Annotated in this window: 49 protein-coding genes and 2 pseudogenes (2 of these 51 only partly in view); 22 read left to right on the top strand and 29 right to left on the bottom strand. The window is 62.7% G+C overall.

The annotated features are described in order from the left end of the window. Together IPM84_25425 and IPM84_25420 are read right to left on the bottom strand one after the other, a co-directional pair. On the bottom strand, positions 1–80 hold the start of the coding sequence (locus IPM84_25425) for a hypothetical protein (protein ID MBK9096035.1). The gene continues 244 nt to the left of window position 1, outside the view; the window shows 80 of its 324 coding nt (coding positions 1–80); its start codon is at positions 78–80; its stop codon lies beyond the left edge, outside the window. A 1071-nt stretch (positions 81–1151) separates the two neighbouring features. Further along, positions 1152–2383, bottom strand: a pseudogene (locus IPM84_25420) (MFS transporter). A 279-nt stretch (positions 2384–2662) separates the two neighbouring features. Between IPM84_25420 and IPM84_25415 the strand changes: the two are divergent. Then, positions 2663–2839: a hypothetical protein gene (locus tag IPM84_25415; protein MBK9096034.1), complete on the top strand. Its 177-nt coding sequence runs from the start codon at positions 2663–2665 to the stop codon at positions 2837–2839. Between the two features lie 137 nt (positions 2840–2976). Here the strand turns inward: IPM84_25415 and IPM84_25410 are convergent, their stop codons facing one another. The 5 genes from IPM84_25410 to IPM84_25390 all read right to left on the bottom strand — a co-directional run bounded on the left by IPM84_25410 (position 2977) and on the right by IPM84_25390 (position 7206). Beyond that, positions 2977–3366, bottom strand: coding sequence for a hypothetical protein (locus tag IPM84_25410; protein MBK9096033.1), 390 nt, complete (start codon positions 3364–3366; stop codon positions 2977–2979). Then, positions 3363–4364 (bottom strand): hypothetical protein, encoded by a 1002-nt coding sequence (locus tag IPM84_25405; protein MBK9096032.1) that lies wholly within the window; start codon positions 4362–4364, stop codon positions 3363–3365. Before IPM84_25405 ends, IPM84_25410 begins: the two co-directional genes overlap by 4 nt. Beyond that, positions 4361–6220 carry a right-handed parallel beta-helix repeat-containing protein gene (locus IPM84_25400; protein ID MBK9096031.1) on the bottom strand — a complete coding sequence of 620 codons (1860 nt, stop codon included), beginning with the start codon at positions 6218–6220 and terminating at the stop codon, positions 4361–4363. Before IPM84_25400 ends, IPM84_25405 begins: the two co-directional genes overlap by 4 nt. A gap of 126 nt (positions 6221–6346) precedes the next feature. Continuing rightward, a complete protein-coding gene (locus tag IPM84_25395) occupies positions 6347–6604 on the bottom strand; it encodes a hypothetical protein (GenBank protein ID MBK9096030.1) in 258 nt (85 codons plus the stop codon). Between the two features lie 14 nt (positions 6605–6618). Further along, a complete protein-coding gene (locus tag IPM84_25390) occupies positions 6619–7206 on the bottom strand; it encodes a hypothetical protein (GenBank protein MBK9096029.1) in 588 nt (195 codons plus the stop codon). Between the two features lie 423 nt (positions 7207–7629). Between IPM84_25390 and IPM84_25385 the strand changes: the two genes are divergently transcribed. The 3 genes from IPM84_25385 (at position 7630) to IPM84_25375 (ending at position 8700) form a co-directional block, all read left to right on the top strand. Beyond that, positions 7630–7884, top strand: a complete 255-nt coding sequence (locus IPM84_25385; GenBank protein ID MBK9096028.1) for a type II toxin-antitoxin system HicA family toxin — start codon at positions 7630–7632, stop codon at positions 7882–7884. Continuing rightward, positions 7881–8231, top strand: a complete 351-nt coding sequence (locus IPM84_25380; GenBank protein MBK9096027.1) for a type II toxin-antitoxin system HicB family antitoxin — start codon at positions 7881–7883, stop codon at positions 8229–8231. The genes IPM84_25385 and IPM84_25380 overlap by 4 nt, the downstream gene beginning before the upstream one ends. A gap of 148 nt (positions 8232–8379) precedes the next feature. Continuing rightward, complete coding sequence (locus tag IPM84_25375; protein MBK9096026.1) at positions 8380–8700, top strand: hypothetical protein; 321 nt, start codon at positions 8380–8382, stop codon at positions 8698–8700. A gap of 318 nt (positions 8701–9018) precedes the next feature. On the opposite strand, the gene IPM84_25370 is transcribed toward IPM84_25375, so the two are convergent. Further along, positions 9019–10002 (bottom strand): integron integrase, encoded by a 984-nt coding sequence (locus IPM84_25370; protein ID MBK9096025.1) that lies wholly within the window; start codon positions 10000–10002, stop codon positions 9019–9021. A gap of 1375 nt (positions 10003–11377) precedes the next feature. Here IPM84_25370 and IPM84_25365 point away from each other — a divergent pair. Together IPM84_25365 and aspS are read left to right on the top strand one after the other, a co-directional pair. Then, entirely contained in the window at positions 11378–12253 is an 876-nt protein-coding gene (locus IPM84_25365) for a CPBP family intramembrane metalloprotease (protein MBK9096024.1), read from the top strand. Positions 12254–13449: 1196 nt separating this feature from the next. Beyond that, entirely contained in the window at positions 13450–14823 is a 1374-nt protein-coding gene (gene aspS, locus IPM84_25360) for an aspartate--tRNA(Asn) ligase (GenBank protein ID MBK9096023.1), read from the top strand. A gap of 96 nt (positions 14824–14919) precedes the next feature. Here the strand turns inward: aspS and IPM84_25355 are convergent, their stop codons facing one another. The 11 genes and pseudogenes from IPM84_25355 to fdrA all read right to left on the bottom strand — a co-directional run bounded on the left by IPM84_25355 (position 14920) and on the right by fdrA (position 28781). Beyond that, the gene (locus IPM84_25355; GenBank protein ID MBK9096022.1) at positions 14920–16884 is read right to left on the bottom strand and encodes a glycoside hydrolase family 3 C-terminal domain-containing protein; all 1965 of its coding nucleotides are present in this window, start codon (positions 16882–16884) and stop codon (positions 14920–14922) included. Between the two features lie 12 nt (positions 16885–16896). After that, positions 16897–17421 (bottom strand): hypothetical protein, encoded by a 525-nt coding sequence (locus IPM84_25350; protein ID MBK9096021.1) that lies wholly within the window; start codon positions 17419–17421, stop codon positions 16897–16899. A gap of 137 nt (positions 17422–17558) precedes the next feature. After that, positions 17559–18980 (bottom strand): xanthine permease, encoded by a 1422-nt coding sequence (locus IPM84_25345; GenBank protein MBK9096020.1) that lies wholly within the window; start codon positions 18978–18980, stop codon positions 17559–17561. Between the two features lie 202 nt (positions 18981–19182). Next, complete coding sequence (locus tag IPM84_25340) at positions 19183–19824, bottom strand: carbon monoxide dehydrogenase subunit G (protein MBK9096019.1); 642 nt, start codon at positions 19822–19824, stop codon at positions 19183–19185. 181 nt (positions 19825–20005) lie between these two features. Beyond that, entirely contained in the window at positions 20006–22351 is a 2346-nt protein-coding gene (locus tag IPM84_25335; GenBank protein ID MBK9096018.1) for a xanthine dehydrogenase family protein molybdopterin-binding subunit, read from the bottom strand. Between the two features lie 33 nt (positions 22352–22384). Next, a complete protein-coding gene (locus tag IPM84_25330) occupies positions 22385–22864 on the bottom strand; it encodes a (2Fe-2S)-binding protein (protein MBK9096017.1) in 480 nt (159 codons plus the stop codon). A gap of 25 nt (positions 22865–22889) precedes the next feature. After that, positions 22890–23750: a xanthine dehydrogenase family protein subunit M gene (locus IPM84_25325; protein ID MBK9096016.1), complete on the bottom strand. Its 861-nt coding sequence runs from the start codon at positions 23748–23750 to the stop codon at positions 22890–22892. A gap of 66 nt (positions 23751–23816) precedes the next feature. Beyond that, positions 23817–24635, bottom strand: coding sequence for a cyclase family protein (locus IPM84_25320; protein ID MBK9096015.1), 819 nt, complete (start codon positions 24633–24635; stop codon positions 23817–23819). Between the two features lie 3 nt (positions 24636–24638). Further along, positions 24639–25490 (bottom strand): annotated as a pseudogene (locus IPM84_25315) (cyclase family protein). 204 nt (positions 25491–25694) lie between these two features. Then, positions 25695–26945, bottom strand: a complete 1251-nt coding sequence (locus IPM84_25310; GenBank protein ID MBK9096014.1) for a DUF1116 domain-containing protein — start codon at positions 26943–26945, stop codon at positions 25695–25697. A 114-nt stretch (positions 26946–27059) separates the two neighbouring features. Next, on the bottom strand, positions 27060–28781 hold the full coding sequence (gene fdrA, locus IPM84_25305; protein ID MBK9096013.1) for an acyl-CoA synthetase FdrA: 1722 nt from the start codon (positions 28779–28781) through the stop codon (positions 27060–27062). A 283-nt stretch (positions 28782–29064) separates the two neighbouring features. On the opposite strand from fdrA, the gene IPM84_25300 reads away from it, so the two are divergent. Continuing rightward, positions 29065–30450 carry a carboxypeptidase regulatory-like domain-containing protein gene (locus tag IPM84_25300; GenBank protein MBK9096012.1) on the top strand — a complete coding sequence of 462 codons (1386 nt, stop codon included), beginning with the start codon at positions 29065–29067 and terminating at the stop codon, positions 30448–30450. 33 nt (positions 30451–30483) lie between these two features. Here IPM84_25300 and IPM84_25295 read toward each other — a convergent pair whose 3' ends face one another. Further along, positions 30484–31596 carry a hypothetical protein gene (locus IPM84_25295; GenBank protein ID MBK9096011.1) on the bottom strand — a complete coding sequence of 371 codons (1113 nt, stop codon included), beginning with the start codon at positions 31594–31596 and terminating at the stop codon, positions 30484–30486. 148 nt (positions 31597–31744) lie between these two features. Between IPM84_25295 and IPM84_25290 the strand changes: the two genes are divergently transcribed. The 6 genes from IPM84_25290 (at position 31745) to IPM84_25265 (ending at position 38399) form a co-directional block, all read left to right on the top strand. Continuing rightward, positions 31745–32821: a zinc ribbon domain-containing protein gene (locus tag IPM84_25290; GenBank protein MBK9096010.1), complete on the top strand. Its 1077-nt coding sequence runs from the start codon at positions 31745–31747 to the stop codon at positions 32819–32821. Positions 32822–32831: 10 nt separating this feature from the next. After that, positions 32832–33398 carry a methyltransferase domain-containing protein gene (locus IPM84_25285; GenBank protein MBK9096009.1) on the top strand — a complete coding sequence of 189 codons (567 nt, stop codon included), beginning with the start codon at positions 32832–32834 and terminating at the stop codon, positions 33396–33398. A 446-nt stretch (positions 33399–33844) separates the two neighbouring features. After that, a complete protein-coding gene (locus tag IPM84_25280) occupies positions 33845–35119 on the top strand; it encodes a cation diffusion facilitator family transporter (GenBank protein ID MBK9096008.1) in 1275 nt (424 codons plus the stop codon). 34 nt (positions 35120–35153) lie between these two features. Then, the gene (locus tag IPM84_25275; protein MBK9096007.1) at positions 35154–36533 is read left to right on the top strand and encodes a radical SAM protein; all 1380 of its coding nucleotides are present in this window, start codon (positions 35154–35156) and stop codon (positions 36531–36533) included. Between the two features lie 46 nt (positions 36534–36579). After that, positions 36580–37548 carry an NAD-dependent epimerase/dehydratase family protein gene (locus tag IPM84_25270; protein ID MBK9096006.1) on the top strand — a complete coding sequence of 323 codons (969 nt, stop codon included), beginning with the start codon at positions 36580–36582 and terminating at the stop codon, positions 37546–37548. Positions 37549–37763: 215 nt separating this feature from the next. Then, positions 37764–38399, top strand: coding sequence for an acyltransferase (locus IPM84_25265; protein ID MBK9096005.1), 636 nt, complete (start codon positions 37764–37766; stop codon positions 38397–38399). A 7-nt stretch (positions 38400–38406) separates the two neighbouring features. Here the strand turns inward: IPM84_25265 and IPM84_25260 are convergent, their stop codons facing one another. Further along, positions 38407–39828 carry a glycosyltransferase family 39 protein gene (locus IPM84_25260; protein MBK9096004.1) on the bottom strand — a complete coding sequence of 474 codons (1422 nt, stop codon included), beginning with the start codon at positions 39826–39828 and terminating at the stop codon, positions 38407–38409. A 206-nt stretch (positions 39829–40034) separates the two neighbouring features. On the opposite strand from IPM84_25260, the gene glgB reads away from it, so the two are divergent. Together glgB and IPM84_25250 are read left to right on the top strand one after the other, a co-directional pair. Next, entirely contained in the window at positions 40035–42275 is a 2241-nt protein-coding gene (glgB, locus tag IPM84_25255; protein MBK9096003.1) for a 1,4-alpha-glucan branching protein GlgB, read from the top strand. A 24-nt stretch (positions 42276–42299) separates the two neighbouring features. Next, positions 42300–42701, top strand: a complete 402-nt coding sequence (locus tag IPM84_25250; GenBank protein MBK9096002.1) for a hypothetical protein — start codon at positions 42300–42302, stop codon at positions 42699–42701. A gap of 47 nt (positions 42702–42748) precedes the next feature. Here IPM84_25250 and IPM84_25245 read toward each other — a convergent pair whose 3' ends face one another. Beyond that, on the bottom strand, positions 42749–43366 hold the full coding sequence (locus tag IPM84_25245; protein ID MBK9096001.1) for a CBS domain-containing protein: 618 nt from the start codon (positions 43364–43366) through the stop codon (positions 42749–42751). A 154-nt stretch (positions 43367–43520) separates the two neighbouring features. Here IPM84_25245 and IPM84_25240 point away from each other — a divergent pair, with 154 nt between their 5' ends. After that, a complete protein-coding gene (locus tag IPM84_25240) occupies positions 43521–44711 on the top strand; it encodes a hypothetical protein (GenBank protein MBK9096000.1) in 1191 nt (396 codons plus the stop codon). Positions 44712–44839: 128 nt separating this feature from the next. On the opposite strand, the gene IPM84_25235 is transcribed toward IPM84_25240, so the two are convergent. The 4 genes from IPM84_25235 to IPM84_25220 form a co-directional block, all read right to left on the bottom strand. After that, positions 44840–45154, bottom strand: coding sequence for a LysM peptidoglycan-binding domain-containing protein (locus IPM84_25235; protein ID MBK9095999.1), 315 nt, complete (start codon positions 45152–45154; stop codon positions 44840–44842). 257 nt (positions 45155–45411) lie between these two features. Next, complete coding sequence (locus tag IPM84_25230; GenBank protein MBK9095998.1) at positions 45412–46668, bottom strand: DUF1501 domain-containing protein; 1257 nt, start codon at positions 46666–46668, stop codon at positions 45412–45414. A 14-nt stretch (positions 46669–46682) separates the two neighbouring features. Continuing rightward, positions 46683–48383, bottom strand: a complete 1701-nt coding sequence (locus tag IPM84_25225; protein ID MBK9095997.1) for a DUF1800 domain-containing protein — start codon at positions 48381–48383, stop codon at positions 46683–46685. 22 nt (positions 48384–48405) lie between these two features. Then, the gene (locus IPM84_25220; GenBank protein ID MBK9095996.1) at positions 48406–50325 is read right to left on the bottom strand and encodes a molybdopterin biosynthesis protein; all 1920 of its coding nucleotides are present in this window, start codon (positions 50323–50325) and stop codon (positions 48406–48408) included. Positions 50326–50792: 467 nt separating this feature from the next. Here IPM84_25220 and IPM84_25215 point away from each other — a divergent pair, with 467 nt between their 5' ends. Both IPM84_25215 and IPM84_25210 read left to right on the top strand, forming a co-directional pair. Continuing rightward, entirely contained in the window at positions 50793–51161 is a 369-nt protein-coding gene (locus IPM84_25215) for a DUF2089 domain-containing protein (GenBank protein MBK9095995.1), read from the top strand. A 43-nt stretch (positions 51162–51204) separates the two neighbouring features. After that, positions 51205–52491: a hypothetical protein gene (locus IPM84_25210; GenBank protein ID MBK9095994.1), complete on the top strand. Its 1287-nt coding sequence runs from the start codon at positions 51205–51207 to the stop codon at positions 52489–52491. Between the two features lie 109 nt (positions 52492–52600). Here IPM84_25210 and IPM84_25205 read toward each other — a convergent pair whose 3' ends face one another. Both IPM84_25205 and IPM84_25200 read right to left on the bottom strand, forming a co-directional pair. Further along, complete coding sequence (locus IPM84_25205; GenBank protein ID MBK9095993.1) at positions 52601–52897, bottom strand: hypothetical protein; 297 nt, start codon at positions 52895–52897, stop codon at positions 52601–52603. Positions 52898–53146: 249 nt separating this feature from the next. Continuing rightward, positions 53147–53404 (bottom strand): hypothetical protein, encoded by a 258-nt coding sequence (locus tag IPM84_25200; GenBank protein ID MBK9095992.1) that lies wholly within the window; start codon positions 53402–53404, stop codon positions 53147–53149. Positions 53405–53434: 30 nt separating this feature from the next. Between IPM84_25200 and IPM84_25195 the strand changes: the two genes are divergently transcribed. Beyond that, on the top strand, positions 53435–54355 hold the full coding sequence (locus tag IPM84_25195) for a site-specific DNA-methyltransferase (protein MBK9095991.1): 921 nt from the start codon (positions 53435–53437) through the stop codon (positions 54353–54355). After that, positions 54352–55638, top strand: a complete 1287-nt coding sequence (locus tag IPM84_25190) for a carboxypeptidase regulatory-like domain-containing protein (GenBank protein ID MBK9095990.1) — start codon at positions 54352–54354, stop codon at positions 55636–55638. Before IPM84_25195 ends, IPM84_25190 begins: the two co-directional genes overlap by 4 nt. Positions 55639–55788: 150 nt before the next feature. Here IPM84_25190 and IPM84_25185 read toward each other — a convergent pair whose 3' ends face one another. Continuing rightward, positions 55789–56040 carry a hypothetical protein gene (locus IPM84_25185; GenBank protein ID MBK9095989.1) on the bottom strand — a complete coding sequence of 84 codons (252 nt, stop codon included), beginning with the start codon at positions 56038–56040 and terminating at the stop codon, positions 55789–55791. Positions 56041–56084: 44 nt separating this feature from the next. Here IPM84_25185 and IPM84_25180 point away from each other — a divergent pair, with 44 nt between their 5' ends. Continuing rightward, positions 56085–57245, top strand: a complete 1161-nt coding sequence (locus IPM84_25180; GenBank protein MBK9095988.1) for an MFS transporter — start codon at positions 56085–56087, stop codon at positions 57243–57245. A gap of 9 nt (positions 57246–57254) precedes the next feature. After that, on the top strand, positions 57255–57671 hold the beginning of the coding sequence (locus tag IPM84_25175) for a polyphosphate kinase 2 family protein (GenBank protein ID MBK9095987.1). Its footprint extends 474 nt past the window's final position; only the first 417 of its 891 coding nucleotides appear in the window; it begins with the start codon at positions 57255–57257; the stop codon falls past the right edge of the window.

Raw genomic sequence — 57671 nt, 5'->3', positions numbered from 1 at the left:
AACTGACGTAGGGCATAGCCCAGCATGGGGCCAAAGGCCGGCAGGGCGTAAAGACAAGGGCCAGCCAGGTGACAAGCCACTGGCGCTGATCTGTGGCGCTGCCAGATCAGCAGCCACAGAAACAGCAGCGGAGGCGACTAAAGTGACGCGCGCGCCGTAATAGACCAGCGGGCTGAGGCTGGAACAGGATGCCGGCCAGCGCAAAACCAGACGTCGGGGCCCGTACGCAAGCCGCTAAGAGGCAGGCGCAGAGCAGCGGACGATGAGCAGGGGCGCGCTGGGGATGACGATGCAGCTCAGGTGGTTGTGGGTAGCTGATGGTCAGCAGGGCGGTAGCCAACAGCCCGACGCGGCGATCGGCCAGCCACGCCCCAGCCAGAAGATGGCAGGAATGGTGCGGTACCGATGAGCACGGGAGCCGAGGACTAGCCCGTAGAGGTCCCGTCCGGAACAGGCGCGAGAGGGCGGAGAGCAGCGTAGAAGAACTGGGAACTGAAGAGCGCTGATGCCGATCCAGGCGCGGCTGGCCGATCAAGGCGAGGGCTTCACGCCCGACGACGGTGATGTCGCCGTCAATGTTGCCGGGGATGGCGGTCAGGTAGCGGGCACGCAGGGCAAAGGCCGCGGCCGCCATGAGGGCCGAAGGCCCATTCCCACCAGGTGTCAGACGGCAGGGCGGCGAGGCGGTCCGGGCGTGCGCGCATGGGCAGATAGGAGGCGAGGAACAGGAGCGGACCCCCGAACAGCCACAAGGCGCGCACTGCCAGGCTCTCGTCGCTGAGATAGAGCGCCAGGCCGGCCAGGTAGCCCAGCAGGCCAGGGCCAGGCTCAACGCGGCCAGGTGAAGCCAGGCCGAGGTGCGGCGGGCGCGGCGGTTCAGGCCAGGCAGGCGCGCGCGGTTCGGCGCGCGGCCGCCAGGGCAACAGGAGCTGGCGGCGGCCAGCAGGCCATAGGCCAGGAGATGGGCCGTCTCGACGCGAAGGCGTCAACCAGGGGAGGGCGAAAGGCGTCTGGAGTGAGCAGGATTGGGCCAAAGTCAGCGCCAGGGCGCCCAACGCCCCGGCGCGGTGATTCAATGCAAGGGTTTTGTCATCCCAGAGGTGCGCCGGTACCATTGCCTGCCTCACGGATGGCCTGGGCCACGGGACCGGTAGGAGGAGCATGTCGGCCACAAAGAAGACGATCAGCGACAGAATGGCAATGCGGTAGCTGCCGGTAAATTGCAGGCTGAGTGCCAAACAGGAGCGGGCCGAGCCAACAGGTGCCGCGTGCGTCTGACCTCGTAGAGGTTGAAGTATTCGGCCTCCTGGCCGGATGGGATCGCGTGGGAGAAGAGCGAGCGACTGAGGACCTGGCTGCCGCCAAGAACCACCGCGATGACGGCGCGACCGCAAAAAGCCGGCGGCATCTTCGGCCTTGAGCACGCGTAGGTGTAGATGACGACGCCTGTCCAGATGACGAGGTTGCCAAAGATAGCGCGCCAGGCCCACATAGGGGAAATGCGGCCGAAGATGGCCGCGCCAAAAAGGCGATGAACTGCACCATCAGAATGACCGCGTCAGGTATCAATGGACAGTTTCAATTCTTCCTGCCCGAACTGGGATGAGGGCGATGACGGTCTGGATACCGTCGTTGCAGAGCAGATAAGCGATCAGGAAGAGCATGGTTTGCGGATAGCAGGAGCCTGGTCAGGGGGCGCGCAGTTGCTTGAAACCGGCGGTCGTAACGTTCGCCGGCGGGTAAGCGGCGCCGCGGCCACGCTTCAGCATGCGGATGGGAATCAGGGTAAAGAGCGCCCCCATGCGCCGGCCGACAGCAGGGCTGCGCACCGCCATCGCGGTATCCAGACCGAAGTCTGCGGCCTTTGGAAACGGTGACCAGATTGAGGGCCGGGAGCAGACCGCCGCCGAGGTAGCTGGTGGCAAGGCCCATGGGCCGAGACATTTCGCGGCGGTCGGCGCTGGCAATTCCCGGCAAGTAGGCGTTATAGAAAACGATGGAAGCGCCAAAGCCCGGGTTACTGATCAGAAAGAGCAGGCCGCCCAGGAGGTAGTTGCTGCCTTGCAGAAAATACGCACATCGTGGCGATGGCGCCGATGTAGGCAAGAGGGTGAGCATCTGCTTTTTCAGATGCGAGTAGTCGGCGATGGCGCGAAGAATGGGCAGAAAAACGACCTGTAATAGGACGGAAAGAGAAACCATGTAGGGAAGAAGGAGCCGAGCCTACTGATGCCGAGAGGGTAGACAAAGCCATTGGCGTCTGCGGCTGCCCTGGTGATGGAGGTCAACACGCGCCCAAGAAGACGGTGACAACGGTGGTGGAAAAGGCCGAATTGGCCTAATCGTAAAAATACCAGGCGCGAATCTCACGCTTGTCGTTCATGGGGGCTCCTTCTGTCTCACGGACTTTCGACGGAATCTGTTCAGGCGTGGTGGATGCCCGGCGTCATCCAGGGCGATCCTCAGATGCCAGGTTCATCAAAACCGATGCAGTATGGGCAACGAATCATGGGCAACGGGTGCGTATTGTACACGGTGACAGGCAATGGGTCAATTGTGGGGGTAGCCATCCTGTTTCACAATGGGACGCTTTGTGATACAATGACAGCCACTCGCTACAGCCAATGGCGCCTGGGCCGCCATCATGAGGAAGATAGCATGAGTGATTCATCAACCAGCGCTTACTGCAAGGATTGCAGAACCTCTACGCGCAGGGATTCAGAGCGCCTTTATTGACCGTGCAATCCAGCAGGTGATTGCCACCGAAGCGGACAACACCGAGGCCGAGTTGCGGCGTCTACGACAAAAACTGGAACAATACGACAGCGCTACTACATGACCTCGGCCGATTTCTACAGCCGCTTTCGCACCAGTGAATTGGGCGGACATTGATGCCGTCGAATGGAGTATCTTCTACGACCTCTACCAGGGCGTGCAAAAACGCCTGCACGAACTGCACACCCTATTGTAAGACCCTCAGCGGCAGGCGACAGGCGCCTGATCGGGCGGCGTGTTGGCGGCCAGGCAAGACTGCCATGCCGTCACCAGTGTGGCCGTGTCCGTCACGTCCAGGAAACCATCGCAGTTCGCGTCGTACGAATATGCCGAACGTCCGATGAGATGCGCAACCAGCATGATGTCCACAATATCCACGCTGCCGGAGCGGTCAACATCCTGGTAAGCGCCGGGGCAGAAGGGATCCGATAGCTCGCTGGTATTGCCATTGCGGTCGGTTGCCGTCGCCACCATGGGCCACCAAAGATTCGCTGCCTGCACCGGCTCCAAGAGCACACTGGTGATGTTTTGCGCGACATTGAACGTGTAGCTGGTGGCGCCCAGGTAGGACAGCGCCTGCCCGGAAGTCATGCTATCGCCCGGTAGAACTCGACCGTGATCGGGTAGGGAGGCGTAAATGACCGCCGAATCTCCCGGTAGCTGATCAATATCGGCTCATACTGCGCCAGTACGCCGGGATCAGGGTCAGTGAACAGCACCGTCGCGATGGATGGGTAATTCTGCCGCCGATTTGGCCCCAGGTCGGGATCGCCCTCATCATTGGGCGTGAGACCATCGCCGCCCAGGTCAATGGCGCGACCAGGCCCATTGACCACGATGTTGCCCGACAGCCGGTTGCCGAGCGTCTCCTCGCCGGTCACGACGATGCCTTCCTGGCTGTTGAAGCGCACAACGTTGCCCGGCCAGATGATCAGACTGCCCGCGGTGTCGCCAACCTGGTTGTCGTGCGCGCCCTCTTCGATGACGATCCCATGCTGCTGTTGACTGCCGGTGAGCGGCGTCGTGCCGCTTCTGGCCGGCCCAATCAGGTTAGCCAAAATGAGATTGTGGCTGGCTGTCGCGCCCGTGATGCGCACCCCGGCCTGATCGTTACCGCTGACCTGGTTAGCCTGGCCCAAACGCCCCACCTGGTTATCGCTCGCCCCTTCGATCACGATCCCATCGGCCTGCGCGCTGCCAAAGATGATGCTCTGACCGCTGGCCGCCGGCCCAATCGTGTTGTTCATCACCTGGGTCCGGCTCGACCCCGGTCCGAGATAGATGCCGGCCTGCCGATTACCGCTGATCAGGTTGCTGCTGCCTGTCAGTTGTGACGCAGCATCCAGGCTGGCAGTCACGCCAATGCGATTCTCCTGCGCGCCGTCGCCAATCCACACGCCAATCTGCTGCTCCTGACCATCGGGCAGGATGCTGCCGCTTGCGCTGGGGCCAATGCTGTTACCGATGATGATGTTGCGGTCGCTGCCGGCGCCGGTGATGATGATACCGGCGCTGAGGTTGCTGCTGATCAGGTTGCGGTCGGCCGGGCATCGTCCCGCCGATCTGGTTGTCGGCCGCGCCGTTCTCAATGGCGATGCCCACTTGCTGCTGCGGCGCCGCTGATGCCGTTGGCCGCCACGCCGATGAAGTTGCCGGTCAACAGATTGGCGCTGCCCTGGATGATGACGCCCTGGTTGGTGAACTGCGTGAGGACAAGCCCGTTGATGCGATTGTTGTCACTGGCCAGGATCAGTCCGTCAGGCAGTTGGTCGTTTCCGCTCAGCGTGATCGTGAGCAGCGCGTCGATGGGGCTGGAGAGCGCGGCCGTGTTGACACGGGCGCCCGGCGGTCGTGCCGTCAATCCACAGGCCCGCGGGTCGGTCAAGGCCGGCAGCGGGGAGGTGAGGACGATGACGCCCGCGACCAGGAAGCCAATGGCATGTGGTCCTGAGCAGGCGTTGGCCTCCTCCAGCGCAGCGCGCAGGGTGCAGCCGGCGTCCGTCGTGGCGCACAGACAATCGCCCACGTTGGCATCGGCGCTGTCGCCCAGGTTGGTGACCGCAAATGCGTTCTGACTGAGCGCGGTGGCCTGACTGAATTCGCTGGTGTTGCCAGAGGCATCGGTCACCGTCGCCACGATGAGGTCGGTGTCATTGGGAATGACGGCGGCCGGGAAACGCTGCGTGATCGTGGTCTGGGTACTCTCATAGAGCAGGCTGCCCACCCATGCCTGACCCGCGGCCACCTGGCCCAGCACAGCGCTGGCCTCGGCCCGATAGAAATCAATCATCAGCGGATATTGCGTGTGCTCTGGGCTGCTGTCCACGAAGATATCGAGCTGTATCTGGTTGATGAGCGCGCTGATGTTGCCGATGAGCGGCCGGTTCTGCAGGCTATTGGGGCCGCTATCGCCATCGCCGGGGTCATCGGGCGTGATGCCATCCGCGCCCAAATCAAGCCCGGGCGCGGCCGGCGGCAACAGAGAAGGGCCATTATCCGCCAGATTATTGCGCCGCACCCGGTTGTAGGGACTGTTGCCCTCGATGGTTACCGCGGTCAGGGTGTGGTAGGCGATGCGATTGGACGCCGCTGCATCTGCGCCGCTGCCAATCTCATTGCTGGTCGCGCCATCGCTCAGACGCACGCCCACTGCCTGGACGCTGCCGGGCAGGGGACCTCCGGCCGCGGCCGGCCCGATCGTGTTGGCCCACACCCGGTTCCGAAAGGCGCCGCTGCCGGTGATGCGCACGCCGTTGGCGCGGTTACCGCTGATCAGATTGGCCTGCACCAGGTTATTACTGGCGCTGGTGTTGATCCACACGCCGTCGCTCTGGACACTGCCGGCCAGGAGCGCCTCTCCGCCGGCGGCTGGCCCGATGATGTTGCCTCGCACCAGGTTGCCGCCCGCGCTGTCCGAAAGCACCACGCCCGCCACGCTGTTGCCGGAGATGACGTTGTCAAGCACCAGGTTGTCATAGGCGATATTGGTGAGGTGAACTCCGTACAGTTGCTGGCTGTCGGTCAGCACCGACGCGCCATCCAACGCCGGGCCGATCAGGTTGCCCTGTACGGTGTTGGTCAGCGCCAGGTTGCCCTCGATGCGCACGCCGGCAAAGCGGTTGCCGCTGATGACATTGCGGTCCGCGGGCAGCGTGCCGCCAATCACATTTTGCTTGGCGAGCGCGCGCACGTTGACGCCCGCGCGTTGAAAACTGGAGACATGACTGCCATCGGCTGCCAGGCCCAGGAAATTGCCGGCGATGAGGTTTTCGCGACCGCCGGCGATGACAATGCCGTTGTAGTAGGGCGCGCCCACGTTGGCATCGAAGCCGTAGATCGCCAGCCCCCGCACCACGTTGTGGTGGCTGGTGACGGTCAGGCCGTCGAAGGCAAGATCGCGACCATCCAGCGCCACCGTCACGCTGGCGTTGAACGTACCGGTCAACGGGGCCGTGTTGGGGCTGGCGCCGGGCGCGCTGTAGCCATCAATCGTGACGCCGCCGCTGCTGTCGCTCAGCGCCGGCAGGAGTAATAGGGCGCAATCGTGCCGCTGATGGCAAACTGGATCAGGTCAGCGCCAGGGCAGGCATTGGCCGTTTGCAGCGCGGCGCAGCGAGCAGAGATTATCGTCGGTGGCGCACAGACAGTCGTTCGCGTTCGTATCGGCCCCGTCATCCAGCGTGTTGACGCTGATGGGGCTGTTGGCGGGGAGGTTGCTGCGGGTTGAGGCGCCGGCAGCCACGGCCAGTCCAAGCAGTGCCAGCGCGACTAGCGCGCTCGTCAGCACAAGCATCCGTCGAGGGTGCAGAATCAAGCCAGAACGATTCACCACCAACCTCCTGCTCAGCGCGTGGCGCTGATGTCAATTTCCCAATGCCCTGGCCGGCGTATCGTCCCCTGGTCGTGGACCTCTTCGCCCGCATAGTGGCCGTAGCAGGCCAGTTGCTTGAAAAAGATGGCGTCGTGCTGGTCCAGGTAGGTGTTGACACGGGCCACAATGCCATCCAGGCCCGCGCTGGTGAAACTGCTGCGCAGATCGAGCAGCCATTTGCCCTTCATGACCTGCACTTCGTTTTCGATCGGGCGGTTGACGCGCTGCTTGGGCATCAGGAAGAGGTCAACCACGGTCAGCAGGTGGTACGATTGGCGCAGGTTATCGCGGATGACCAGGCCAGACTGGGGCGCGTAGGCCAGCACTTTACGCGCGGCCAGATCATCCAGAACAAAGAGATGCTCCTGGGGCACGGTCGAAACCGGCCAGTTCTGCATGTTGAGCGGCTGGCGTTTCTCTTTGGCATCGAAGAAGAAACGTCGGCCCTGCTGGCGGTTGCCAAACGCGAAGTCCAGACGGGAAAAGGACCTGCAATTGTCCTCGAAGGCCATGTTCTGGCTGCGGAAATAGGCTTTGACTTCCTGTTCCAATGAGATCATGCTCGTCACCCTTGGCCATGATTAGACCTTATCGGGAATAACGGCGTGCCATTACATGTAGTAGCACAATAAGAAGCCGTGTAACGGCATCCCTCCGCCGCCCTTGAATCGTCCCAACTGCTGGGGCGTACACGCCATTTCAACGCACAAGGTCTTTGGGACTTCCCGTGACGAGTCCCTACCCGTAGTGGTGCGCGACCGCCTGTAAGGGCACGAGGGCGTAGCCCTCATGCCCTCTATTGTACTCCAAATGGGCGAGAAGACAAGAGCCACTCAAGGGCGGAAGGGCGGAAAACGTCATTTGACAATTGCAAGGGGGTGGGCGTATACTGAGAGCAGTGACAGGGCCACGAAGCGGTCCGCACCTGGCGGGACGACGTGGTGTTCCCTGGACGATTTGCTACGCAAGTGCTGACCTGTCAGATGAAATCAAAACATCGGAGAACACTGCAAGCTGTCTTCGAGGATCCAGTCCGCGCCAATATCCCCTGGGACGACATCGAAAGCTTATTGATTGCCTGCGGGGCCGAGATCAGCGAGGGACGAGGTTCCAGAATACGTATTGCTTTGTATGGCGCCCGCGCCGTGTTTCATCGCCCTCATCCGCAAAAGGAAACCGATAAGGGAGCCGTGGTCTCCATGCGCCGTTTTCTGACCGAAGCAGGAGTAAGGCCATGATGGAATACAAAGGGTATCTTTCTCATGTTGAGTTTGATGATGAGGCGAACATATTTCATGGGGAAGTTATAAACATTCGAGATGTCGTCACGTTTCAAGGGAAATCCGTAGAGGAGTTGCGTCCGGCCTTCGAGGAATCGATAGAGGATTATTTGGCATTTTGTGCCGAACGTGGGGAGGAACCTGATCGGCCTTTTTCGGGTTGGTTTACCGTCCGTTTGTCTCCGGAGCAACATCGCAAGGTTGTTCTGGCCGCTGAGAAGTCAGGGCGCGATGTGGGCAAATGGGTAGCTGAGGTTCTTGCTCGTGCGGCTGAGGTAGATGTACGGGAGCGCATTTACGCCTGACGAAGGCTGCATCAAACGGCGCTCATTTGTCTTGTGTGACGAAGTAAGGTTTTACTCGTCATTCACACTGAGGGCGAAGTCACCGAAGAAACTTTGATTATTCGTATTATTAGTTGCCGAAAAGCGACGACTTCGGAGCGGAGAACCTATGAACAAGGAGAAGACTGAACAAGTAAGGGCAGAAGAGCCCGATATGCTGCCCGAATACGACTTCAGTGACAAGAAAGGCGTGCGTGGCAAGTATTATCGCGCCTACCGGCAAGGGCATACGGTCAGGATTTACAGAGCCGATGGAACGGTAAGCATTCGGTACTTCACACTGGAAGACGGTGCGGTTATGATAGACCCGGATGTGCGCCAGTATTTTCCGAACTCTAACGCCGTAAATACCGCCCTACGTTCTTTGATTGCCTTGGCGCCAGTCGGGCCTGTCAAAGGCGAGGCTGTTGCCAAATCGCGCAGACTGTAACAGGCCAGTGTGGGCCTTGCATCCGCGGCGCTTCACGCGAGCGCAGCAAGAGCGACAACTGACGTCAGACGTCAGGTAGTCGGGTGGATCGAAAGCTGCGCAGGCCGGTTGTTGATAGATGTTGACAGGGGCGCAGAAGGGTTGTATACTGCATTTAGTGACAGTGCCATGAAGGGTTCCGCGCCTGGCGGGACCGGTGGGTCTCCCTGAACGATTTGCTACGCAAGTGCTGAGCTGTCAGAGTCTGATTCCATAGAATGATGAACCGCGTCGCTGGCGCGGGTAGATGAATAGGTCAAGCCTCAGCGGGGGATGTTGTCATGTTGACGGTGAATCGAGTGGACTGCGGACGCCGAGAGGGCCTTTGTTGAGGACATGAGTGTAGATCATGGTGGTTTTCACGTCTTTGTGGCCGAGGAGTTCCTGCACCGTACGAATGTCGTAGCCTCCTTCGAGGAGGTGGGTGGCGAAGGAATGGCGGAAGGTGTGGCAACTGGCCAGTTTGGCGATGCCGCTGGCCTTGACGGCTTCGCGCACGGCGCGCTGCAGCGTGGAATCATCGGCATGGTGGCGGCGGGTCTGGCCGCTGCGAGGGTCAACGCTCCGCTTGGAAGCCGGGAAGACGTACTGCCAGGCCCACTCTTTGCTGGCGTTCGGGTATTTGCGTTCGAGGGCATCGGGTAGATAGACGGCGCCAAAGCCTGCCTTGAGATCGGCCTGGTGAAGGGACTGGATATGGCGCAGATGCTCGTGTAAGAGCGGGATGAGCTGCTCTGGCAGCAGGGTGACGCGGTCTTCGTTGCCTTTGGTGTCGCGCAAGACGATGTGGTGTTGGCCGAAGTCAATGTCCTTGACGCGCAGGCGCAGACATTCGAGCAAGCGCATTCCGGCGCCGTAGAGGAGTTTCGCCTGCAGACGGGCGGTGGGGTCATGGATGTGTTCGAGGACGCGTTGGACCTCGGCCCTGGTGAGAACGACGGGCAGACGTTTATCCTGGCGGGCGCGCAGGGCGTTGATGCCGGTCAGTTCGATGTGCAGCACCTGGTGATAGAGGAAGAGGACGGCCTGCATGGCTACGTTTTGGGTGCTGGCCGCGACGTGACCTTCGACAGCGAGGTGAGAGAGGAAGGCTTCGACCTCGGCGGCGCCCAGGTCACGGGGATGGGGAATGACGCCGTCGGGCCTCTTGTTGAAGAGGATGAAGCGGGTCATCCAGTGGATGTAGGTCTGTTCGGTGCGGTACGAGTAATGTTTGATGCGCATGATGTGGCGCGCCTGATCGAGCAGTTTGGGTTCAGTCATAGGAGGGCACCCCCAGGTTCAGAAGAGCAGTACGACGATGAGATGTTAAGTATACCGTAGGGCGAGTGATAACTCAAATTTGAGTCATTTCGTCCGCAACGTCTCAATTTTGAGATTGAATAAGTAGTTGGGCGGGTCTGCCGGAGGCCGGAGATTGAGCCGGTTGGCGGGAGGCTGGGGGGGGGGAATGGAGGGGGGGGGGGGGGGGGCGCGGCGGGGCCGGGTTGGCGACCGGAGACCAGAGACCGGTTGGCGTTGGGCAACCCTTCGACGGCCGTTCACGGACAGTCGGCTGGAATGGAAGGGGTCGCTGGTTTGCCCAGGCTCGTCCGGTCAGGCTCTGCTGGCGGCAGCGCTGCCCAACATTCCGTGCAGCCGACCGGGGAGGATCTGGGCCGGTTGACGATGTTGGCGGCCCCGGCGGCTGACGGTTGGCGTTGGGCGGCTGCTGCGGGGGCGTCCACAGGCAGGCGGTTGGAGTGGAGGGGGTCGCTGTTTTCCCAGGCCGGTCCGGTCAGGTCGTGTTCGGGGGGCCGCTGCCCAACATTCCGTGCAGCCGACCGGGGAGGATCTGGGTCGGTTGACGATGTTGGCGGCCCCGGCGGCTGACGGTTGGCGTTGGGCGGGTGTGCGAGAGAGGAGGAGAAGGGGAGAGGAGGAGAGGATGAGAGGCGGAGCTTCGGCGGGGGCGTCCATAGGCAGGCGGTTGGAATGGTTCGCTGGTTCGCCCAGGCTCGTCCGGTCAGGTCGTGCTGGTGGCACCGCTGCCCAACATTCCGTGCAGCCGACCGGGGAGGATCTGGGCCGGTTGACGGTGTTGGCGGCCCCGGCGGCTGACGGTTGGCGTTGGGCGGGTCTGCTGCGGGGGCGTCCACAGACAGGCGGTTGAAATAGTTCGCTGGTTTGCCCAGGTTCGCCCGGTCAGGCTCTGCTGGTGGCGGCGCTGCCCAACATTCCGTGCAGCCGACCGGGGAGGATCTGGGCCGGTTGACGATGTTGGCGGCCCCGGCGGCTGACGGTTGGCGTTGGGCGGGTCTGCTGGAGACCGGAGACCGGAGACCGGAGAACTCTTGCCTTCCACACACCTGATCTCTGTCCTGAGATTGGAGACCGGTTGGCGTTGGACGGCCCTTCGACGGCCGTTTACGGGCAGGCGGTTGGAATGGAAGGGGCCGCTGGTTCGGCCAGGCTCGTCCGGTCAGGTCGTGCTCGGGGGACCGCTGCCCAACATTCCGTACACCGACCGGGGAGGATCTGGGCCGGTTGACGGTGTTGGCGGCCCCGGCGGCTGAACCACTTATTAGGCTGTTCAATGTGACAGTGTGCATGGCGGAAGCACCTACCGACTTCAAGTAGAAACCACAAGGTGAAATCCATGCTTACCGACACGCCTAAGCCGCGTTCTCTCGTTGTCTTTTTTGTACTGGCCTTCGGTATTTCGTGGACATTCTGGATTCCCGACGCGTTGGCCTCGTACAACCTTATTCCGTTACGCATCAACTCAACGGTAAGCGGTCTACTTGGCGCATTCGGACCATTTTTCGCCACCCTCATTGTCACTGCCCTTTACGATGGTCGCACTGGCTTCAAGCGTTTGCTCGACCGCCTGACAACTTGGCGCGTGGGCTTCCAGGGGTATTTGTTTGTGCTGCTGTGGCCTGCCATTCTGTCACTGACGAAAACTGGCATTGCGATGCTGTTGGGTAGTCCAGCCCCCAACTTCGCCCAACCGCCATTCCTCCAGCTTTATCCCATGCCACAGGAAGTCATGCAGTCGGCGCCAGTGCTTGCTTTTCTGCCGGTCATCTTTCTGCAACAGTTGCTCATCGGTAGCTCGATGGGTGAAGAACCCGGCTGGCGTGGCTATGCGTTACCACGCCTGCAAGCGCACCGCAGTAGTTTGCGAGCCAGTTTACTTCTCGGCGGACTCTGGAGTATTTGGCATTTGCCACTCTGGCTGACCAAAGGCCATCCCATGCACGAAACATTCTTGGGCTGGGCGATGTTGGCACTGGTGGCTACCACGATTCTGTTCACGTGGGTGTATAATCACACGAAGGGTAGCTTGTGGTTGGCGCTCTTGTTTCACGCCTCAATCGCTGTGACGGGGTTGTTTCTCGCATCCACAGCGGTGCATCCGCTGGTGGATGTGGCGCTCAATTGGGGGGTAGCCGCCGTAGTAATCGCTACTTGCGGGGCACAGCGACTCACGCGTGGAGGGTTGAGTTTGGACAACCGCCACGGATTGTAGCGCCTGCCAAGAAACATCTTGATACGGGTGGGCGAGCATGGTCGCCATCATGGGCGGCAGGTCTCGTTGCGGGTCGTGGGGCAGGGCGGGGGCCTAACCCTGTGTCAAGCTGACGGCTGCGCCAGGAGTAGTTCGCCGGATTGTAGGTTGAGCGCGGCGCAGCCGCAGCTTACACTTACCGTTGGGCGGGTCTGTCGGAGACCGAAGATTGGAGACCGGAGATTGGAGACCAGAGACCGGAGAACTCTCGTCTTCCACACACCTGATCTCTGATCTCGGATCTCTGATCTCTGTCCTGAGACCGGAGATTGGAGACCGGTTGGCGTTGGACGGTCCTGCGACGGCCGTTCACGGGCAGGCGGTTGGAATGGAAGGGGTCGCTGGTTCGGCCAGGCTCGTCCGGTCAGATCGTGTTCGGGGGGGCCGCTGCCCAACATTCCGTGCAGCCGACCGGGGAGGATCTGAGCTGATTGACGATGTTGGCGGCCCCGGCGGCTGACGCTTGCCGTTAGGCGAACCAGGTCGAGATGGTGTCAAGGTTGACAACAAAATGGAAGATGAGCTTCGCCCAGAATACGATTTGAGAAGCTTACGAGTAGGAAGAGTCGGGCCTGAGCGGACGGGATTCGGTGGGCAGAAGCCTTGTTGCGCCATCCGCAATTTCAGGCGCGCATCGCACGCGCCCGCTAAAGTGCGCGGAAAGAAAAGGTCATTACTATCGAACAGTTACGGGCCGAACTGAATATCGCCCCCCGATAGCAGCCGTTGAAGCAGAAATTGGTGGTGATCAGAATGCGGCCCTGAACACTGCTTCTCCTCAAAACGGCGCTGCCAAGAATCGCTTATCTTCCGGACGGCTCAGTTCAAGTGGCGCCAGGAAGTCGCTGGCGCCGGGTTATGCGGCGGCTCGGCCGTTACGAAAAGTGTGATGCTGTCTTGTTTGCCGCCGCATAACCCATATTTCGTTTAGGCCAGGACAATCACCTGTGGTATAGTTGAACTATCGGCATTGAAGACGGCGAGATATTGGCGGGAAAGTTGCCCCGCAAGCAGTTGCGGTTGGTAGAATCCAGAGACGAAACGATGGCGAGTGGGAAACTGCCTGCGGTCATGAATCCGTGAGTGGATGAAAATGCCAGCGGACCGGGAGTGCCGAACAAGTTCGGCGCTTTTTCAAGTCAGGAGAAGAAATGTCAATGGAAACCGTGATATCCGCGCCGCCGCGCGTACGCACGAACGAAGCCGGGCGCGCTGTGGGTCAACGGGTGCGCCTGTGCGGCTGGGTGCATCGCCTGCGCCAGATTGGCGCCATCAACTTTCTGGTCCTGCGTGACGGCTTCGGCCTGTTCCAGGCGGTGTTGACGCCGGAGCAATTGGCGCCGCTGGCCGGCTGTGTGGAAGGCAGCGTGGTGGAGCTGACGGGGGTCGTGACGCTGGAAGCGCAGGCGCCCGGCGGCTGCGAGCTACACGATTGCCAGGTGCGCATCATCACCGCGGTGACAGAGCCGCCGCCGTTCGAGATCAACAAGAAGGAAGTCAAAGCAACCCTCAGCACCTTCCTCGATCACGGTGTGGTAGGGCTGCGTCACCCCAACAAATGGGCGCTGTTTCGACTGAGTGCGGGCATCATGGCCGGCTTCCGCGCCACCCTGACCGGCCTGGGCTTCACCGAGGTGCAAACGCCCAAGTTGGTCGCGTCAGCCACGGAGAGCGGCGCCAATGTCTTCAAGGTTGACTATTTTGGCCGCGCCGCGTACCTGGCGCAAAGCCCGCAGTTCTACAAGCAGACGATGGTCGGCATTTTCGAGCGCGTCTTCGAGGTTGGCCCTGTCTTCCGCGCGGAGCCGCACGACACGACGCGGCACATCAATGAATATGTCAGCCTCGACGTGGAGTTCGGCTTCATCGAGAATCACTTCGACGTGATGGAGATGTTGGCCGCGGTCATTCAGGGCATCCTGCAGCATTTGACCCATGCGCAGGCTGTGGAACTGGCGCAACTGCGAGTGAAGATGCCCGCGTTCGCGGCGCCCGACGCCATCTCGCCGCTGGCGGCCGCGGGCACCGGGGGCATCGTGGCCCACATTCCCTGGGTCTATTTCCCGGCCGCGCAGGAGATGATCTATCAGGCCACGGGCGAAGATTGCCGCGACGAGCCGGACCTGGCGCCGGCGCATGAGCGTTGGTTGGGCCAATGGGCGCTGCAGACGTTGGGCAGCGACTTCCTGTTCGTCACCGGTTACCCGATGGGCAAGCGGCCGTTCTACACCCATCCGAACCTGGCCGATCCGGCCTTCTCCAACAGCTTCGACCTGCTGTTTCGCGGTACAGAGCTGGTGACGGGCGGTCAGCGCCTGCACCGCTATGCGGATTATGTCGCCGCGCTGGCGCAGCACGGCATCAGCGATCTGACCGCGTTCGAGGCGTACCTGGAGGTGTTCAAGTACGGCATGCCGCCGCACGGCGGCTTTGCTATCGGCCTGGAACGCTTCCTGATGCAACTGCTCGGCCTGGACAACATCCGCCTGGCCACCCTCTTCCCGCGCGACCTCGGCCGCCTCACGCCGTAAGACTTTTTTGCCACGAATTGCACGAATTGACACGAATTATTTTTTGTTTTCGTGTAAATTCGTGTCATTCGTGGCAGGAAATCCTGGTCCAGAAGTTCAATTAGTGGGCGTCGGGCACTCCGGCAAGATGAGAGGGCCGCCAGCGCTGGCATCCAGACCGTAGCCAAAGGGGAAGAGCGGCGCGGCGCAGCCGGCGGCTGGCAGGTTGGCGAAATCGAAGGGGATTTGCTCGTTGCTGCGCGGCCAGGAGAATGGCGTCTTGCCCTCGAAGGGGAAATCGCCAAAAAGCACGTCGGCCACGCCCTGACCTTCAGTACCGGGCAGCCACGCGGCTACAAAGGCATCGCTGGCCGCCAGGTGTTCGGTGATCACCAGCGGTCGCCCTGAGAGAAGGATGACCACCAGCTTGCGGCTTTGACCGCGCACCCGCTCGAGCAGCCCTGCGTCGGCCTCGCTCAGCCTGAGGTCGGCGCGGTCACCCACACCTTCGGCATAGGGCGCCTCTGCCAGCACGACAATGCCCACATCGGCGATGGCCGGCTTGCCGTCCGCGCCTGTGACGGCATCGAACTTGCCAAAGCGGTTGAACTGCACCTGCGAGGCGGGGCTGACCGTGGCCCGGATACCGTCCAGGAGGGTGACGCCGGTGGTGATGGCGCCATCGCTGCCCTGCCAGGTGATGGTCCAGCCGCCGCACTGCGTCCCGATGTCGTTGGCGGCCTGCCCGGCCACGAAGATCAGCGGCGTGTCTTTGGCCAGCGGCAGCGCGGCGTTGTCATTCTTGAGCAGCACCAGCGATTTGCGCACGGCCTCACGCGCCAGCACCCGATGCGCCTCAGAACCGACGGCGCCCGCGTTCGGATCGGGCGGCAGCGGGTTTTCGAACAACCCCAGTGCGAACTTGACGATCAGGATGCGCCGCACGGCATCGTCAATGCGCGTCATGGGAACTGCGCCGCTCTCCACCGCCTGGGTCAGCGTGGTGATGAAGCGGTCATACTGCTGCGGCACCATGTTCATGTCCACACCGGCGTTGATAGCCGCGACGACGGCCTGCCTGTAATCGGTTGCGATCTGATCAATCGCGCCCCAGTCAGAGACGATGAAACCCGTGAATCCCAACTCGCCTTTGAGCACATCGCTGAGCAGATATTTCTGGGCATGCATCTTGACGCCGTTCCAACTGCTGAACGAGGCCATGATGCTCAGCGCGCCGGCGTCCACCGCGGCCTGGTAAGGCGGCAGGAAGCGCGCCCGCAGGGTGGCTTCGTCCATCTGCGTGTCGCCCTGATCGAGCTTGTATTGCTCGGTCCTGGAGGTGCCCCAGGTGGTGGCGCCATCGCCGATGAAGTGCTTGGGCGTGGCCAGCACGGCCGGCGCCGCGGCCAGGTTATCGCCTTGCAGGCCGCGCACAAGGGCTGTTCCTAATGAAACGACCAGGTCGGTGTTCTCGCTGTACCCCTCATAAGTGCGACCCCAGCGGATATCCTGTGGCGCAGCCACGACCGGCGCAAAATTCCAGCGGATGCCGGTGGCGGTCATCTCCTCGGCCGTAGCACGGCCAATGCGCTGCACCAGGTCCGCATCACGCGTGGCGCCCAGGCCGATGTTGTGCGGGAAAATGGTCGCGCCGGCCACGTTGTTGTGACCATGCACCGCGTCCACGCCGTAGATGAGCGGGATGCCCAGGCGTGTTTGCAGCGCACGCGTCTGAAACTTGGCCACCATGTCGTACCAGGCGGCCGGCGTGTTGGGCGACGGCGAGCCGCCGCCGCCGCTGAGCAAGGAGCCGATGAACTTAGCCGTGATGTCTTCCGGCTTGATGCTATCCTTTTCCACCTGCGTCATCTGACCGATTTTTTCAGCCAGGGTCATGCGCGACAGCAGGTCTTGCGCCCGTGCGGCGGGCGGGCGCCCGGCATCCTTGTAGAGGGGAATTGCGTCCGCAGCGGTCGTTGGAGATGGCGCAATTGTGGAGGGAGGAGTTGGCGTGGGCTGGCAGGCCGCCAGTAAAACAACCATCAGCAGGAGCCGGCTGATCGGCCAATGTTTCGATTTCATTTTATTTCATTATTATTTCATTTGATTTGATTTGGCGGCGGGCGGCTTGCCGATGACGGTTGCGCCATTGATCTGCACGTGGCGCGCGGCCACCAGTAGCTTTTTCAGATGGCGGACGAACTGCTGGCGGGTCGCGGGCGGGAGCGCGTCGAAGTCGGCCAGTTCCAGGTGGTAGTCCACGCGATCCACCCAGGGGCTGAGCAGCATGCGCTTGAAGCTGCGACGATCTATGCGGCGGAAGGCGTGGTCGGCATACCACTGCACGAGGCGGGCTGCGATGAGCGGCTCGTAGGCGCCGGTGTCGGGGTGTTTTTCCGTGAAGTCGAAAGGGTGCAGAAACGTGATCTTGGCGTGGTTCTTTTCCCAAAATGCGGGCGCGTTGGCTTTCATCTCTGCGGACGTATCGCCGATCGAGATGATTTGTTTGCTGGCCAGGTGGTACCCCACAAGGTTGCGCACCTGCAACGCGAGGTCAACCTGCGGGGCTGTGATGTGAATGGTCTGCCGGTTCGCGGCGAAGGTGAAATCAAGGATCATGGGTGGTTGTTCGAGTGATGTGCGACGCCCGGCGGCTGCGCTGGCGCCCGGCGTCGCACATCGTTCATCCGTATTTTCTCAATGTGTAGCGCACCCTTGCGGTCGCTCACGCGGGCAGGCGCAAGGCCATGCCCCTACTATTTGTGCAGAATGTCAGCACGTTCTGCAGGGGGCTTGAAGACGAGGGTGATCAGGTTGAACAGAATGCCGAGCATGGCGCCCGTGGCGATGGCCGGCCAACCATTGGGGAAGATTCCGGTCAGCAGCGGAATAGGCAGGAAACCGTTGGGGAAGCCGATGTTGCCACCGATGCCCACGATCAGGATGATCGCGCCGATCGCGAGCTGCCGAGGATCATACAGATTGACCTTCTCGGCCATCATCAGCGCAATACCTTGCATGCCGATGACGCCAAACAGGTAGATGGCCAGACCGCCGGAGACCGCGGTGGGGATGCTGGAAATGGCTTCGGCCAGCGGGCCGATGAAGCCCAGAATCATGGCAATGACGCCGGCTGTCAGCAAGGCCGGGCCGGCGTAGTTGCGGGTGATGACCATCAGCGAGTTGTTTTCGCCATAGTTGGTGCCGGCTGTGGAGCCGAACAAGCCGTTGATGAAGTCGTCCAGACCATCGAGCATCAGGTTGAAGCCGATGTACTCGGCCAGGGCATATTTCTTGCGTCCCTGCTCTTCGGCCAGGTGATCCACATACAGGCTGATCTGATACAGGTGCGCGGTGGACTCTGGAATGGTCGCGATGGCCATGATGCCGATGCCTACGATAGCGGTGAGCGTCAGCGGGTCGTTGAAGCGCGGCAGGGTGATGACCGGCGCGCGCAGCAGGGCTTCCTGACCGAAGCCGGCCCAGTTGACCAGGCCCAGGGGAATGGCAACCAGGTAGCCGACGACCGCCGCCAGCAAGATGGGCAGCATGCCGATGAAACCCTTGCCTTGCAGATAGACCGAGAAGATGTAAGCGGCGAGTAGGGTGACGATGGCGGCCGTCCACCATTTGATCTGCGTCCCAGGATCAGCAATGCCGCAGCAGGTGCCGCTGGACATGGTCAGCGCGGCCGCGCCCAGGCCGATGCCGATGGTGCAGGCAACGGGGCCGGTGATGATGGCGGGCAGAACCTTGTCCAAAGCCTGCTTACCGCCGGAGGCGCGGATGATGAAGCCTACCACCACGTTGATGATCGCGGTGGCGATGAAACCGGCGGTGACGACGGAGATGGCCTCTGGCGGGGCGACCGCGGTCTCTGAGCTGACGCCCAGGGCCGCCATGATGCCAGCAACCGCGGTGATGTAGCTGAAGCTGGAGCCGTAGTAGAGCGGGATGTAGGTGCCCAGGGCCAATTTGCTAACAATCAGGGTGATGACCGTGCCCAGGCCGGTGATGGTGAGCACGGTGCTGACGGGGAATTTCATCAAAATCGCGGCCAGCACGGTGGCGGGGAACATGGTGAGTACGTGCTGCAGGCCAAGCAGGACCATTTGACCGAATGGGGGGGTATCGTTCGGTAGATAGCCCATGACTTGGGGTTTGGTTTTCGCTGCCATTGCATCCTTCCTTTCTGATTGAGAACCCTTGTACGAACTGATGATGCGAACGATTGTGCGAAATACGGACCTTTCGTGGGGACTTCACCTGGCGCTCAGCGCCTGCCCGGTTTGCTGCCTCCCGTGGGTGACGACTGCACGAGCGGCGCACGATGGTCTTGTGGAATTCACCTCGCTTTCTGGGGGTTGACTTGATTCGGCGTCACGCGGCGCATCTCGACAGGATGAACACCAGGATGATGAGCACGGCGATGAGCGGAACTGCATAGATCAGGGTGCGACCGTAGGGGCTGGCGAGGGCACGCTCCTTGAGGTCGCCGGCGACATCCTTGGCCACGGCGATGGCAAACTCGGTCTCGCTAGGTGGCGTATACGCAACCGCCTCGCCCGCTGAGGCGGCGACGCGGGCTTCGAGGGCTTTGTCGAGCGCGGCCAGGCCTTGCTTGACCAGGCTCTTGCTCACGGTCTCGATGTTGCGCTGGCCGACGCTGGCAAGTTTGCCACCGACGAGGATGTCGCCCTCGTAGGTCATCAGGGTTTTGTTGCCTTCCTGCGACTGCAACTGCACGCGACCCACGCCTTTGCCGAAGCCCTGGCTGCCTTTGCCTTCGGCGGTCAGGGTGAGGCTTTCGGGGGGAACTTCATCGGAGACAAGGACTTTGCCCGAGAAGACGCCGGTGACGGGGCCGATGTGGAGGTTCATGGCGCCTTCGAATTCGGTGTCGCTCAACCTGGTCAGGCTTTGCGTGCCTGGCAAGGCGGTTGCAAGCACATCGGGGTCACGAATTAGCTTCCACACGTCGTCACGCGGGCCGTTGAACAGGTATTCACCTTCGAGCTTCATAAATCGTACCAATCTCCTCGGTAGATGGTGCGGCCGGCGCCTGCCTTGCACAGGCAAGGGCCACCGCGGGCTTACGTTCTCTTGGGGTAAGCGTTCAGGCCCTCACCCCCTACCCCCTCTCCCGACGACGGAACTGCTGTCGTCGGGAGAGGGGGCCGGGGGGTGAGGACCAACTGAACGCTTACGTTCTCTTGGGTTGCACCAACTCAAAGATCCGGTTGGGGCTAAGGGGAGATTCCATGATCTCAATGCCGAGATGGCCCAGGGCGTTTTCGACGGCGCTCACGAAGGCCGACGGTGTGGGGATGGCGCCCGCTTCGCCCACGCCTTTCGATCCCATCGGGTTGAGGGGCGATGGCGTGTTCAGGTGTCCGATCTCGATCCTGGCCGGCATGTCCAGGGCGTTGGGCAGCAGGTAGTCGGCCAGGGATCCGTTCAGAAGTTGCCCGCCCTCGTTGAACATCAACTGCTCGTAGAAGGATTGACCGATGCCCATGGAGACACCGCCATGAATCTGGCCGTCCACAATCAGGGGGTTGAGAACGGTGCCGCAATCGTGAGCGATGACGAAGCGCTGAATCTGAACCAGCATGGTTTCCAGATCCACTTCAACGATCATTGCGACGGTGCCGCTGGCGGTCGCGCCGTATTGAGGGCCAAAGTATTGGGTAGATTCGAGGCCAGGCTCGGTGCCCGGTTCGACTGAGCCGCGCATGGGGTTGGCCTTGAAGGCCAGCTCGGCCAGGCTGATGGTCTGCTCAGGCAGATCAGCCACGCGCACCTGGCCGTCCGCTAGTTCCAACTCCTCTTCGGGCGTGTTGAGCAGCTTGCTTGCCAGCTTCAGGATTTTGCCGCGCACTGCGAGGGCCGCCGCGTTGACCGCGTTGCCGGCCACCACCGCGCCGCGGCTGGCAAAGGTGCCGGTGCCCCACTGGAACTGGGCGGTATCCCCGGTGACGACATGCACATCCTGCGGACTAACCCCCAGGTGTTCGGCGGCCACTTGCGCAAAGGATGTGAAATGTCCCTGCCCCTGGGTGCCGACGCCCGTCGCCAGGTTGATCTTGCCGCTGCTGGCCACGGTGATGCGCGCGCCTTCGTAAGGCCCCACGCCGCCGCTTTCGGTGAAGCAGGCAATGCCAATGCCGACGTGCTTGCCTTGACTGCGCAGCCGCGGCTGTTCTGTGCGCACAAACTGGTCGTAGCCGATCATCTCTTTCGCCATCTGCAGCGTGGCCGGGAAATTGGCGCTGTCGTAGATCTGCTCGGTGAAGTCCTGACCAATGATCGTTTGGTGAAAGGGGAACGCGTCCGGCGGGATCATGTTGATGCGGCGCAGCTCGGTGGGGTCCATGTGCAGCGCACGCGCCGCGGCGTCCATGATGCGCTCCATGATGAACACGCCCTGTGGCCGGCCGGCGCCGCGCACGGGGGTGACGATCATCTTGTTGGTAAAAACGACTCGGTATTCGGTGTGGAAGTTGGGGATGTTGTACGGCCCCATGGTGTGCGTTTGCGTGTTCAGCGGCACGGTCAGTGCATACGGATCATAGGCGCCGGTGTCGTGCAGAAAAACATCCTGCAGCCCCACAATTTTGCCGTCGCGAGTCAGCGCGATCTCGACATCGTGCAGTTGGCTGCGTTCCTGGGTGGTGCAGACGAAATTCTCGGCGCGGTCTTCGATCCACTTGATGGGCCGGCCGAGTTTGCGCGTGGCCCAACAGAGCAGCACCTCTTCGGGCTGGGCGAGCATGATTTTGGGGCCGAAGCCGCCGCCGACAAAGGGCGCGATCACGCGCACGTCAGTTTCGGAAAGGCCGAGCATGCCGGCCATGACGTTGCGCAAGGCGATGGGCGCCTGGGTGGTGGCCCACATCGTCAACTGCTGCATCTTGGGGTCCCACCAGGCGACATAGCCGCGATTCTCCAGCGCCGCGGCCGCGCCGCGATCAATCGAGATGCGCCGGCGCACCACCACGTCGGCGCGGGCGCGGGCCTCCGCGTAATGGCCCTTGTGCTGCACCACGTGCGCGGCCAGGTTGGACGGCAGATCATCATGCACAAGCGCTGAGCCTGGCTTCAGCGCCTGCTCCAGGTCGGTCACGGCATCCAGCGGGTCCATGTCCAGCAGGATGTCCGCCAGGGCATCTTCGGCTGTGTAACGGCTGTCCGCGATGACGACGGCCAACGGTTCGCCCACGTGGCGCGCCTTGTCCCTGACCAGGGGAATCTGGGTGCGCTTGTTGAAAATCAGGCCGGGGATGGAATGGGGCGCGGGAACGAGCAGCGGGCCGGGGCGCCAGAAGTCGCCCATGTCTTCCGCAGTGTAAACCGCGACCACGCCGGGATGGGCGCGCGCCGCGCTGACATCAATGCTGCGTAGGCGGGCGTGCGCGTAGTCGCTGCGCAAGAAAGCGGCGTGCAGCATGCCCGGCATCTGAACGTCGTCAACGAAGAGGGCCTGCCCCGTCAGCAGGCGGGGGTCTTCGTTGCGCCGAATGCGCTGGCCGATGTATTGGTTGCTCATGGCGATTGACTCCGTTTGGGCGCTGGTAGCGGCTTACGCCTGCGCCATCTGGCTGGCGGCCAGGTGGACGGCTTCCACAATGTGCTGGTAGCCGGTACACCGGCAGAGATTACCCGAAATGGCTTCCCGAATCTCGGCCTCGGTCGGCTGCGGGTTGTCGGCCAGGAAGGGGACCAGGGTCATCAGAAAACCCGGGGTGCAGAAGCCGCATTGCAGCGCATGCTTTTCCTGGAAGGCCGCCTGCAAGGGGTGCAGATGCTCAGGCGTGCCCAGGCTTTCGACGGTCAAAATCTCGTGGCCCTGGGCCTGAATGGCAAACATCAGGCAGGAGCGCACCGGTTTGCCATCGAAGAGAATGGTGCAACTGCCGCAGACGCCGTGCTCGCAGCCGACGTGCGTGCCGGTCAGCCCCAGTTCGTGGCGCAGGCAGTCGGCCAGCAGCAGCCGCGGCTCGACGAAGCGTTCGTATTGGGCGCCGTTGACGGTCATCGTCACAGGAATGGTTTGAGACATGAGTGTTCCTTAGGTCACGCCAGGGTTACGCCGTCTCGTGCAGGACTTTGCGGGTCAGCACTTTCACCAGGTGTCGGCGGTACGCGGCCGAGGCGTGGATGTCGCCGCCGGGATCAACATCATAGCGGGCCGCGGCCTCCGCCGCCGCGGCGATGACGCCAGCCGAGGGCGCCTGGCCGAGCAGGGCTTTGGCGGCCTGGGCGCCGATCATGGGCATTTCACCGGCGCCCAGATAGACGAGCCGGGCGGCCTGGTAGCGGCCGTGTTCGTCCAGGGTGATGACCGCGGCCACGCCGGCCAACGGAAAGGCGCCGTGCTGACGGGCCACCTGTTGATAGCCAATGCGGCTGCGCGGCGGCAGCGGCGGCAGCATCACCTCTGCCAGCAATTCGTCTGCCTGCAGCGCGGTGGTGAACAGACTGAGGAAGAAATCATCTGCATCCAGCCAGCGTTCGCCGCTTGCGCCCATGATGCGGAAGCGCGCCTGCAGGGCAAGGGCCGCAGTGGGCCAATGGCCGGCCGGGTCGGCGTGTGCCATGCTGCCCCCAAAGGTGCCGCGATTGCGAATCTGCGCGTGGGCAATGTGGGGGGCCATGGCGCGCAGGAGTGGGGCACGCGCCGCGACCAGTGGGTCATGCTCGATCGTGCTGTGGCGCGTCATCGCACCGACGGCCAGCCCGCCGTCAGCCTGCGGCCGCAGGTAGGCCAGGTCGGGGATGGTGTTGAGATCAATCAGGGCAGCCGGCTGGGCCAGGCGAAAGTTCATGGCGGGGATCAGGCTCTGCCCGCCGGCCAGGAGCTTGGCATCGAAGCCGTGTTGGCTCAAAAAGGCGAGCGCCTCGCTGGTACTGCCAGGAGCGAGGTAGGTAAAAGGAGATGGCTTCATTCAGATACGTGCCTCCACTGGTACAAGAACCTTCTTGTGCAACGCCATCATCCGCGGACGGCGTTGCTACTCCCCTGCTTTGATCGCCACGAAGCGCGCCCACATGGATTCGGCTTCCATCGCCTTTTGCGGGTAGCAGCCGATGTAATAGCGGCCGCTGGGCATATTCAACAGGTCGCCGGCCAGATTCTCCGCGTGAACGATTCGTTTGGGGAAGAGGTTCAGGTGCATATCCTGGTAATAGTAGTCCAACGGGTACATCTCATCCCAATCCCTGCCAAAGTCCCGAATCAGCTTGGCGTTGGCCGCGGCGAAGGTCTTGGGGTGCCAGATGCGCATGATCGTGTTCATCGGGTGGTCCGCACTGACCGCATCAACCCCGATCCACTTGATGTGCATGTCGGTGACCCATTTGGAAAAGTCGGGTGACGGGCCGGGGTGGTTGACCATGTAGCGAAACTCGTCCGCGTCCGGGCTGTACCAGCCGTAGTTAGCCCAGCCGGTCTTGATGATCAGGATGTCACCCGGGCGAATATCAACGACGTCCTGGATCATCTGCGGTGTGTAAACACTGGCATCACTGACAAGATGCGAAATGTCGGCAATGACGCCGGGGCCAACCCAATCGGTCAGCGGCACCTCACCGATGGCGCGCCCGGCCGGGTAGAAGTGCTTCTCGCCGTCCATGTGAGTGGCGATGTGAATGCTGGCGTTGCAGGTGGAGCCGTTGCGGCCCATGCCGAAATACTGGCCGCCGACACGCTTGTTGTAGGTGACGCTCAACGGCACGTAGTTGAGCCACTGCGGCGTCTGGCAGCTAAAGGGCGCAGTCAGGTCAAAGATCTCGGCCGCGGCCATGGCCTGGTAGAACGCTGCGTCATCCATGCCCTCCGGCGGCTGATAGGCGCAGACCCTCGCCCACGCGGTTTCGACCTCCATGAAGGGGACCGGCATGATGGCGATCCAGGCGCGCTGATTCTTGAGCTTGTCAATGTCCCCGACGATGGCCTCGGCGAAGATCAGATGGGCCTTCGGCAGCGTGATGTGGGTCATCTGGTAGTAGTCATCCTGCGGGAACATCTCGTCCCAGGACATGCCGTAGGTTTGCTTGAGCTTTGCTTCGGCGCGCTGGAAGTGATTTTCGTGCATACGGCGGATGGGGGTATTCATCGGATGCTCCGCACAGCCACAGTCCACGCCGACCACCTTGAGCTTCATGGCGAGCGCCCAGGGGAAGAAAGAGGGCGCGGGGCCAGGGTGGCGCACATAGAAGCCAAACTCCTTCGACTCCACGCCGCCCTGCGCCTGCGCGGAAAAGACATCGGGCTGATCCCAGGAGTAGCGATGGTAGCCGGTGTTGATGATCAGGATGTCGCCGGGGCGCACATCGGCCCGGCTCATGATCATCTCAGGCGTGTAGAGGCTGTAGTCGGAAACCAGGTCGGAAATGTCGGCGACGACGCCGGGGCCGCACAGGTCGCGCAAGGAAATGTCGGCGATGGCGCGGCCGCCCGAATGGAAGGCGCGCTCGCCGACCAGGTGTGTGCCGACGGTATTGCTCCAGTTGAGAATCTGGCCGTTGGCGCCCTGACCGCCGCCGTAGGCGCCGGTCACGCGCTTGAAGAAATGAATTTCCAGGGACTTCTCGCCCGGCCAGGGCGGCGTGAAGATGCTGCACCCCTGGGTCAGATCAGTCATCTTGGCCGTAGACAGCATGTCAATAAACGAGGCGCGGTCCATGAATTCGTGTCCTTTCGAGTAACTGCTGGGTCTGCCTGGAATTCAGACAGGATTCACAGGATTGACAGGATATTCGAACTCTCGTGCCGATAGTTTTGCACACCACAGAGCAAGAATCCTGTACATCCTGTTCATCCTGTCCAAATCGGCCTGCAGGGTGAGCAGTTACCCTTTCGAGAGATGTCAAGCCAGAAACCCGGCTTCTCAATCGGCAAATCCGTATTCCTCGGCGTAGGCCATGAACGCATCTTCGAACGCGGACATCGGCGCCACAACGATTCCCGCGCCTACTTGCCCGATCCCCGGGTCCTTGTGAGCCACGCCGGTGTTGACGCGCGGGGTCATACTCTTCTCGACCACTTTGCGGATGTCAATGCCGGTGGGGGTGCCGCGAAAGTCGAGCGCGGGCATGGAGAAGTAGCGGTGTTCGGCAAACGTGATCTCGTACATGTCGAGGGTGGTGCGCACCGCATCTTTGGCCGAACCGCCGATGAAGGCCACGATGGCGGGCGCGCCGGCCATGGCGAAGCCGCCGATGCCGGCCGTCTCGGTGATCGTGCTATCGCCGATGTCGGGGTTAGCATCCTGCTCCGTGAAACCGGGAAAATACAGCGCCTTGACCACACTGGCCGGGGCGGTGAACCAACGGTCGCCCAGCCCGGAGACGCGGATGCCAAACTCGGTGCCGTTACGCGCCATGGCGGTGACAATGCTGCTGCCGGCGATGTTGTGGCCGGCGTCGGCCATCGTCTTGCATGCGGCCATGACCGGGTTCAAGACAGCGAGCGCGTTCTCGCCGATAATCTTGAGGATGTCAGAGGCCACGTCACAGTTGGGTGCGGCTTTGACGATCATCGGGTCGAGACTCTTGAGAAACAGCAGCGAGGCGGCCTGCAAGCGGTTGTGGCCGTCATCGCCCATGTGCAGAGCCTGGGTCAGTAGAATGCGCAGGTCAAGGCCGCCACTGAGGCGAATCGCCTCGTCAACAACGGGGGCAAAGACATCGTTGAGCCAGTGCATGCGCGTAATCACTTCCTCGCTGTACGCGCCCATGCGCAAGACGCGGCCGCGGCCCTCGTTCATGCCGGAATAGGCCCGATTGCCGTGGGTCTGATTTTCGACAATGTAGACCATCATGGAAGGAGAGATCAGGCCGGCCATGGGGCCAACCGCGGCATGGTGATGGCAGGGAGCGAACTGAATGGCGCCCGAATTCACCAGGGCTTCGGCATCGTCCCACCCCTGCGCCTTGCCCTCGAAGATCAAAGCGCCCACCACCGCGCCCTTCATGGGGCCGGCCATGCGCGCCCAGGTCACCGGAGGGCCGGCGTGCAAGAGCAGGTTGTCGTGCATGCCGGGGATGACATCCCGCGCCCGCCCGATTCCCACCAGCACGGGCCGGGCTTCCATCATGCGCTCGACGGTTTGCCGATTCGCCTCTTCGATGTCAATCATTGTCTCCTCCCACCTCTATCTTCTATCTTCTATCTTCTATCTTCTATCTTCTATCTTCTATCTTCTATCTTCTATCTTCTATCTTCTATCTTCTATCTTCTATCTTCTATTTTCTCAGGCTGAGGTCTTCTTCATCCTCGCCAGGATGCCTGCCAGCCGTTCGTTGCCGCCGGCCGGTGGGCGCCAGTCCACATGAATCACGGACGCTCCTTGCAGCTTGAGGTTGTCAGCAAATGACTCCAGCCCCACATTGATCGCGGCCAGCGGTTGCCCCAGCAGGGTCAGGTTCACCGGCGGCAGTCCTGACCGGACGGAGGGAGTGACGAGCGGCAGCAGCAGTTGCCCGGCCTGGCGCGCTGCCGCCTCATTGCTGGTGGTGACCCATGCGCCCGCGCCGCGCAACTGCTCGATCTGCGCGTCCAGGTTTTGCGGATCGGCGTCGGTTCCGGTGACAACCGCCACCACCGCCAGGTGGCGATCAGCGTCGTCGGCCAGTTGGCGGGCCTGGGCGATGGCCGGGGCCAGTTCGCTGGCCGGGTTGGGATGCGCCCCGTAGCCGAGCACCACATCCAGCAAGATCACGGCCGTTTCCGGGTCCTGGGCCTCTTGCAGCAGCCGGCGGATGCGCAGTTCGTTGTCCAGCATGGGGTGCAGGCGCCCGACGGTAAACTCGTCTTCGCCCAGGTCAACGATGGTGTGCTCCTGGCTGTGCAGGGCGTTCGGCAGTTTGTAGGCCTTGTTCAGCGGCGCGTTGGCCCACACGGCCGGCAGATAATCAGCCAGCAGGTGCTGCGCCTCGTAAGCCAGCGTGCCGCCAGAGAAAAGCCCACGCAAATAGCGCTGGCTGGGGGCAAATTGCTCGATTGCATGGCGGTCCTGCGGCGTCTCGGCCTGGTCCAGTAGGCCCACGGCTATCTCTGCGGCCTGATCCAGCCCGGCGGCAAAATGCAGATTGCCCACCTGCGCGGCGATGGGCGGCCGCCCGACGAAGGCCACGACCACCGGTTTGGTCGCCGCGCGGGCCAGGTGCAGCATCTGCGCGGCCACGGCGGGCGCGGGCGGCTTGGAGACCAGTACGATGACCCTGGTCTGCGGGTCGCGGTTGAGGAGGTCAATGCCCTGGCGGAAGGTGATCGCGCCCACGGCCTCAGTCAGGTCACGACCGCCGGTGCCGATGCCGTGGCTGACGCCGCCGCCAAGCTGATGGATGCGCGCGGTCACTTGCTGCAGGCCGGTGCCGGCGGCGGCCACAACCCCGATCGGCCCGGGGCGCACGTGGTTGGCAAACCCCAGGCCGACACCGCCGATGAGGGCCGTGCCGCAGTCCGGGCCCATGACGACCAGGCCCCCGGCGGCGGCCATCTGCTTCAGCGCGATTTCATCTTCGACCGAAACGTTGTCGCTGAACAGAAAGACGTGTTTGCCCAATCCCAGCGCCTGGCGAGCCACTCCGGCTGCATAACGCCCGGCGACGGAAACCAACACCCAGGCAGCAGCGGGCAGGGCTTGCGCGGCCACCTCCAGGCTTTGCGGGCGATATTCCTGTTCGAGCGTCGTGCGGCGGTGGGTCAGGAGCTCGTTGACTTGCGCGAGGGCTGCGCCAGCCGCGGCCGCGTCTTGCGCAGCCACGACGATCACCAGGTCGTCGGGCTTGGCTGCGGCCGCTTCGGCCGGCAACAGGTTGGTTTGAGAGAGTAACTCTTTGTTGGCGGGCGTTCCCATCACCACGCCTGCTTCGATGATTCCCGGAAGCACTGCGAGGGCGCGCTGCAACTGCATCAAGATCACCGAATCGTAGTAGACTCCCGAACGGACTTCGACTCTGGTCTCTGCCATAGACACCTCGTCTGCGCGCACACAAGCCGATGGAGACACGAGAGGGGTGTGGTCAATCAACGCTTGTCTGGCATGTGGAGCGGGCGGTTGGCCAGGAAAGAACGATTGTAGGCGTCCTTCCAGGTCACTGCCAGTATAACATTTTCTCGCGCGAGTGTCAATCTGGGATAAATCGCACTCGAATTTTGCGCTCTTGACAGAGCGTTGCGCGCGTGCTATGCTGTGACCAGCCACAAGCCTGTTCCCCAGGATGACTGTCACAAATCCTTGCAGGAGTGTACCCATGACAACGATCCGTTTTGTCCTTAGCCTGTTCGTGTTGCTCCAACTGCTGCCCGCCTCGGCAGGGGTCATGCCTGCGGCTGACGTGCCGCTGCCCTTGCTCAACGGCAATTTCGAAGCCGGTTTCAACCCTGTCACCGTCGTGGGTGTGGCCGGCATGGTGGGCAACCACTGGACGCCCTTTGTCATCACCGGCACGCTGGCTTTTCAGGCCGGCCAGGTGGAGCCGCCGCTCAACCGTTGGCAGGTGTTGGCGGCCGATACCGGCGCCTATGTCGCAGGCATCGCGCAAACGGTGACGGGCGATCTGCTGCCCCAGGACAGCCTGCGCGCCACGGCCCGCGTCTACCCGCCGGCCAGCGTGGATGGCATCACCGGGACGATCGGCCTGGATCCCCTCGGCGGCAGCGATCCCACTGCGCCTTCGGTGGTCTGGAGCAGCGCCGGCAGCGCAGGCGCGTGGGCCACGCTGACGGTGACGGCCACTGCCGCCGCCACGCAGACCACGGTTTTCGTCAAGGTGGAGCAAGCGGCGGTCGGGCCGCACGGCCTGGTCTTCGTAGATGATGTGACGCTGGAGCGCACCGGCCGCACGCTGCGCACCTTCTTGCCCTGGGTGACCACGCCGCTCGGTGACCCAACCTGGCAGTACCAAGCCACGGGTATCATCATCGGCGCGACAGGCTGCACATCAACCGGCTTGCAGGGCCGCGTGGTCGCTGCTGGTGGAGCGCCGCAAGCCGGTGTACGCGTCGCAGTGTGGTCCGCTCTGCCCGGCGGCCCGCAGATGACCGTTGTCACCGGCGCAGACGGGCGCTGGCGGGCGCTGCTTGACCCGGCCGCGCCCCTGGCCGGACGCTGGCAGGTTGCCGTGGTGGATAGCCGCGAGCGCCTGCTCTCTCCTCTCGTGGGCCAGATTGGTTTTCTGGATTCCTTGAACAGCGTGGAAGCGCCGGGCATCCCCACCAGCGACGACTGTGTCAACGGCCATCAGTGGTTGACGGTGAATTTCCAGGCACAGACCACCTTCCCGGATTACACGCTGGTTTCCACGCGCTACATCTCGTGCCAGGACAACCACCTGAATCACAACCTGCGCGTGTGGGTCATCGAGGCCGACGGCACGCAGCGCCGCGGCACGCCGGTTCGTTTTCATGAACAGGGCGGCTTCGAGGAGGACAAGCTGACCGGCGCGGACATCTACAAGCCGGCCGGCTACATTGATTACAACCTGCCGGGGCGCCAGGAATTCACGGTGCAGGTGCTGGCCGGCCCCTCCGGCGTAACCCCTTACTTGAGCAGCATGACCCCGCCCACCATTGACAACTGCGGGGGTAACAACTGGGGACACCATTCGTACGAGGTCATCTTTCAGCATGGTCAGTAGGGGCAGAGGGCAAGAGATAGAATGACCGTGCGGTTACGGATAAGCGGGCGGGGGCGGCAGGGCCTGGCCGGAGTCGGGATCAAGCATCAGGGAGGAGACGTTCACCGCCTCGAAGTCAGCGCCATGCACGCCCGTCTGCAGTTGGTGCAGATCGTCATCGTCCCAGCGCGCATCGGGCGTGCCGGAGAGGTACCAGTTGCTGCCGTTGTCGGCCATCATCATGCCGTAGCGCTTGAGCGCGGTGAGAATGACGCGGTTGCTGGCTGAAAAGGCGCTGATGTCGAAGTTGGCCTTCAGGCGGAAACGCTGACCCATCGGCGGATAGGCCGGATTGGTGGAACTGGAGGCATAATGACGCGCCGGCCAGACGTAGGCCCGCTGTGAGTTTTGCACCGTAAAACGCAGCGCATGGGTAATCTCGCCGGCTGCCACCTCATCGTAGCTAACTAATCCCGGCAGCACGGGAAGTCCCGCGGCGTCGGCCGATGTCCAGGTGTCCGGGCGCAGGTTGTGCGCCAGCAGGTTGAAAACCGCGCCATTACCGGCATCCCACCGATTGCCAGAACGGGGCCAGGCGTAGTACAATTCGTACAGATGACACGTATCGTGCTCAACCACCAGCACGTGCCGGTCGCCCGTGCTGTTCGGCCCGCCTTCGATGGGCGCATTGGGCGGAATGGGATAGGGACCAGGGTCGCTCTCTTCGGGATACCAGATGAAGGTGATGGGCGCCAGGGGTTGGCTGCCGGGTACGGTGGTGAACGGGATGCCGATGGGCGCACCCTGCCAGAGAGCGGCGCCGAAATCAGGGTGCATTCCCGTGGTGGGGCCGATCGAATTGATGTAGGCCTGGGAGTGGGCATCCAGCGGCAAGGTGTCCACCGGGGTATTCCAGATATTGTCTGGCGGGAAGAAGGGGCAGGTGCTCAGGGGAGTACAGAGTTCGTGCCAGCGCACGGCGACCTGCTGAATGTCGGTGACGGAAATGCTGCCATCGCCATCACGATCGAAGCGGGGATCGGCGGACGCTGTGGCCCAGCGCGCTGCGATATTCGTGACATCGTTGACGTCAACGCTGCCGTCATGGTTGAAATCCGGGCAGGTTCCGGCAGCGGCGGCCGGCCTGGCCGGGAGCGCGAGGGTCACAAGACACATCAGGAATATGAGACTACACAGGATCTGTCGTAAGCGCATGAATCACCTCCGTGGCGAAATATCAAAAAACGATGCCAGCGCCATCATACAACGCGAACGATAGACGTGCAATAGTCACTCAAGCACAGGATGCACAAGGATGACGCAAGAAACAGTTGGTTATGTTGAGCTTGAATGGACGTGCCGGCAGTGCAGCCGGCGTAACCCCGGCGAACGTAAGACCTGCGCCAGTTGCGGCGCGGCCATGGCGTCCGATGCGGCCTTCGAGCTGCCGGCGCAGCAGGAGTTGTTGCAGGACCAGGGTAAGCTGGCTCGCGCAGTGCTAGGCCCGGATATTGCGTGTGGCTTTTGCGGCACGCGCAATGCGGCCGATGCGAAGACCTGCAAACAGTGCAGCGCTGATCTCACCCAGGGCAAGGCGCGCAGCAGCGGCCAGGCGGTGGGCGCGCTGCAAACGGCGCCGCTGCCGGAGATGGCTTGCCCCTTCTGCGGCGCCATGAACCCCACCGGCGCCACCAAGTGCAAACAGTGTAACGGCAACCTGGCGGCGGCGCCAGCATCCGTGACCGCGCGCCCCGCGCAGCCGGCCAATCCGCGCTGGCTGTGGCTGGCGGTCGCGGCGGTCATCGGTTTGTGCGTGCTGGGCATGATCCTGTTCAGCGCCATGGGCAGCCGCCGCACCGAAACCGTGGCCACGGTGGAGAGCGTGCAATGGCAGCGCACGGTTGCCATCCTGGGCCTGCGCCCGGTAACTGCCAGCACCTGGCAGGATGCGGTGCCGTCTGGCGCGGACATCGCCACGTGCGAGGCGCGGGTGCGCTATACGCAGGCAGAACCGGCGGCCAATGCCGAGAAGGTCTGTGGTACACCGTATGTGCTTGACCAGGGCAGCGGTTTCGGCAAGGTGGTGCAGGACTGTCAGTATAACGTCTACGACCAATGGTGCGAGTACCAGTCGTTGACCTGGACGATTATCAACACGGTGGTGGCCGAGGGCGCGGATCTGTCACCTGCCTGGCCACAGACACTGGCGGCGCAGGATGAACGGGAAGGAGAACGCAGCGAGCGCTACTCGGTGCTTTTCAGCGACGATGGCCAGCAGATCACCTATACACCGGACAACGCGGATGAGTTCGCCCAGTTTGCGCCCGGCAGCCGCTGGAGCCTGACCGTCAACGGCTTCGGCGACATCACGGACCTGCAGCCGGCGCCCTGAGGAGGGGACCATGCCAGCGACCGACGCCCAGCGTTGGAACGAGCGCTACCGCAGCGGACAACACGCCGGTTTTGATCAGCCGCGCGCCTTTCTGGTCGAGCAAAGCGTCTGGCTGCCCACCCACGGCCTGGCGCTCGATGTGGCGATGGGCCTGGGGGCCAACGCGGGCTGGCTGTTGGCGCATGGCCTGCGCGTCATCGGCGTGGATATCAGCGAGGTGGCGGTGCGCCAGGCCCTCGCTCGCCATCCCGGCCTGCAAGCCGTGATCGCCGACCTGACGGCCTTCACTCTGCCGGCGAATTCGTTCGATGTCATCGCGAATTTCTATTACCTGCAGCGTGATCTGTGGCCGCAGTTGGTGCAGGCGCTGCGTCCCGGCGGTGTGCTGATCTGCGAAACCCTCACGCAGGCCGTGCGCCAGGTGCGCCCGGAAATGTCTCCCGAATTCCTGCTTTCGCCGGGCGAACTGCGCCAGGGCTTTCCGGGTCTGGAGGTTCAAGTTTACCGCGAGGCATGGATCGAGGCCGGCTGCGACTCGCCGCGGCCAGTGGCCAGCCTGGTGGCGACGAAGCGGTAACGTAAGCCGGAGGCTTGCGGCGTTTTCAACGCAAAGACGCCAGGGCGCAGGGGCGCAAGGGCTGTAACGCAAGCCGGAGGCTTGCGGCGTTTTCAACGCAAAGACGCCAGGGCGCAGGGGCGCAAGGGCTGTAACGCAAGCCGGAGGCTTGCGGCGTTTTCAACGCAAAGACGCCAGGGCGCAGGGGCGCCAGGGCTGTAACGCAAGCCGGAGGCTTGCGGTGTTGGCGCACCGGAGCATGATTTGTCGCAGACGGCGTCGTCACGCCGGAGGCGTGACCTACGGTTGAAGCGAGTGGGGCGCAGGCCGGGATACGGATCGGGTACAATTTCAATCTGAATGAGCTGAGGGAGAGGGTCGAAATGAGTCAGCACGGAGAGGATCACGAAGGCGCGAGCGATCTTGGACAGGGCCGCGAGGGTGGAAAAACGGGCCGCCGGTTCACGATGACAAAACAGGTTTCCCGGATAACGGCTGCGGAATCCGGGCATGCCCACGATCACGCCGGGCAGGAGGCCGGGCATGCCCACGATCACGCCGGGCAGGAGGCCGGGCATGCCCACGATCACGCCGGGCAGGAGGCCGGGCATGCCCACGATCACGCCGGGCAGGAGGCCGGGCATGCCCACGGTGACGCCGGGCAGGAGGCCGGGCATGCCCACGATCACGCCGGGCAGGAGGCCGGTCATGCCCACGGTGACGAGCATGGGCACAGTCATGGGGGAGGCGTGTGGGGCTTCATTCAGACGGTCTTTCACATGCACGGCCACGGGGACGGTGGGGGTGAACTGGTTTCTGATTCTGTCTTGACGACGAGCCGGGAGGGTATCCGCGCCTTGCAGTGGTCATTGGTCAGCCTGCTCCTGACCGCAGTGATGCAGGTTGTGATCGTGGCCATCAGCGGCAGCGTGGCGCTGCTGGCCGATACCATTCACAATTTTGCCGATGCCACTACCGCCGTGCCGCTGTGGTTGGCCTTTGCCCTCAACCGGCGTCAGCCCTCGCGCGGCTTCACCTATCGCTATGGCAAGGCCGAGGATCTGGCCGGCGCGTTTGTGGTGCTGGTGATCTTCAGCAGTGCGCTGGTCATCTTCTACGAAACGTGGCAGAAGCTGATCCACCCTGAACCGATGCGCAACCTGGGCTGGGTGGCGGCCGCGGCCATTATCGGTTTTATTGGCAACGAGTTGGCCGCATACGTGCGCATTCGTACCGGACGCCGCATCGGTTCGGCCGCGCTAGTGGCCGATGGCCTGCATGCACGCACCGACGGGTTGACCTCGCTGGCGGTGCTGGTGGGCGCCATTGGCGCCTGGCTGGGCTTTCCCCTGGCCGACCCGCTGATCGGCGCGTTGATCGGGGTGGCGATCCTGTTCATCGTGCGTGACGCGGCCCGCACCATGTGGCTGCGCCTGATGGATGCAGTGGACCCGGCGATGGTGGATACCGTGGAAAAAGTTGCCAGCCGGGTGCCCGGCGTCGAAGCGGTGCATGAGCCGCGTCTGCGCTGGGTGGGTCACGCGCTGTGGGGCGAGCTGCACATCGAGGTGGATGGTAACCTGGCTACGCAGGCCAGTCATACGATTGCCGAAGAGGTGCGCCACGGGCTGTTTCATGCGCTGCCGCGGCTGCGCACCATGATCGTCCATGTGGACCCCCGGCCGCAGCCAGGCGCCGATTCCTGGATCCACCACGCCATCACCGCGCACCACGCGCAGTGAACGGCCCATTTTTCGCTTCGGGAAGGGGTCCCGTATGTCCCATGTTCTTTTGATCAACCCACCTGGCCCTGCGGGCAAGACTGCGAACCGTGAAGGTTCCGCCGGTCTGGGTGTCATCGGCCCGCACGCGGATGATTTTTACTATCCGCCGCAAACCATCGCCACCGTGGCCGCGGTGCTGCGCCAGGCCGGCTATAGCGTCACCTGTGTGGATGCCGTGGCCGAGAAGCTCGATGTGGCGGCCACCCTGGCACGCGTGCCTCCCCGCGCAACCGATCTGCAGATCGGCGTGCTGATGAGCCAGGCGACGCTGACCGTTGACGTAGATTTCTGCCAACATCTGCTGGCCGATACCGATGTGGATGTCGTTGCCTTTGGCTCGGCCATGCGTTTCATCGGCCAGACCGTCATGGAGCAGTGTCGTGTGACCGCCGTGGCCCTGGGCGCACCGGAGACGGCCGTCTTGCGCACGCTGCAAGCGCTGGCCACAGCATCCGCTGACGACGAGAGTGACGGCGAGTGGGTCGCCGGCCCCGCGCTGCCCAGGGCCGACCTGACGACGTTGCCGCGGCCGGCATGGGAACTGCTGCCGCACGATCGCTACCCCTTCCTGACCCTGCGCGCAGGGAGCGGCTGCGATGACGACTGCGCCTATTGCCCCTACGTCGCCGTCGAAGGCCATGGCCGCCAGGTGCGCCCCGTGCAAGCTGTCGTGGACGAGCTGGCCTGGCTGCAGCAGACCTTCCCCAAAGCACGCTACCTCTTTCGTGACATCGTCTTTGCGGCCGATCGTGCCTGGACCGAGGCTTTCTGCGCAGCCCTCATTGCACGTCTTGCACGTCGGCTCAAGATCAACTGGGAGTGCGAATCAAGGCCGGAGCATTTCGATCTGGCCCTGCTGCGGCAGATGGCTGGCGCCGGCTGCACCACCATCAAGATCGGCCTGGAAACGGTGGATGATGAGATGCTGGAGTTGATGGGGCGCCTGCATCCCCGGCAAACCGCCGACGATTACCGCGACCAGGTGTTGGAAGTGCTGGATGCCGCCGCGCAGGTGCGTATCGCCTGCCGGCTGTTCGTCATGGTGGGCCTGCCCGGCGAAACTTACGGCGCTCGTGCGCAAACCCGTGAGTTCCTGGCCAGCGTGCGCCCGCCCCTGCTCAGCATCAAGGCCTATCGGCCGTATGCCGGTGTGCGACTGGAGCAGGATGGCCTGGGCGCCAACCTGAACAGCCGTCCCGGCGCCCGCCCCTTGACGCGCAGCGAAATCCTCGAGTTGCAGCGTGAATGGCAGAGCTTGCAGGGCGAACCACCGCCCCCGCAAGGCATCGGCAGCAAGTTGGCTTCGCTCCTGGGCTGGAACGGCGGACGCTCCTATCAGGTATCGGCGCGGCGCGGGCGACGGCTCTCCTAGGCCGGCGGCAGGGCGCGTGCGCGTCATCTCAAGAATGGCAATTCACATGATCGCTTTGGTCACGGGGGGCAACGGATTTGTAGGGGCCGCGGTGGTGCGGGCGCTTCTGCGCGCTGACATCGCGGTGCGTGTGCTGCTGCGCCCCGGCAGCGATCGGCGCAATCTGGCCGGGCTGGCGGTGGAGGTCTGCGAGGGCGATGTGCGTACACCGGCCAGTCTGCCCGCGGCGCTGCTCGGCTGCACGCACGTGTATCACCTGGCGGCGCTCTACAGCGCCAATCCGGCCGATGGTGACCTGCTCTATGCCGTCAATGTGGAGGGCACGCGCCATCTGCTGCAAGCTGCGGCCGCGGCCGGCGTCGAGCGTTTCGTGCATACCAGCACCGTCGGCACGATTGGCCGGCCGCCGGCTGCAGACGATCTTCCCACTGAGGACGTGGCCTTCAACCTGGAGGGGAGCGCCAGTCATTACGTTCTCTCCAAATGGCGGGGCGAGCAGTTGGCACTGGCGGCGGCCGCGGCCGGCGACGCGGCCGTGGTGGTCGTTCACCCCACTGCGCCCGTAGGCATGGGCGATTGGCGCCCCACCGCCACCGGCGGCCGCATCCTGGCCTATTTGCGCGGACAGATGCCGGGTTATCTGGCCGGCGGCATCAATTTTTGCGACGTGGATGACATCGCCCGCGGTCACCTGCTGGCGGCCGCGCACGGCCAGATCGGCCGGCGCTACATCCTGGGGCATCCGGCCGGCAATCTCGACCTGACCGGTTTCCTGGCCCTGCTGCAGGCGGCCAGCGGACAGCCGCCCCCGCGCCCGGCCCAGGGCTGGCGCGCGCGGCTGATTGGGCTGCTGCGGCCGGTCGCGTCTCCGGTCACAGTGCCGGCCGCGGCCCGCCCCGCCGCGCTGACCTGCGACCCCGCCCGCGCCCTGGCCGAACTGCACTGGACGCCAGGCCCGCTGCTGGAGGCCTTTCAGACGGCTGTGGCCTGGTATCGGGCCAGCGGCATGGTTTGATGGGTGCGGATTTCAACGCAGGGACGCCACGGCGCAGGGACGCAAGGGTTGTAATGCAAGCCTACGGGTTGCGGCGTTGGCGCACCGAAGCATGATTTGCCGCGGACGGCGTTGTCACGCCGGAGGCGTGACCTACGGCTTGCGGCGCGAACGATCTACAAGGAGAGGACGCTTTGTTACCCTGGCGCGTGAAGGAACCGATGCTGCGCAGGCTGATGGCTGTTTCCGGGCCAACCGGCGGCGGCCGCCTGGCGACGCGGCTGGCGGTCTGGCTGTTGGGCGGCGTGTACAAGGACCGCAAACTGCTCGCCAACCTGACGCCGCGGCCCTTCATCTCGCCGCTGGCGCAGATTCGCTGTGCTGATCTACGCGTGGGGCGCCATGCTTTCATTGATGACGACGTGACCATTTACGCGCACGATGACGGGGGCCGGGTCGAAGTGGGCGAATTTTCCTCGCTGCACCGTGGCACCGTCATCGAGATCGGCGCCGGCGGCAGCGTGGTCATCGGCCGCGATAGCCACATCCAGGGCGCCTGCAATCTCAAGGGCTTTGTGGCCGATCTGCGCATCGGCAACCAGGTGCAAATTGCGCCGCAGTGTGCGTTCAGCCCGTACCAACACACCTTTGCCGAACGGACGCAGCCGATCAAGAATCAACCGCTGGCTAGTAAGGGGCCGATCGTGATCGAAGATGATGCCTGGCTGGGCCTGGGGGTGATTGTGCTGGATGGTGTGACTATCGGCCGCGGCGCGGTGATTGGCGCCGGCGCGGTGGTCACCGGTGACGTGCCGCCCTACGCGATTGCGGTGGGCGTGCCGGCGCGGGTCGTTGGCAGTCGGCCGTCGTAGCGCATCCTCAGAGCTGTAGCTGTGGCATGATGAACCAGAAGAGGCTGACAAGGCACAGCCCGGCCAGACCGACGAACACGCCGCGGTAGAGCAGACCGTGCCAGCGTTGCAGGCGGGGCAGCAGCGCCAGCAAAATGACCGCCGCCGCCCACAGCAGCAGCGTCCAACGGCCAGGCGCCACGGCCAGACTCAGGAGCAGGCCACCCGCGGCCAGGGCGGCCGCTGTGCGACTGGCGCTGGGTTGCGCCAGCGCGGCCAGTCCTGCGCTCAGGCCCAACGCCGCCGGCAGCAGCGCGGAGAAGAGATAGCGCCCCTGGTGCTGTACGAAGCCCAGGTTGTACCAGAGATAGCCGCCTGCGGCGCCCAGCATGGCGAGAGCCAGGATCAACAGGCCGCGGCGGTGAACGCGCTGCGGCCACGCCCGCCACAGCGCCCAGCCTGCGCCTACGCCGGCCGCCAGGCTGAGGATGAGCAGCGCGGTGTAGATACGGTCATCAAGCAGGACGCTCATCCAGCCAAATTGACCCCAGAAGGAGCGGAACGTCCAGGTGACGAAACGCGTGCCCAGGCTGACCCAACCCTCCTGCGCGAGAAATTCACTCGTGCGCAGTTGTCCGAGCACGATGTCCTCGTGCCGGTTGAGGCCGAGGAAGTCGGCGCCGCCATAAACGGCCAGGTTGCGCACCCACCAGGGCAGCGCCAGCAGGAGCAGCGGCAGCGTCACAGCGAAGGTCAGGCTGGCAGCCCGGCGCCAGGTTGGATCATGACGATGACTATCACGCCAGGCCAGCAGCAGCGTCACCCCAAGCAGGGGCAGCATGGCGTAGACGGTGCTCTTGGTGATCAGCCCCAGGCCGGTGACGATGCCCAGCCACAGCCAGGGCCACAGCGTCCCTGGCGCGGGGCGGATCAACAGGCGCAGGCATTGCCAGAGCATGATGGCAATCAACAGCTCCGCCAGGCTGTCGTTGTTGACCGCGGCCAGCATGGCGATGTGCATGGGCAAGAAGGCGACGAAGGCCATGGCGCCCAGGGCGATGGCCGGGCGCACGATCAGCATGGCGGCGCGGTGGACCACCAACAAGAGCAATCCACCCAGGAAAACGGAGAACAGGCGTAACGGCAGCAGGGCGCCGCCGGTCAGGCGAAAGAGCGGCGCAGCCAGGACGTAATAGAGCGGCGGCTGATGGAATTCGTAGCGGAAAGCCTCGATGGAAGTGCCGGGACCAAAGCGGGCGACGATTGCCGCGGTCTGCTCGGCCTGGTTGTAATCGCCGGCCTGCAGAACCGGCAGCACGCCCTGCGTGGCCACAATGTGGATGTAGTTGTAATGGGCCGGCTCATCCGGCGCCTGCCAGGCTGGGGTGTAGACCGCAAACAGAACGCCAATGACCAGGTAGGTCAGCACAATGGCTCTGTGCCAAAGCATGGTCTGCTTCTTCAAGTGGCTTCGCGCATCCCCCATAGATTTGCCTGCGCAGACAGGCACCGCAGCTCGGTTGGCGCAGTATAACACAGGCGATTATGCGCGGCAAACGACTGAGTTGAAGGGGACGCGAAAATCGGGTACAATGACTCAGGACGCAACACGTCACCGCCTGGCAAAAGGGTGATGAGAGGAGACGAAACAGAATCATGAAAACCGTATTGGACGGCGAAATAGATGCGATTGTGTTTGCTTATCATGGCGCACCGCTGGACGTGCTGGGGCCTCACGTGCAGGACCTGGGCGCTGGGCGTCAGGCGGTGGCCATTCGCGCCTTCCGCCCGCTGGAGGCGCAGGTGTGGGTGGTTGCCAAAGACGACCCCACGCAGAGCACGGCGATGCAGAAACTGAACGACGTCGGCTTCTTCGAGGCCGTGTTTGCAGATAGCGCGGAGATTTTTCCTTATTATCTGCACCTGGTCGGCCACGATGGCAGTGAGGTGGACATCGAGGACCCGTACGCGTACCCTCTGCAACTGACGGAGTTCGATCTGCACTTGTTGGGCGAGGGCACGCATTTTCGGACGTACGAGAAGCTGGGCGCCCATCTGCGCACAGTGGCTGGTGTGCAAGGCGTGCATTTTGCGGTCTGGGCGCCCAATGCCGAACGGGTCAGCGTCAAGGGCAATTTCAACCAGTGGGACGGACGAACTCACCCGCTGCAACTGCGGGGGCAGTTGGGCGTGTGGGAGTTGTTCGTGCCTGGCCTGGTGCAAGGCGAGGTCTACAAATACGAGATCAAGTCCCGCTACATGGGCTTCACCGGCGATAAGTCGGACCCGTACGGCGTTTACGCGGAACGGCGCCCCAACACCGGCTCAGTCGTATTCGACATTGAGCATTACGAATGGGGTGATGACGACTGGGCGGCCAACCGCCGCCAGCACAACGCCTTGACCGCCCCCATGTCCATCTATGAAGTACACCTGGGCTCGTGGCAGCGCGCGCCGGAGACTAACGATTTCCTGAACTATCGCGACCTGGCGCATAAGCTGGCGGCGTATGTCAAGAAACTTGGCTACACCCATATCGAACTGCTGCCTGTGGCCGAACACCCCTTCGATGGCTCGTGGGGCTACCAGGTCGTCGGCTATTTTGCGCCGACCAGCCGTTTTGGTACGCCGACCGACTTCATGTATTTTGTAGATCATCTGCATCAAAACGGGATCGGCGTCATCCTGGACTGGGTGCCGGCTCACTTCCCCAAAGATTCGCATGGCCTGGCTTATTTCGACGGGACGCACCTGTACGAGCATGCGGACCCGCGGCGGGGCGAACACGCGCAGTGGGGCACTAATATCTTCAACTTTGGGCGCAACGAGGTGCGCAATTTTCTCATCTCCAACGCGCTCTACTGGCTGGACAAATATCACATTGACGGGTTGCGCGTGGACGCGGTGGCTTCGATGCTCTACCTGGACTACGGCCGGGAGGGGGGCGACTGGCTTCCCAATCAATATGGTGGGCGCGAGAATCTGGAAGCGGTTGATTTCATCCGTCGCTTCAACGAGCAGGTCCACAAGGAATTCCCGGATGTCTTGACCATGGCCGAGGAGTCAACCTCATGGCCGCTGGTCACCCGGCCCGGTTACGTGGGCGGTCTCGGCTTCGATCTCAAGTGGAACATGGGCTGGATGCACGACATGCTCGACTACATGGAGATGGACGCCGTCTTCCGGCGCTTCCACCACCACAGCATCACTTTTTCTTTGATGTACGCCTTTAGTGAGAATTTCATCCTGCCCTTCTCGCACGACGAAGTGGTACATCTGAAAAAAGCCATGGTGACCAAGATGCCAGGCGATGATTGGCAACGATTCGCCAGCCTGCGCGCACTCTACGCGTACATGTACACCCATCCCGGCAAGAAGCTGCTCTTCATGGGCGGTGAGTTTGGCCAATGGCACGAGTGGGACCACGATCACAGTCTTGATTGGCACCTGGCCGAGTCCGGCTTGCACAAACAACTGCAACAGTTTGTGGCCGACTTGAATCATCTTTACCAATCAGAGCCGGCCATGCACCAGGTAGATTTTTCGTGGGAAGGCTTCGAGTGGATCAACTTTCACGATATAGACAAATCCATCATTGCCTTCGAGCGCCGCGCGGCAGATTCCAATCAGCGTCTGGTAGTTGTCTGTAACTTCGCGCCGGTGCCCCGCAGCGGGTACCGGGTTGGTGTGCCGTTTGCGGGCTTCTATACCGAGGTTTTCAACTCTGATGCCGTCCCGTACGGTGGCAGCAATGTGGGCAACAATGGCGGCGTGCCCTCGGATCCAATAGCGTGGGACAAGCGCCCGCACTCTGTCTTGTTGACCATTCCGCCGCTGGGTGTGGTCATCCTCAAGACGCCTGCACAAGAACCGGTCATCAGCGCGCCGGATGCCTGAGCAGTTACGAAAGGAGAACGATCTATGCCTGGCGCATTTTTTGCCGGCTTGATTCAGGATGAAGATGGCCGGCCGGTGGACGCGGTCGTCATTGGGGATGAGGCCTTCTATGTGGTGCTCGATGCAGGTTTTCGACGCCACATCGCGGCGCGCCAGGTAGATCAGCAGGTGTTGCACATGCTGCGGGACGAAATCGAGGCCCATCACGACCTCGCCGTCAGCAGCGCCTTGCAGATGCTGGGGCGCGATGACCTGTTTACCAAAGCGGCCGTGGACGCTTCGATCAAGAACATGGACCAGGTGCTCGATCACACCCTGCCCGACGAGACCAAATCATGGCTGGGGATGTTGGGCTTTCGTGTCATCATCAACCTGCACGGAGACATTGTGCGGGTGGAAATGCCGGGCCAACTGGCCGAAGATTAGCGCCGGCGCCACAGGAGGGGGCGTTGCTGACGCCCCCTCCTGGTTTTTCAGGCCTGGCGCACACTCTCGATCTCCACCGAGAAATCGCGCAGGAGCATGCGTAGTTCATCCTCGTTGATATATTTGACCTTCAACACCATGAGCGTTTCATCCTGATGGGTGACACTGCCAAAACTGCGCAGCGCGCCGCCGGCGTTGGAAACGGCAATCGCGACATCGGCCAGAATATCAACGTTGGCGGGCGCCCGCAGTGTGACCCGCAGTCCGGGATCGCGACCGCCCAACAGATCAAAAAACACGCGGTACAGATCGCGGTCGGTCAAGATACCGATTGGTTTCTCGTCTTCCACCACCAGCAGAGCGCCCACGCGTTTGTCAGCCATGAGCGAGGCGGCCTCCTCCAGCGGCAGGTCTGGTGTCACCGTAAACACCGGGGCCGACATGACGCGGCCAACCGTTGGCAGGGGGTCGCTGCGATGACGTCGCGGCTCTGCCAGCAGACGCAGCAGGCTGCGGTCGTTCACGATGCCGACCAGGCGTCCTTCGTTGTCTACAATGGGCAGGCGGCGGATGATTTTTTCACGCATCAGTTGCAGGGCCAGGCCCGCGCCGGTGTCTGTCGTCGCAGTAATGACCGGCTGGCTCATCAGATTACGCACGTACATGATGTTTCCTCCCTCAGGCAAACTACGCAAGAAGTCACAGTTTTATGATACGCCGCCCGGCCCCTGGTGTCAAGCTGGCATGGCGCGACGCGACATGTAAGCCCTGCGGACACCGGCCCTTGCTGCTGACTGCCGGTCGTGCTATACTCAGGTCATGCCAAACCAGACTCGCACACCGTGGGACGAACTCGCGCTGCCTTTCTTGCGCTTCAAGGGGCGTCACCTGACGGCCGCTCAGCAATTGCGTCACGCGTGGCGTGAGCATCGCTCTGCCATTATGCTGCTGGATACGATCGGGCCTGACCTGAGCATGATTGACCCTGACTTACCCTTGCAGGCGCCGAGTGGCGGACATGCCGTGCCGGAACCAAGCTATCGGCCCGCGTTCCACAATCTTTCGGCAGAGCAGCGCTGGTTTTTTTGGAACTGGCTGCGCACGCACGAGGGGCATCTGCCTGTCGGCTACACCGTGCTCTATGTGCAACAACTGGAAACAGCGCTGTTCGACACGCACGCGTTGGCTGCGCTGCAGGAGATGCGCTGGCTGTTGGAGCACCACCGCGCCCTGTCTGTGCGTGAGTTTGTGGCTTACGGTCTGGCCATCGGCGCCTGGCTCTATCGTCAGGCTGAGTTGTTCGCATGGGTCGTCAATCAGGGCAGCCTGGGATCGTGGCAAATGGGGATGCTGCTCTCTTTGCAGAACGAACTGGGCGTGCCCTTGAGCGCCGGTCAAGCCCTGGGCCTGGGGCGCTTCTTTCGCTACAACTGGAGCACCTGGGCGCGCCAGCATCCACAAGAGGTGGAGCAAGCCGTGACCGCAGAGCTGGCCGCGACCGGCCACACCTGGCTGAACCAACAAGTCAGCGCCCTGCGCGCCGAACAGCGCCCCATGCAGATTCAACTCATCAATCCCAGCTTGTGTTTTAGCGTGCAGGCGATTGATATGTGCAGCAACCCTGGCTTCGAACGGGCGATGAACGATCTTCTGCAGGCCGCGGAGCGCAGCGCACAACTGGGCGGGCACTTCACGGAGCGCCCGCGGGTTGTTACCCCGGCCGCCACAGCCTGGGCGGACCGCGGCTGGTATGTGGTGCTGGAATTTGGCGAATCAGCGTCCGAAAAGCTGAACTCAACTGTGACCCTGGCCCGCCGTCACCCTGGTTTCATCAAGCTTCTGGATGAAAACCGCGAGATCGTCTACCGCAATGTGTATCAGCGTCGGGATATGAACCGGTTTTGGGTCCTCTTCGACCGGGTGCATACCTGGAAGGGGACGCGGGTCTTCGTCAACGGAAATCCGATCAAGATCGAGAACCTGTGGCCCGGCTCGCCAGAGATGGAGTGAGGTAATACTTATGCAGAAACCATGGCTCAAACAACAGACCCTCTGCCCCGTGGCCGTTGACGCAGACGAAAAAGACCGCTCCGACGCATGGAGCGGTCTTTGCAATCACAGCGCTGTCTATGGATCAATCAATTGTTGGGGCGCCCGGTTGGCAAGACGGAGGGTAGCTCTCGTGTTGCCGCCGGGACAGAGGTGGCAAGTGGCATCGGGGTGGCTACGGGTGTCTTGCTCGGAATGCGCAGCTTTTGCCCAACAAGGATCTTGCTGGTGCTCTTGATGCCATTCAACTTCGCAATGGCCTGGATGGTGACGCCATAACGCTTCGCGATGCTCGTCAGAGTATCGCCCTTCTTGACAAAGTAGGTAGTGGGGCCAGTTCCAGCGGAGGCAGAGCTGGCTTGCGCTTCCGTGGTATGCCAGGCGAATTGCACACCGACGATCATGACGGCGATCAACAAGGATACAAGATGATTTCGGGTGGGCTTCACGGCATTCCTCCTCATTCACACCAAAAGCAGGCGGGTCTTACTAAAGGAATGAAATTTCCAGCGATCCAATTCTGAGCAACACGTACAATCAACGAAATCATAGCGCAAAACCCGCCTAAACGCAAGAATCGCTCGTTGTCGCTACGTGACGATAACGTGACGATTCTGGACAGGCGACTTTACGCTCCGGGCAGCTCAGGCCGCGCTGCCTTTTACCGCAGCAGACCGTGCATGTGAAAATCGCTGTAGTGCGGAAAAACAGCCGCCAGGTTGGAATTTCCCAGACGTTTCTGCACAATTTCGCCGATGACATCGCGAAAATCGGTGGTAACGGCCAAATCACCCGGGCCGTACAACTCATCTTGACTCAGGCCGGGCCAGCGTGTGTACACCTTGCCGCCGTTGACATTGCCGCCCAACACAAACATGATACTGCCATGCCCATGATCGGTGCCAGCGGATGAGTTCTCGCGCAGGCGACGCCCAAATTCGGTCATCGTTACCAGGGTGATGTGCCCCATCCGGTCTTGCAGATCGGTGTAGAACGCATGCAGCGCATCGGCAAAATGGCCCAACAGGAAGGAAAAATGGCCGTCAGCCCCGCCCTGATCGGCGTGCGTGTCGAAGCCGCCAATATCTGCACAGGCCACCTCAAGCCCAATGTCAGCTTTGATGAGTTGGGCGGTGGCTTTCAGTGAACGCCCCAGCGAACTCTGCGGATACTTCGCCCCGGGTGCCGGCTCATAGGTGCTGTCGGCAATCTGGGTCAACTGCTGCACCGCGCTGAGGGTCTGCTGCCCCTGGCTGGCCATCAGATCATCCCCTGCGTACAGCGCGGCGATGGTTGCCTGAATTTTATCCAGCTCCTGGCGCCGGCTGCGCAGGTGAAAATCGGCGATGGATTGCAGGGCCACGGCCGGAATGGGGCCGCGCAGGCTGGGCTGCAGCAGGGCGCCAAAACCGACGGCGCGGAAGGGCGACTGCTTGTCGGCCGCTTTGACCTGCAGATGACGGCCAATCCAACCGGTGGGAATGGCTTTCTCGCCGGGGGTGCCGCGTTCCATGTAGTCCATGGCCTCGAAGTGGGAATGGGTGGGATCGGGTGAGCCGACGGCGTGTACGGCTGCCAGGACCTTGTGCGTGTAGAGATCGTGCAGCGCCTTGCACGTTGGGTTCAGGCCAAAGAAGCCGTCCAGGTCCAGCGCGCTCTTGTCCTGGCCTGCTTTTGGCTCAGAAATCGCGATGGACTCCCGTTGGGTGTAGTATTCTGGGGCGCCATAGGGCACCAGGACGTTCAGGCCATCCAGGCCGCCGCGCATGAAGACGACGACGAGGACATCGCCTGTGGATGCGGCCGCAGGGCTGCGCAGCGCCACGCGCGGCATCCACGCCGGCCAGGTCAGGGCGCTCAGGCTCAGGATACCCGTTTTTTGCAGGGCCTCACGCCGGGTCAATTGATCAAGCAGCATCACATCACCTCTCATCAGCGCATCTGAAATGCAGGCGACGCCAGAATCATGGCGATTAGTTGGCGCTGGCCGGCGGCAGAGACATCGTTACCCACATGATCGAGCAAGTGCTGGCGGGCGGCTGCGGGCAGCGGCCGATGCAGCAAGCGCTCGATCCAGTAATCCACGGCTTCTGGCGCGGTTTTCAGCGCCGCGCTGCCGGCATGGGCGCCCGGCTTGAACAAGGCGCCCGATCCCTTGCCTGAGGTCAGCGTCAGGGCCAGGTTCCAGCGCGCCAGCAAGTTGGCGGTGTTGATCCAGGCCGCGCCCTGGTCCGGGTAGCCATCCGGCGTCGGCCAGTAGAAGGGGACCTGCCCCATGTCAAGCAGGGCGTTGAACAGAAGCTGGCTGAAACTGGCGGGTAGCGGGCCAACCGCGTCAGCGGATGACAGCGTGCGCGCTTTGGGCGCCGGTCCGAACGGCGGAATATCCAGCGCCCGCACCACGGAGGTCGCATATTCCAGGGGCCGTTTGATCTTGCGTCCGCCGGCCGCTTTGAACTCGGCCGAGCGCAGCAGCGTAGCCAGCACCTGGCGGATGTCGCCGCCAGACTCGAGAAAAGTGGCTGCCACGCGGCCAACCAGGGCCGGCGGCGGATCATCGGCTACAAAGCGGCGCACCAGTTTGTTGGCGATGAACTGGGCGGTGCTCGGATGCCGCGCCAGCATCGTCAACAGGCGCTCCCCTTCCTCCACACCGCCGCCCTTGATCCTCAGGCCCAGGACCACTTTGTCGCCCTTGTCGTGGGTCGTTGGATCGAAGACGAACTCGCCCACGTTGGCGCCCGCGCCCTGCACGCCGCGCTTGATCTGGCGCACGGTCCAGCCGGTCAGCACCCGCGCCGCCTCCTGCACGTCGGTCTGCGTGTAGCCGCCGGTCACGCCCAGGGTGTGCAGTTCCAACAGCTCGCGCGCGTAGTTTTCCTGCGCCACGCCGGCCTTGTTGGAGAGATTGTCCAGGTAGACGAGCATGGCCGGGCTTTTGGCGCTGGCCTGCAGCAGATCGCTGAACTTGCCCAGGGCGTGTTTGCGAATGACCTCGCGATCGTCTACGATCTTGAACATCCGATTGGCTTCTTTGAGCACGTAGATGTTGAAGTGGTTCGACCAGAAGTCTACCATCAGTTCGTACAACTGACGGCGGCTGAAGGCGGCGCGCAGAATGGTGGCGCTCACCAGTTCGCGATTGGCCGTTTGCGGAAAGCGCGGCGGCGCGGGATTGCCCGTGTTGGGCGGCGGCGGCTCGTCGTCGCGCGGGTCGTCCTCTGGCGGTTTGGACGCACCCGCGCCCGCGGCCGGCAGATGGTAGGTGTTCACCAGCTCGGTCAGCGTCATGGTCAGCGCCGGAAAGCGGAGCAGGGTGGCGTCCATCTCCTCATCGGCGATGGTTTCGGGGTGCAGCTGCTCTTCGATCCACGCGTCCACGCCGATCTCGCGCACGCGGGCCAGGTCAGCAGGGCGCGGGCCGAATGTGAGCCGCGTGACGGCTGCCACTGCCGGATCCAGCCCGGCATCCGCCTGACTGAGCGTAAGCGGTTGATCTGCCCACGCCGCCCACGGGCTGTCCGGCGCCGGGCGTTCATCCAGGCCAGACATCCAATCCGCGCCCCCCAACAGGACGGCGCCGGCCGCGGCCCCCTTGAGAAAATCACGACGCGACAGCAAGTTCGGTGTCATAGGTTCTTCTCCGATTTCTCTCTCATCCCAGAACCCGCCCCAGGTCTGGGGTGCGGTAGCCGCCCAGGCGCATCACGGCCGCGGCCAGCTCGTCGCTGCGGATGACCGCCAGCAGCGGTTGCAGCAGCGTGCTCTCGTAGGTGGCCTGCGTCATCACCAGATCATAGCGCTCTTCGGCCAGGGGGATGAAATCGAGTTCCAGGGCGCGCGCGGCGGCCAGAATGCCCAGGGTGCAGTCGGCCGCGCCACTCTTGACGGCCGCGGCCACGGCCAGGTGTGTAAATTCCTGGCGCGCATAGCCTTGAATCTGACGCGGGGCGATGCCTGCCTGCTTGAGCCGGTAATCGAGCAGGACACGCGTGCCCGCGCCGCGCTGACGATTGATGAAGACCACATCGGGCCGCGCCAGGTCGTGCAACGTCCTAATGCCTTTGGGATTGCCTGCGGGCACGATCAGCCCTTGCGTGCGCTGCACAAAGCCGAGCAACACCACCGGCACGCCAGGCAGCTGCTCGGCCACGTAGCTGACATTGTACTCGCCGGTCGCCTCGTCCAGCAGGTGCGAGCCGGCCAGGTGGGCTTCGCCACGCGCCAGCGCCAGCAGCCCGCCGTAGGAACCGACATTGGACGACGACAGGGTCAAATGGGGGTGACGGCGACGCAGGTAGTCGGCCAGCACGTCGAGGGTCAGGTCATGGCTGCCGATGGCGACGATGGTGTTTTCGATCTCGCTACGCTGGCGCAGCAGCTCCACCGTCACCTCGGCGCCGGGCGGATAGCCTTCGCTGAAGCGCGGCACCCGCACGATGCCATCCGCCTTGACCAGGGACATGATCACGCCCGCGCCGCGCTGCATCGGCGTCGCGACGAAGCGGTCAGCGACCTTGCCCACGGTCACGCGCATGAACTCGTCTTCGCCCATGGGGGAGAGCACCTTGCGCGTCAGGTTGGCGGTCAGGGTGGGGCGTTGGGGTGGCAGTTGCCCCTGCCAGCGTGCCAGCAGCGGCTTGATCAGCAGGTCGAAGGCGACGATGGCGCTGGCAGGGTAGCCGGGAATGCCGGCCACTGCCTTGCCCTGGGCCACGCCCAAAATCACCGGGTGGCCGGGGCGCATGGCAATGCCATGCACCTGCACGCTGCCGATTTCACGGAAAATGTCCGCGGTAAAATCGTGCGAACCGGCCGCGGAACCGGCATTGACCACCACCAAATCGTGCTCGGCCAGCGCGGCCAGGATGGATGCCTTGATCTGCGCGACGTCATCGGGCAGCGGCGGCAGGCGCACGACTTCAGCGCCCCACTCCGTCGCCATGCCGGCCAGCACCAGCGAGTTGTACTCGATCACATCGCCTGGCTTCAAATCGCTGCCCGGCAGCACCAACTCGCTGCCGGTAGGCTGAATGGCGACACGCGGCCGCCGGCGCACGAACACCTGGGTATGCCCGCAGCCGGCCGCGGCGCCCAGGTCCTGCGGACGCAGACGATGGTTGGCGGGTAGCACCAATTCGCCGGTCACCATATCCTCGCCCATGGGGCGCACATGCTGCCAGGGGGCCACGGCCGCCAGGATGGCGATGGACACGCCATCTTCCAGGACATGCACCTGTTCGATCATCACCACCGCGTCGAAGCCGGCGGGGATGGCGTTGCCGGTGTCCACGTAGATGGCCTGGGCCGGCGCCGCCAAACGCCGGGGGCTGGTTTCCAGGGCGCCCAGGGTCTCCGCGGCGCGCACCGCGTAGCCATCCATGGCCGCGGCGTGATAGTGCGGCGCGGAGGTCAGCGCCCACACCGGCTCCGCGGTCACGCGGCCGAGCGCCTGGGGCAGGGCCACCCATTCACCGGGCAGAGGTTGATCCAGCCCGGCCGCGCAGAGCGCGCGCTGCCAGCGGTCAATGGCTTCTTCCAGGCTGATATCTTCCAGGTAGATGTTGCGAGACAAGCGGTAGCTCCTTCGGACAAAACAAATCGGATGCGGCTGATTGTACCACAGGCCGGGGAGAAACGCGAAGGGACGGTGAGACACCAAGAAGAATTCTCTGGTAACTGCTCACCCTGCAGGCCGATTTGGACAGGATGAACAGGATGTACAGGATTCTTGCTCTGTGGTGTGCAAAACTATCGGCACGAGAGTTCGAATATCCTGTCAATCCTGTGAATCCTGTCTGAATTCCAGGCAGACCCAGCAGTTACCTCCTTTGCGTTCCCTGTGTCCCGGTGTGGGAAATCTTTGCTGGCTCACACGGGGACACAGGGACACAAAGATCAGTTTTTTGTTTTGATGAATCTGATTGAAAAACACAAAACAGATTCTTGACAAATCAATCCGTTTGCTGTATTATTAAATCAGATTTAATAAATGAAAAACATATGTTTTTTACCGAGTGATTGTAACGGGAGGAGAGAGGAATGTACAGAGCACCACATGCCTGCCCGGTGTGCGCGGCGGATATGCAGACGACGCGGCTGAGTTGTCCCACGTGTGGGACGGCCGTGGAGGGGCGTTTCGAGCGCAGCGGGCTGGAGAAGTTGAGCAGCGAGCAGGTCCATTTCGTGGAGGTGTTCCTGCGCAACGAGGGCAAGATCACCTGGGTGGCGGAGGAGCTGAAGCTCACCTACCCGGCGGCGCGTGCCCAGTTGTTGGACATTGTGACGGCGTTGGGGGTGAAACCGGCGCCGCGGGCTGCGCAGAGCAGCGAACGGCAAGAGGTTCTGCGCAAGCTGGCGGCAGGCGAGTTGAGCGCCGAAGAGGCCCTGCAGCAGATCAATCGTGGATAGAACCTGTCAGGAACAAGCAGAGCAGTCATAAGGAGTGAATGAAATGTCAGACCGTTTCGAGTTTTCCCTGCCAGAGGGAATTAGTCAGTTGACGATCTATGCCAACGATGAGTTGGCGGTGCGCGGCAGTGAGCGGCGCAACCTCAGTGTGGCGTGCGATGAGAAGCCGATCCTGGAGACCACCGACGCCGGGGTCGTGCTGCGCCTGGCTGAAGATGCTGAGGTCGAGGCGCCCGCGCACCTCGACCTGTTGATTGCCCGGCTGGGTGATGACCTGAGTCTGCGCAGTTTGCAAGGCCAGGTGCGGGTGGAGGCAGCGCCCGATGATGTCAGCATCAAGCATTGCGGCCCGGTGACGATTGGGCGCATGCAGGGCGATCTGTCCGCCCAGGAAGTACAGCGCTTGCAGGTGACCTCTGTGGATGGCGACGCCAGTCTGCGCGGGGTACAGGAAGTAATCCTCGGTTCAGTAGGCGACGACCTCTCCATCAGCCAGGCCGGCAGCGTCAAGGTCGAGACTGTGGGCGGCGATGTGGCGCTGACCAACATTCAAGGCAACGTTGAGATTGACAGCATCAAGAAAGACTTTGCGGCCACCAACGTGGGCGGCAACCTGCACGTGAACACGGTTGGCAGCGACGCGGTCATTCGTGGGCGGGCGACATCCGGTCAGCAGATTCACGTGCGCGCCTGGGACAGCCTGGCCCTGGTGTTGAACGGCCCGCTGGCGCTGCACCGGCTGGAAGGTCACGGCGGCTGGGTGGCCCTGCCGGCCTGGGAGGAGATCCGCAGCCAGGCGCCTAACCCGGCGCAGGAGGGCGGCGCCGAAGTGCTGGTCGCGGCCGGCGATCGTGTGACCGCGGCCAGCTATGACTTCGACGCCGATGAATTGACCGAGAACCTGAATCACCTCGGCGCACAACTGAGCAACCTGGGCGCGACCATCGCCGAGCAGGTGCGCAGCAGCCTGGCCGCGGCCGATTTCGCAGGCATTGGCCGTCAGATCAAGGACGCCATGACCGACATTGATTGGAGCGGTCTCAAGCGCAATGTGCGTGCGGCCGAACGTGCGCAGCAGCAGGCTGAGCGCATGGCCCGCCAGGCGGAACGCCGCCAGGCCTACCGGCCGGGGGTTCACGTGACCATGCATCCGCCGGTTCCGCCAACGCCGCCGATACCGCCGTCAGCGCCGATCACGCCCGCGGCGCAGGCCGACCGGTCGGGCAATGGTCATCTCAGCCAGGAGCGGCTGCTGGTGCTGCAGATGATCGAGCAGGGCAAGATCACGCCTGAGCAGGGCGAGATGCTGCTCGAAGCCCTGCCCGCCTGAGTCGGGTTCGAGTCCGGCAGGCGGTTGCAGAAAAACAAGACCGGGCTTCTGAGCGAAACCCGGTCCTGTCTTTGTTCAATTACCTTGCGAAGCCGCGACAGTCATCTCCCTATGACGCGTGGAACTCCCTGACGGCTCTGCGCATCAACTCTGTGTAATAGAGCTTTTCCAAGACCCATTCTCGAACCAGGGTGATCGTGTCCATCTTGCGTTCCCCGGCAATCTGTTCGAGCACCTCGAACTCCTTTTCTGGCAGATCTATCCTGACGGTTTTCTTATCGAGTCGCTCGAACACCAATTCCGTAACCTCTTCCAAACCATCTTCGAAGTCAGTTACATCATGAAAATCCCAAAACTCAGCTAACTGTTCTATCGAGTCCATTTGCGGAATGAACCTGGTATTCAGCGTCGTTTCCATTCTCGATATCGCCTTTCTTCCTTGAGCGTCATGGGTCGCGCAGTAACCGGAAATCCTTTGCCGTCAGGGAATAGTATCACAATACACAACAAATAGCGTCCTTCTGCTGTTTGCCCAAGCACATGATAGACTGGGTTGGCTCCGAACGCCTTCGACCGTAACACCAAGGAACGGTTGAAGCAAACCTCTTCAAATTCCTGCGGCAAGACACCGTGCGCCGCAATGTGATCAATTCGGTCAACGGGCCAGATAATCTCGTGTATCATCATGATCGTACTTGTCTGCCGTGCGTTCGACAATTGCCCACCAGAAGTCATCGCGCGACAAGCCCTTGCCGAGGCCGATACTCTCCCGCGAGCGCATCAAAAGCTGCTGGAAGCGCGACGACCGGGCCAGCAGCAAGCCTTCCAGGTCATCATCGAAGGCAGTGTACATCCGGTCTTCGTCTCTGTCAAGACCTATCTGTATTTCAAGCAGCCCTATGGTATAATCCACGCTTGATACTCACCAGGATCAGGTTTTGATATGACCGCAGTAAAAATTACGTCAACATTTCAGGAACAGGCCGATTTTGTGCTTTTTCCCGGCGACTGCCTGGAACTGCTGCCCCAACTGCCTGGCCAATCGGTCAAACTGATTGTCACCTCGCCGCCGTACAATCTCGGCAAAGAGTACGAACGGCGCCTGAGTCTGACCTCCTATCTCGACCAGCAGCGCCGCGTGATTACGGAATGTGTGCGCGTGCTCCACCCGCAGGGAAGCATCTGCTGGCAGGTAGGCAATTACGTGGACAACGGCCAGATCATCCCACTCGACGTCAAGCTGTACCCGATCTTCGAGGCGCTTGGTATGCGAATGCGCAACCGCATCATCTGGCACTATGGTCATGGACTGCACGCCACGCGCCGATTCTCTGGTCGCTACGAAGTTCTGCTGTGGTTCACCGGGTCGGACACCTACACCTTTCATCTGGATGCGGTGCGCGTGCCGCAGAAATATCCGGGCAAGAAGTATTTCAAAGGCCCGAGACGCGGGGAACTGTCGGGCAATCCGTTGGGCAAGAACCCAGGCGATGTGTGGGAAATTCCGAATGTCAAGGCCAACCATGTGGAGAAAACCGCGCATCCCTGCCAGTTTCCGGTCGAACTGATCGAACGTCTCGTGCTGGCCATGACCGACCCCGGCGATTGGGTGCTCGATCCCTTCATGGGCGCGGGTACGACAGCGCTGGCGGCCCTGATCCATCAGCGCAAAGCGATTGGCGCCGAAATCATGCCCAAGTACGTGGAGATTGCCAGGGAAAGGGTGAGGCTGGCCGAAGCCGGTCAGTTACGCATCCGGCCGATGGAGCGACCCGTCTATGATCCAGACGCCCCCTCCAGGAATCTTCCACCGCTTGATGTTCAACTTGGAGATGGCTATCGTCAGAAGAGGCTTTCTTTGTGAAACGCCGACGTTTCGTTCGACTGGCTCTGATTGCTCTGGCTCTGATTGCCGTCGGCCTCTTCTGGGCAGCGCGCACGCCGAACGGCGCCGCGGCCGTCAATGTGATCGAATACCGCGTGCGCGCCTGGTGGTGGTCCCTGACCGGCCAGCCCAGCTATGATCCGACCCGCAGCGGCAGCTTTTCCGGCGTCATCCGCACCGCGGACGGGCAGCCGCTGGCCGGCGCAGTGGCCCTGGTTGCCACCGTGCGCGGTGAGGTGTACCAGGCGCACAGCGACGCCGCCGGCGCCTACCGCGTGGATGGGGCGCCGCCCGGACGCTTTGTGCCGATGAGCGGCGCCTGGGGATTTGCCGAAGCCAACGGTCCGGCGCTGACGATCAGCGTGGGGCAGGAACGCAAGGGGGTTAACTTCACCCTGGCGCGCTACGTCCCCTCGCCCATCGGCCCGACCGCGTGGACCGCTGGCCCGGCCGCGGCCGCCGCGTCCGATTTTCCCAGACCGCTGACCGCGCAGCGCATTCCCTTCACCTTCACCCTCGACAGCCTGGTCATCGCGGGCGGGCAGTTCTACCTGCCCGATCCCATCACGCACACGCTGCCCACCATCTTCATTATTTACCCCAGCCCGGCCATCAACTGGAGCAACGTGTCCGCGGCGATGGCGGCCGAGGGCTTTGCCGTTGTGGCCGTTGGTCCCACCCCTGCCCGCGGCCTGGACATCGAAGGCCATGTGCGCGACTTCCGCGCCGTGTTCCAGGCCTGGCAGGTCGGGCGCTTCGACGAGATGGCGCCTGACGCCGCGCTCGATCATGATCGTTGGCTGCTGATGTCCGGCAGCTTCGGTTCGCTGATGCTCTTCCGCAGCCTGCGTGACCTGCCCGCGCCGCTGGCCATCCTCAGCGTGGGCGGCATCAGTGACGCCTTCCTGGGCATTCAGTCGCTCTACAGCACAGAGTTGAAAATTCCGCCGCCCTACGACAACTACGTCGCCGCGCTGGGCCGGCCGGACCGCGACCCGGCCTTCTTCTTTGGCTACTCTCCGCTTTTCTACGCCGACCGCCTGCCGCCCATCTTCCTGATTCACTCCTACGGCGACGAAATCATCCCCTACAACCAGACCACCACCCTCAGCGCCGCGCTCGATGCTCTGCAGGCGCCACACGAAACCCTGCTCTATCACGACACCACCCACTACCTGGACGCCTACAACCCGACCGAGTCCACCTTCCTCGTCTTCCGCCGCGCCATGGCCTTCGCCGGCGCGCACACCGCTCGGCGCTGAGTCGCCTGCTTTGACGCTGTCGCCATTCCCTTGTACAATACCGCCCATGTCTCCCGTCCACTCGACGTTGGCCTTGCTGTTCGTGAGAGCCAGGCTGCGTGCCGCTCGAAAAGTGCTCCGAGGTGTGCGATGTGCGTCTTTTGTGCCTCTCTACCGGCTGTCCTTTCCATCGGTGTGGCGACGCGAGCCGACCAGCGCCGCCAGCAGCAGCACGCTGAACAGGCCGGGGAGCCTGTTTCCCCGCCGCTGCTCCCGGCCGGCCCAATCACAGCCCTGACCCTGGCCGGCATCGTCACCGCGGCGGTGATTTTCCACACGCAGCAGGGGGCTTGAGATGTCCACTCGACGCCAGGCTCTCCTCAGCGCGTACTGGTTTGCCGTCAGCGCCCATTGGACCGCCATCCTGGTGGTGCTCCTGCCGGCGCAGGCGCAGCAGTTGGGCGGCGATGCCTTCAAGGGGCGCACCCTGGGTCTGGTCCTGCTGGCCGGCGCGCTCGTCTCCATGCTCGTGGCGCCGATCGCCGGCGCTCTTTCCGACCGCCTGCGCTCACGCCTGGGGCGGCGCCGGCCCCTTCCTCATCATCGGCACGTTGGGCAACATGATTGCCCTGCTCGGCCTGGCCTACCTGGCCAAGCCGCAGATGTTGGGCCTCTACATCCTGGCCTTCATGGCGGTGGAGTTCTTCAACAACATCGCCACTGCGCCCTACTCCGCGCTCATTCCTGACGTGGTGCCGGCCGGCCAGCGCGGCTCTGCCTCTGGCTGGATGGGCCTCATGACCATGCTCGGCAACTTCCTGGGCGGCATCATGGGCCTGCTGCTGGGCAGCATCGGCGGCATCGCCGGCGCGTACTGGCTGCTGGCCGCCATCCTGTTGATCGGCATGCTCATCACCGTTTTCAGCACCGAGGAACCGCCGCCGCCGCCGCTGCCGCTGCCGCCCTTCGCCTGGCGCCCCTTCCTGCGCAGCCTGGCCGACCCGTTCAAATCACGTGATTTCACCTGGGTCTTCTGGACCCGCTTCCTGATGGTGATGGGCACCTTCATCGTGCAGGAGTTCTTGATCTATTACCTGGACGATGTGGTCGGCGCGCCGTTCAGGATTTTCGGGCTGAGCATGAACGAAGCGGCCGAGGCCGTGTCGCTGGCTATCCTGGCCCTGCTCATCGGCGCCATCATCAGCAGCCTGGTCGCCGGCGTCGTCTCCGACCGCTTTGGCCGCAAGAAGATCGTCTATTTCTCCGGCGCCCTGCAGGCTGTAGTCGTCACGGTCTTCTTGTTCGCCCACTCCTACCCCCTGGCGATTGCCATGGGCGTTGTCTTTGGCCTGGGCTATGGCGCGTATATCAGCGTAGATTGGGCGCTGGCCACCGATGTGCTGCCCAGCATGGACGATTACGCGCGTGACATGGGCGTCTGGCATGTGGCGCTCACCCTGCCGCAGGTCATCGGCGCACCGATCGCCGGTGTCTTGCTCGATTTGGGCCAGGCCTACGGGCCAGGCGTTGGCCTGCCGACCCTGGGCTACACCCTGCTCTTCAGCCTGGCGTTGTTGTTCTTCATCCTGGGCACCGTTTTTGTCAGCCGCATCAAACGGGCCAGGTAGCGCAAATTGATGCAAACTAAAAAAGGAAAGCGAGGAAAACGACCGGACGCCGGTCGTGAAACACCAATGGCAAGAAAAAGCGTAACGGAGCAGATCATGGATCAGTACGGACTCAGCCCGGACAAGCCCATCAAGCTCAGCGATTTCGATCCTGACGACGGCGAGGGGTTCAAGAGCAAGAGCGATGCCCAGCGGCAATTGCGCAAAGACCTGCTGCGCATCCGCGTCTTGCAGGAAGCGCTGTACGCAGAGCACAAACAATCGCTGCTGATCGTGCTGCAGGCCATGGACACCGGCGGCAAGGATGGCACAATCGAGCATGTGTGCGGCGCGGTGAACCCGCAGGGCGTGGTGGTGACGCCGTTCAAGGTGCCGAGCGCCGAGGAACTGGCGCACGACTTCCTCTGGCGCGTGCATAAAGTAACG

Origin of the sequence: Candidatus Amarolinea dominans (genome assembly GCA_016719785.1) — a bacterium.
In the GTDB taxonomy this organism is placed as follows: domain Bacteria; phylum Chloroflexota; class Anaerolineae; order SSC4; family Amarolineaceae; genus Amarolinea; species Amarolinea dominans.
Note: the sequence above shows the minus strand (reverse complement) of the source record. Positions and strands in the feature narration are given on the sequence as shown.

Excerpts from the sequence above, each read along its gene's own strand:
- aspS (MBK9096023.1), top strand. The coding sequence starts at position 13,450 with ATGGAAACCGTGATATCCGCGCCGCCGCGCGTACGCACGAACGAAGCC.
- IPM84_25380 (MBK9096027.1), top strand. The coding sequence starts at position 7,881 with ATGATGGAATACAAAGGGTATCTTTCTCATGTTGAGTTTGATGATGAG.
- IPM84_25345 (MBK9096020.1), bottom strand. The coding sequence starts at position 18,980 with ATGGCAGCGAAAACCAAACCCCAAGTCATGGGCTATCTACCGAACGAT.
- IPM84_25280 (MBK9096008.1), top strand. The coding sequence starts at position 33,845 with ATGACAAAACAGGTTTCCCGGATAACGGCTGCGGAATCCGGGCATGCC.
- IPM84_25325 (MBK9096016.1), bottom strand. The coding sequence starts at position 23,750 with ATGAAGCCATCTCCTTTTACCTACCTCGCTCCTGGCAGTACCAGCGAG.
- IPM84_25350 (MBK9096021.1), bottom strand. The coding sequence starts at position 17,421 with ATGATCCTTGATTTCACCTTCGCCGCGAACCGGCAGACCATTCACATC.
- IPM84_25300 (MBK9096012.1), top strand. The coding sequence starts at position 29,065 with ATGACAACGATCCGTTTTGTCCTTAGCCTGTTCGTGTTGCTCCAACTG.
- IPM84_25330 (MBK9096017.1), bottom strand. The coding sequence starts at position 22,864 with ATGTCTCAAACCATTCCTGTGACGATGACCGTCAACGGCGCCCAATAC.
- IPM84_25245 (MBK9096001.1), bottom strand. The coding sequence starts at position 43,366 with ATGTACGTGCGTAATCTGATGAGCCAGCCGGTCATTACTGCGACGACA.
- IPM84_25285 (MBK9096009.1), top strand. The coding sequence starts at position 32,832 with ATGCCAGCGACCGACGCCCAGCGTTGGAACGAGCGCTACCGCAGCGGA.
- IPM84_25240 (MBK9096000.1), top strand. The coding sequence starts at position 43,521 with ATGCCAAACCAGACTCGCACACCGTGGGACGAACTCGCGCTGCCTTTC.
- IPM84_25210 (MBK9095994.1), top strand. The coding sequence starts at position 51,205 with ATGTCAGACCGTTTCGAGTTTTCCCTGCCAGAGGGAATTAGTCAGTTG.
- fdrA (MBK9096013.1), bottom strand. The coding sequence starts at position 28,781 with ATGGCAGAGACCAGAGTCGAAGTCCGTTCGGGAGTCTACTACGATTCG.
- IPM84_25185 (MBK9095989.1), bottom strand. The coding sequence starts at position 56,040 with ATGGCGGTCCAATGGGCGCTGACGGCAAACCAGTACGCGCTGAGGAGA.
- IPM84_25320 (MBK9096015.1), bottom strand. The coding sequence starts at position 24,635 with ATGGATGACGCAGCGTTCTACCAGGCCATGGCCGCGGCCGAGATCTTT.
- IPM84_25265 (MBK9096005.1), top strand. The coding sequence starts at position 37,764 with ATGGCTGTTTCCGGGCCAACCGGCGGCGGCCGCCTGGCGACGCGGCTG.
- IPM84_25355 (MBK9096022.1), bottom strand. The coding sequence starts at position 16,884 with ATGAAATCGAAACATTGGCCGATCAGCCGGCTCCTGCTGATGGTTGTT.
- IPM84_25390 (MBK9096029.1), bottom strand. The coding sequence starts at position 7,206 with ATGATCTCATTGGAACAGGAAGTCAAAGCCTATTTCCGCAGCCAGAAC.
- IPM84_25410 (MBK9096033.1), bottom strand. The coding sequence starts at position 3,366 with ATGACTTCCGGGCAGGCGCTGTCCTACCTGGGCGCCACCAGCTACACG.
- IPM84_25370 (MBK9096025.1), bottom strand. The coding sequence starts at position 10,002 with ATGACTGAACCCAAACTGCTCGATCAGGCGCGCCACATCATGCGCATC.
- IPM84_25260 (MBK9096004.1), bottom strand. The coding sequence starts at position 39,828 with ATGCTTTGGCACAGAGCCATTGTGCTGACCTACCTGGTCATTGGCGTT.
- IPM84_25235 (MBK9095999.1), bottom strand. The coding sequence starts at position 45,154 with ATGATCGTCGGTGTGCAATTCGCCTGGCATACCACGGAAGCGCAAGCC.
- IPM84_25310 (MBK9096014.1), bottom strand. The coding sequence starts at position 26,945 with ATGATTGACATCGAAGAGGCGAATCGGCAAACCGTCGAGCGCATGATG.
- IPM84_25385 (MBK9096028.1), top strand. The coding sequence starts at position 7,630 with ATGAAATCAAAACATCGGAGAACACTGCAAGCTGTCTTCGAGGATCCA.
- IPM84_25230 (MBK9095998.1), bottom strand. The coding sequence starts at position 46,668 with ATGCTGCTTGATCAATTGACCCGGCGTGAGGCCCTGCAAAAAACGGGT.
- IPM84_25250 (MBK9096002.1), top strand. The coding sequence starts at position 42,300 with ATGCCTGGCGCATTTTTTGCCGGCTTGATTCAGGATGAAGATGGCCGG.
- IPM84_25180 (MBK9095988.1), top strand. The coding sequence starts at position 56,085 with ATGCCTTCAAGGGGCGCACCCTGGGTCTGGTCCTGCTGGCCGGCGCGC.
- IPM84_25340 (MBK9096019.1), bottom strand. The coding sequence starts at position 19,824 with ATGAAGCTCGAAGGTGAATACCTGTTCAACGGCCCGCGTGACGACGTG.
- IPM84_25365 (MBK9096024.1), top strand. The coding sequence starts at position 11,378 with ATGCTTACCGACACGCCTAAGCCGCGTTCTCTCGTTGTCTTTTTTGTA.
- IPM84_25275 (MBK9096007.1), top strand. The coding sequence starts at position 35,154 with ATGTCCCATGTTCTTTTGATCAACCCACCTGGCCCTGCGGGCAAGACT.
- IPM84_25335 (MBK9096018.1), bottom strand. The coding sequence starts at position 22,351 with ATGAGCAACCAATACATCGGCCAGCGCATTCGGCGCAACGAAGACCCC.
- glgB (MBK9096003.1), top strand. The coding sequence starts at position 40,035 with ATGAAAACCGTATTGGACGGCGAAATAGATGCGATTGTGTTTGCTTAT.
- IPM84_25375 (MBK9096026.1), top strand. The coding sequence starts at position 8,380 with ATGAACAAGGAGAAGACTGAACAAGTAAGGGCAGAAGAGCCCGATATG.
- IPM84_25215 (MBK9095995.1), top strand. The coding sequence starts at position 50,793 with ATGTACAGAGCACCACATGCCTGCCCGGTGTGCGCGGCGGATATGCAG.
- IPM84_25290 (MBK9096010.1), top strand. The coding sequence starts at position 31,745 with ATGACGCAAGAAACAGTTGGTTATGTTGAGCTTGAATGGACGTGCCGG.
- IPM84_25270 (MBK9096006.1), top strand. The coding sequence starts at position 36,580 with ATGATCGCTTTGGTCACGGGGGGCAACGGATTTGTAGGGGCCGCGGTG.
- IPM84_25225 (MBK9095997.1), bottom strand. The coding sequence starts at position 48,383 with ATGACACCGAACTTGCTGTCGCGTCGTGATTTTCTCAAGGGGGCCGCG.
- IPM84_25195 (MBK9095991.1), top strand. The coding sequence starts at position 53,435 with ATGACCGCAGTAAAAATTACGTCAACATTTCAGGAACAGGCCGATTTT.